Genomic DNA, 51580 nt, shown 5'->3' on the forward strand with positions numbered 1-51580 from the left:
GACACCGCCGAACACCCGTTACCGAAGACCCCCGACATTGTTGGGGGTCTTCGGCTTTGAGGAGGGGATCCGCTTTCGCGGGTCCCCTTTTTCTCGTAGGGACTGCGTTCCGCGGCATACGCTTCGGTACATGGGTCGAAACGAGCCGGTGCGAAGTGTCTTCGGCGATTTCGAGCTGACCATGAACGAGTTGCGGGTGGTGACGCAGTACGTGGCGGAGAGTGCGCAGGACGTGCTTCCGGTCTTCGAAGAAGCCGTTCCCCAGGACCGACGTCCTCGTGCTGCTCTCGATGCGGCCTGGGAATTCGTCGGCGGTGCGAGACGGACGAGACTTCAGCGCGTCACTGCGTCGGATGCACACCGGGCAGCGAAGCAAGCGTCCACCGAATCGGTCTCTCTGGCCGCCCGCTGTGCCGGCGACGCCGCCGCAGCCGCCTATCTGCACCCGATCGCGAGAGCCACCCAGGTCGGACACATTCTGCGGGCTGCTGCGAGTGCTGCACGCATAGCCGAGCTCCGAGCAGATGGTGACCCGGCAGTCGGGAGCGCGATGATCGAGCAGGCACGCCGACGCGCGACCCCGGTACTGGTCGACGTACTTTCGCGCTACCCGCTCGCGTCGACGTCGAGGACTCGCGTCGGGCACCTCATGAGGACCCTGGATCTCTCTTTGCGCAACGGGGGACCGCAGCAGCCGTAACTGGGCCCTCCACAATCCAGGTTGTAGTCGTGGCCTGACGCCGCCGGTTTCCGGCAAGGATCTGGCGAGGTAGTCGGTGAGGTCGCGGAATCCGAGAGCGGAACCGCGAAGGTGGTCGAGCTGTCCGTTGATCGTGGCTTGTGAGGCGGTCGACCCCAGGACATTCAGCGGCTGACGTCGTCCAGTTCGGTCAGGTCCTCATGAGAGAGGGAGCGTCCCGCACCGGCGATGTTCTGGCGCAGGTGTGCCGTCGATGACGTGCCGGGGATGAGCAGGATGTTCGGTGATCGGTGCAGCAGCCAGGCCAGAGCGACGGACATCTGTGTCGCCTCCAGTCGAGCGGCGACCGCCGAGAGCGCCGAGGACTGAAGCGGTGTGAAGCCCCCGAGGGGGAAGAAGGGCACGTACGCGACGCCGTCGGTAGCGAGCCGGTCGATGAGCTTGTCGTCATGGCGGTGGGCGAGGTTGTACATGTTCTGCACGCACACGATCGGCGCGATGCTCTGTGCTTCGGCGACCTGCTCCTCGGTGGCGTTGCTGATCCCGAGGTGGCGGATCAGGCCCTGCTGCTGGAGTTCGACGAGCGTCTCGAATGCCTCGGCGAGCGAGCCGGGTCGGGGACCTTCGGCGTTGCCGAGTCGGAGGTCGACCAGGTCGAGTACGTCGAGGCGGAGGGACTCGAGGTTGTCGTGGACCTGGCGGCGCAGATCTTCGGGCCGGCGGGCTGTAGGCCATCCGCCCTGTTCGTCGCGGGTCGCGCCCACCTTGGTCACGATGTGCAGCGACTCGGGATAGGGGTGCAGTGCCTCGCGGATCAACTCGTTGGTGACGTGCGGCCCGTAGGCGTCGCTGGTGTCGATGTGTGTGATGCCGAGGGCGACCGCTTCGCGCAGCACGGCCAGGGCACCCTCGCGATCGGCGGGCGGCCCCATGACCCCTGGCCCGGCCAGTTGCATGGCACCGTAGCCGAACCGGGTGACGGTCAGGTCACCCAGAGTCCAGGTGCCGCCGGGAAGAGAGGGGGAGGGTGTGCTCATCCTGTTGCCTTTCGTCGTGCACTCGGGGGGGTGGCGCCTGTTGCCTCCCTGTATCAGCATTGGGGAGAAACTTCCTGTCGGGAAGTAGGCACTCGGGAGTGCGTAACCCATCCATCGGTGAGAGGTGCGATCAGTGACGACGATGAAGGCGGCCCAGAAGAGGGCTCAGGCCAAGATGGAGTACAACGCGTTCCTGGCAGGGTGCCCCAGCCGGCAACTGCTCGACCGAATCTCGGACAAGTGGGTCGTCCTGATCCTGTGTGCGCTGGGCGGCGACAACAGCCCCGGCCGGCCCGGTGCAGCACACGAAGACGCTCCGAAGGCGATGCGTTACTCCGAGATCTCTCGTCTTCTGGCCGGGGTCAGCCAGAAGATGCTGACCCAGACGCTCCGCTCGCTGGAGCACGATGGTCTGCTCACCCGTACCGTGACGCCAACCGTCCCTGTCACCGTCTCCTACGAGCTGACCGACCTCGGCCTCTCGCTCCACCACATGACCCGCGGGCTCAGAAACTGGGCGCAGACACACATGGCCGAGGTTCTCGCGAACCGCGAGAACTACGACGCTCGCACCCCCTGACGGCTCACATCCAATCGTCCGACAGCTCTACATTCTCGGCCTACGCCCGCAACTGCGAAGAGCCCGTAACGGTCCGGCGAGCGAGCCGACCTATCCGGGTGAGGGGGCCGGTGGAAGCGATGTCGTGCTCAACCAGGCCTCCCACAGCGACCGGAGCGAGGTCTCCGAGAAACGCGCGGCGAGATCCTTGAACTGTGCCGTCGTCACATTGCCGTGTCGATGTTCCGCGGTCCACGTCCGCAGGAGGTCGAAGAAGTGCTCGTCGCCGAGGTGCACCCGCAGGGCGTGCAAGGTGAGGGCTCCGCGCTTGTAGATGCGGTCGTCGAACATGTCCTTCGGGCCCGGATCCTCGAGGAGGATGTCCTGAGGTTTGCGGGCCAGCCCTCTGTGGGCGTCGAGAGCATGCGCGTGCGCGGACCTGCCGCCGGAGTTCTCAGACCACAACCATTCCGCGTAGCAGGCGAATCCCTCGTGGAGCCAGATGTCGCACCAGCGGTACAGGGTGAGACTGTTGCCGAACCACTGGTGCGCCAATTCGTGTGCGACGAGCCGCTCTTCGCGGCCCGTGCCGTCGCAGAAGTTTGCGCCGAAGGTCGACAGTCCCTGAGCCTCGATGGGGATCTCGAGGTCGTCGTCGGTGACCAGTGCGGTGTAGTGCGCGAACGGATACGGGCCGAACAGGCGCGTGAAGACCTCGAGCATCTCGGTCTGGCGCGCGAAATCACGGTCGAACGACGCGCGCAGGCGAGGTGGATGGATCCCGTACTGCGGCACCGGATCCGACGCCAGTGTGCGTACCTCGTAATGGCCGGTCTGCACTGTGGCCAGATAGGTCGCCATCGGTTCGGGTTGCTCGTAGACCCAGGTGGTGCGACTGGCCTTGGTGGTCTTGTGCACGAGCGTTCCGTTCGCGACCGCGACGAACGGAGCGTCGGTGGTGACGGAGATTCGGTAGGTGGCCTTCGAACCGGGATGGTCGTCGCAGGGGAACCAGGTGGGCGCACCGTTCGGCTGGCTCGCGACGAGCGACCCCTCGTCGAGTTCCTCCCAGCCGACCTCACCCCACATGGTCCGCAACGGGGCGGGGGTACCCGAGTACTGCACGCCGAAGACGAGCACGGACCCGGCGGGGAGTTTCTCGGCCGGGGTGACGGTGAGCTTGCCGTCGCGGTGGACGAACTTGGCGGGTCGTCGCCCGTTGACGGTCACCTTGGCGACGCGCATCGTCTGCGCAAGATCGAGCGAGTACTTGGCGCGCACATCCGTCGTCGTGGCGATGATCTTCGCCCGGCCGTCCAACCTGTTGGACACGACCTTGTAGGTCAGATCCAGCTCGTAGCGCGAGACGCGGAAACCGCGGTTCCCGCTCTCGGGCAGGTAGGGATCGAGGGGACGATCGGCGGCGACGGGCGCGACGGGCTTGGCGGCCTTGATGGGTTTCACCGCGGTGCCCAGCTGTTCGGTGTGGTCCACGGCGCGATGGGGTTGCCCTGCCAGCGGGTGGACTGCGGGACGACGTCGCCGCGCATCACCAGCGAGGCCGGTCCGACGGTGGCACCGTCGCCGATGCCCGAGGCAGGCAACGCGACGCATTGGGGGCCGAGCGTGGCGCCGGCGCCGAGGGTCACGGTGTCCATGGACATGATCCGATCATGGAACAGGTGGGTCTGTACAACGCAACCGCGTTCGACGGTCGCGCCGTCGCCCAGGGACACCAGGTCGGCCTCGGGCAACCAGTAGCTCTCGCACCACACCCCGCGGCCGATCTTCGATCCCAGTGCCCGCAACCACAGGTTCATCACGGCGGTGCCGGTCGCGGCCCGTGCGAACCACGGTGCCGCGACGGTCTCGACGAAGGTGTCGGAGACCTCGTTGCGCCACACGAACGAACTCCACAACGGATGCTCCACACGCCCGATCCGTCCCACCACGAGCCATTTCGCGGCGACCGTCACCAGGCACGCCACGGCTCCGGCGCTCATGAGCACGATGCCACCGAGCAGTGCCGCGACGGCGTATCCCCAGTGCACGGCGAGAGTGTTCAGGGCGAACAGCACACCGAGGCCGATGCCGTAGGTGACGATCATGGGCACGAGCCGGAAGGTCTCCACGGCGCCGCGCGCGACCTTCAGTTTCAGCGGGGGTTCGAAGGTGCGGCTCGTGTCGCTGTCGCCGCTCGCGCGCCGCAGGCGAACCGGGGGACTGCCCAGCCACGACGATCCGGACTTCGCCTTCTCCGGAGCCGCGGAGAGCACCGCGACGAGTCCGTGCTTCGGTACCCGCCGTCCCGGTGCCGCCATGCCCGAGTTGCCGAGGAAGGCGCGCTTCCCGACCTTCGCGTGCGAGATGTACAGCCAGCCGCCGCCGAGTTCGTAGGAGGCGACCATCGTGTCGTCGGCGAGGAACGCACCGTCGGCGACCTTGGTGAACTTGGGAACCATCAGCACGGTCGACGCCTCGACGTCCTTGCCGATGTCGGCGCCGAGCAGCCGGAGCCAGATCGGGGTCAGCATCGACGCGTAGAGCGGGAAGAGGAAGGTGCGCGACGAATCCATGAGGCGCTCGGTGAACCACACCTGCCAGCCCACGCGGCTGCGCACCGGATGCCAGCCTTCCGTCATGCCGATCGCGAGCAGGCGCACCGAGAGCAGGGTGAGCAGGGCGAAGACGAACATCGTCAGCAGTGCCGCGACGGGGAGCATCGCCAGGGAATGCACCACGGCGTCGGAGACGGTGGGGGTGTCGTGCACCCACCACACGAGCAGCGCGACGCCCGCGGCGATCGACACGATGGGCAGGCCGCCGAGCAGGATCGACGACAGGGCGTAGACCGGAACCCATCTGTTACCCCGCGGCGGTGTCCCGGCGGGCCAGGGCCGGTCGGCCTTGCCGACCTTGCGCGCAGGCGATCCTGCCCAGCTCTGCCCGGCCTTCACTCGGCCGAACACGGCCGATCCTGCTTCCACCTCCGCGTTCTTACCGATACGCGCACCCGGGGCGAGGAACGACCGGGCGCCGACAGTGGCACCGGCACCGATCCTGATACTCCCGATGTGGACGACGTCGCCGTCCACCCAGTAGCCGCCGAGATCCACTTCCGGCTCGACGGAACATCCGTCGCCGAGCTCGAGGAGACCGGTGACCGGCGGAAGGCTGTGCAGGTCGACGCCACGTCCGACCTTCGCTCCCAGGGCACGCGCGTACTGCCGCATCCAGGGAGCACTGGAGATGTTCGTCGCGTTCACGGCCTCGGACAACCGCAGGGCCGTCCACAGCCTGAGGTGGACACCGCCTCCGCGGGGGTAGCTCCCCGCCTTCACACCGCGCAGCAGCAGACGTGAACCGGCGACGGAGATCGCCATACGCCCGACGGGAGAAAGGAACAGCAGGACACCGAGCGCGACCCACCACCACGACAGGGTGACGGTCCACGGCACGTCGACGACGAGCGCGATGACGTTGTTCAGTATCGCCAGCCAGGTCACCCACTGCAGTCCGGTGAGGGTGGTGAGGACGCCGGTCGCCGCGATCTGGGCGAACTGGGCGAGGCGGGGCACCGGGGTGACCTCTCGTGGTGCCGCAGCTTCCGTCGGTGCGAGTTCGTCGAGATGGACCGCGAGCGATCCGAGCCGGGGATGGTCGTACAGCTCCGCGACCGTCATCTCCGGATACCTGCTGCGCAGCGCCGTCACGAGCTGTGCCGCTGCGAGGGAGCCACCGCCGAGTTCGAAGAAGTCGTCGTCGACGCCCTCGATCCGGGCACCGAGGATGTCGGTCCACAATTCGGCGACCCATTCGGCGGTGGGATCGAGTCCGAGCGCCTCCACCGAGTCGGCGTCGGCGCCCGGCAGCGGCCACGGCAGGGCGTTGCGGTCGACCTTGCCGGATGTGCGGGTGGGGAGTTCGTCGACGAGCGCGAGTCGCGGAACGAGCGCGGCGGGGAGTTGCTCGGACAGCAGGTCGTGGGCGGACGCGATGTCGAAGTCCGGATCGGTGGAGGCGATGTACCCCACGAGGATCGGGTGTCCCGCAGCGGTCCTGCGCACCGCGCACGCACCGCCGGCCACGCCGGGCAGGTTCTGCAGCGCGTTGTCGACCTCGCCGAGTTCGATGCGGCGGCCACCGATCTTGACCTGGTCGTCGGCGCGCCCCTGGAACAGCAGTCCCTCGCGGTCGAGGGTGACGAGATCGCCGCTGCGATAGGCGCGCTCCCAGCCGAGTGTGGGCATCGGAGCGTACTTCTCGGCATCCTTCGCCGGATCGAGATAGCGCGCGAGGCCGACACCGCCGATGACGAGTTCGCCGGTCGCGCCCTCCTCGACGGGGTTGCCGTCGGCGTCCACCACGGCGAGATCCCAGCCGTCGAGCGGCAGCCCGATGCGGACCGGTCCGGTGCCGTCCATCAGCGAGGCGCAGGCGACGACTGTGGCCTCGGTGGGGCCGTAGGTGTTCCACACCTCCCGTCCCGGAACGGCGAGACGCTCCACGAGATCGGGTGGGCAGGCCTCACCGCCGAAGATGAGCAGGCGCACCGCCTCGAGTGCTTCGGCCGGCCACATCGCCGCGAGCGTGGGCACGGTGGAGACGACGGTGATGTTGCGCGAGACGAGCCACGGTCCGAGATCCATGCCGGAGCGGACGAGCGCGCGGGGGGCCGGAACCAGGCAGGCGCCGTGCCGCCAGGCGAGCCACATCTCCTCGCACGATGCGTCGAAGGCCACCGACAGGCCGGCCAGGACCCGGTCGCCGGGGCCGAGTGGCGCTGCCCGGCAGAACATCCGTGCTTCCGCGTCGACGAAGGCCGCCGCATTGCGGTGCGTGACGGCGACACCCTTCGGTGTCCCGGTCGAACCCGAGGTGAAGATGATCCACGCATCGTCGTCGAGGTTCGGCCCCCGCACGGCCGGGCTGCCCGGCGGGACGGCCGTACCCGGCCCGATGCCCTCGTCGGTGACGATGGCGGTGACCTGTGCTTCCGAGAACACGAGTTCGGCGCGCTCGTCGGGGTCGTCCGCGTCGACGGGCACGTATGCGGCGCCCGCAGCGAGAATCGAGAGAATCGTCACATACAGATCGGTGCGCCCGGACGTCATGCGCACGCCGACCCTGTCGCCGGCACCGACACCCGCGTCGTTCAACGCGTAGGCGCCGGCGATCACCGCCTCGACGAGTTCGGCGTATTCGAGGACGGTGGTGCCGTCGTCGAGGGCAGGGGCGTCCGGATGTGCCTCGGCGGTGCTCCGCAGCAGGTCGACGAGGGTGCGTGCAGGCGGAGCGTGCGACGCGCGGAGGAATTCGTCCGGAATGGGGGACCGGCCGACGGGGATCGAGGATATGGCTGGCAACTCCGCGGGTCCTTCTGCTCGATGGATCCTCCGGTTATCTCACGTCCGGGTGGACAACAGGTGAACGTTCGGTGCGCGGAACGTGTGTCGGCATCGTGCGATACGGGTTGACACGGCTCGATCGTCCTGTCATTGTCTTCGCCAGGTCATGAGTACCAGCGTCAAGCCCCGGCTCGCTGGTCGGCAACCCTCCAACCGCGGTGGGGTGCTCCGGGTGACGACCGGGCCGTGAATCCACCACCGGACACGGCAAGCGCGGACTCCGCCGGCGACGAGAACTCTCCGTCGTAGGCGTCACCGGCGGGTCCCTGAGTACACGAGGGATTTGTCATGACTGTTGTAGCCTCCACCACCTGCATTGCTCCGTTCGCCACCGTGTCCGGCTGTGACTCGCAGGTTCCGCTCGTCCAGGGTGGCACCTGCACCTACGCGAACTTCGACTACGCGGCGAGCGCACCGGCACTGTCCGCCGTCACCGACCGCCTCACGGAACTGCTGCCCTTCTACGCGAGCGTGCACCGCGGTGCCGGATACGCCTCGCGGATCAGCACCACCGCCTACGAGGACGCTCGCACCTCCGTGTCGCGCTTCGTCGGCGCGGACGACGACCAGGTCGTCGTCTTCACGCGCAACACCACCGATTCGCTGAACCTGCTTGCGAGTGCCGTGCCCGGCGATGTCGTCGTGCTCGACATCGAACACCACGCGAATCTGCTGCCGTGGAAGAACTCCCGCATCGTCGAGGCGGCAGATACCGTCTCGGAGACGGTGTGGCGCCTCGCAGTCGAACTCCAGCGCGCCCCCGCGGCCCTGCTCGCCGTCACCGGTGCCTCCAACGTCACCGGCGAGGTGCTGCCCATCGCAGAGCTCGCCGAACTCGCCCACGCCTCCGGCGCGCGGATCCTCGTCGACGGCGCGCAGCTCGTGCCCCACCGCCGCGTCGACCTCGCGTCGCTCGGCGTGGACTACCTCGCGTTCTCCGGTCACAAGCTGTACGCGCCGTTCGGTGCGGGAGCGCTCGTCGGCCGACGCGACTGGCTCGACGCCGCCGAGCCGTACCTCGCCGGAGGCGGTGCGGTGCGCGAGGTACGCCTCGACCACACCGAATGGGCCTGCGCCCCTGCGCGTCACGAGGCCGGCACCCCCAACGTGCTCGGTGTCGCCGCTCTCGCCGCCGCATGCGATGCGCTCGCCGGTTTCGACTCCGACGCGGTCACCCGCCACGAGGAGGCCCTGTGCTCCCTGCTCGTCGACGGCCTGGACGCCATCGGCGGAGTGGAAGTGCTTCGGCTGTGGGACGATTCGGCCGACAGCGTCGGAATCGTCACTTTCACGATCGAGGGCTACGAGCCCGGTCACGTCGCGTCCTATCTGTCCGCAGAGCACGGCATCGGCGTCCGTGACGGACGTTTCTGCGCCCACCCGCTGCTCGCGCGGGTCGGTCGCGCCGGCGGTGCCGTCCGGGCGTCGCTCGGGCTCGGCAGCTCGTCCGATGACGTCGAACGGCTCCTCGGGGCGCTGCGTTCGCTGGTCGAGAACGGACCGTCGTGGGTGCATGCGAAGACCGACGGCGTGTGGAACCCCTCGCCGGAGACGCGGCCCGGCCTCGGAGCGGCCGACGCCGACGCATCTCCGTGCGTCTAGCGGTCGACAATTCCCCACAGGGTCAGTAGGGTAATTCGCATGGAACGGACGAGGGCGATCGCCGCGGCACGCTGGTGCCGTCGCCATGTCGACCTCTGCCGTACGGCATCGGGAATCTGTTCGGACTGAAGGTCTTCTCCCTCGAAGTCTTCCGGCTCACAGGCCGATTTCTCCGTGCCGCTCCGCGGCCCGTACCGAGAGGCATCCCATGCCCGTCGCATCCACCGTCACCCCTGTATCCGCAGATCCGGCCACCGCAGACCCGGCCGTCGTCGAGTCCGCCACCATCCGGGCGTTGCGTATCGCCGTCGAGCTCGCCGGTCACTCCGGACCCGACTATTGGGCCGACCTGACCCTGGGGCGTGCCGGCGATCCGCCGCTCGACCTCAGCGCCGATGCACCCAACGTCGTGCGGGTGCGTGCCGCCGACCTGCGTGAGGCCGGAAAGCTGCGCGACCGCATCCGTGCGGAGGCCGCCGAGGAGGGCCGCGAGCCCGATTCGGTCACCGTGCTCGTCGACGTCGAGGTCGTCCTCGCGTCCGATGCCCGCACCGCCCGTACCCGACGCACCCGTCCGGAAGCCACCCGCGGGGAGGCCGACACGTTGTCGTACGTCGGAACGCCGCACGGTCTCGCCGGGCTGATCGCCGACATCCACGCCGTGCAGGTCGCCGACGGCGTCACGTTGATCCCGCTCGCCGCGCCGTTCACCGTCGAGTATCTCGTCGACGGAACGCTGCCGTGGTTGGCGTCGCGCGGCCTCATCGAGGTCTCGCCGACCGTCGTCGAGGTCCTGCGCCGGTTCGGCGAGGGCGCCCAGGAATCCGTGCGCGCTTCCTGACTCGAGTTCGTATCGCGAAGGAGGGGCCGGGGTTTCGACTCCTGCCCCTCCTTCGCGTGCGTTCACGCAGTGCGGCGATCGAGCGCTTCGACCACGTGCACGCGCGGATCGGGATCGAACCGGTAACCGGACCCGCGGACAGTCGTGATGATGGTGCCGAAACGTCCCAGCTTGGAACGGATCCGGGAGACGTGGACGTCGACACTGCGGTTGCCCCGGTCGGTGTCGAAGTCGTCGTTCTCGGAGTATCCGGCGCCGAGTGGCCGTAGCGCCGCGCGGGGCACCGCGACGCGGGGCCGGCGAACCAGATGGGCCAGGATCTCGAATTCGCTGTGGCTCAACTCGACTCGCTGATTGTCGAGCACCAGCCCGCGGGCCGGCAGGTCGATCACCAGTGGGGTCGGGCCGGGGCTGAGGAGGGTGTGGGTGCGCGCACCCGGGAGTAGATCGAGGGCGGTCTCCCGTAGTGCGTCGGCGAGAGCTGCGAGATCACCCGCCGATCCGGCGTTCGTGTCCGAGATCTGCACGATGAGAACGAGTTCAGGTGAATCGACCGAGCCGTCGGCCGGGTTCTCGATGGAGGACGTGGTCATGGAAGGGCTCCGCTGGTCGGAAGGTGAACGGTGCCGGGCGGGCAGTGGCCCGCAGCTGCGCGGCGCCGGAAAGAGAAGGGATGGTGCGGATCTCAGGCCGCACAGAGGCACGAGCGGGTACGGCACAGGTCGACATGCCTGCGGCTCCACGCTCGGACTGTCACGACGGAGAGTGTACCCGGGTGGAGGTGCCGACGGTACCGCTGGGTGGACGGTCTCAGTCGACGTCGACGTCGATCGCCGCGGTGATGCGCATGAGCTCCGCATAGACGGTCCGGAACAGTGTGTTCGGGCATCCACCCGACGCCCACAGATCCGGGTGGAGCTGCAGCGCTCGGTCGATGTAGGTGGGCAGGTTCGTGGGGTGGCCGAGCGGCGCGACACCACCGAGCGGCTGGCCGGTGACCTCCGTGACCAGGTCGGGGGAGGCCGGCACGAGCTCGCCGCCGAGCCGCTCGCCGGTCCGCTCGACCGACACGCGATGCGCCCCGGACACCAGCAGCAGGATCGGGTCGTCGTCGAGCAGGAAGACGAGCGACTTCACGATCGCGCCCACCTCCACGCCCACCGCGGCGGCGGCCTGCTCGGCGGTGTGCACGGTCTCCGGCTGCTGGACGATCAGACCGTGATGGCCGCGGGCGATGAGCGTGTCCGAGACGCGGTGGGCATTCGGATGCAGCGACCTGGTCATGCACCAAGAGTAGGAAAATCGGCGCCCGGTGGGCACGGTTCGGAGGATGCGTCGTCGTCGCGTCGTGAAGTGGGGGACGGTGCATTCCGAGGGCGCAGAAGTTACCGTTGGGTAATGACCGATCACTCTCCCTGGAAAGCGTTCACCGTCGAGTGCGAGGACCACGTCGCACGGGTCACGCTCATCGGCCCCGGCAAGGGCAACGCCATGGGCCCCGACTTCTGGGCGGAACTGCCCGTCCTTTTCGGTGAGCTCGATGCCGACCCCGACGTCCGCGCCGTCGTCCTCGCCGGTTCCGGCCGGAACTTCTCCTACGGGCTCGACCTCGTCGCCATGGGCGGCAGTCTCGGCGCCGTCGTCTCCGGCAAGGCGCTCGCGAAGCCGCGCACGGACTTCCACGCGATGATCAAGAACATGCAGGCGGCCGTCACGGCCGTCGCCGACTGCCGCAAGCCGGTCGTCGCCGCGGTCCAGGGCTGGTGCATCGGCGGAGCGGTCGACCTCATCTCCGCCGCCGACATCCGCTACGCGAGCGCCGACGCGAAGTTCAGCGTCCGCGAGGTCAAGGTCGGAATGGTCGCCGACGTCGGCACCCTCGCCCGGCTCCCGCTCATCATCGGCGACGGTCACGTCCGCGAACTCGCGCTGACCGGCAAGGACATCGACGCCGCCCGCGCCGAGAAGATCGGACTCGTCAACGACGTCTACGACGACGCGGACGCCGTGCTCGCCGCGGCTCACGCGACCGCCGCGGAAATCGCCGCGAACCCGCCGCTCGTGGTTCAGGGCATCAAGAACGTTCTCGACCACACCCGCTCGCCGCAGGTCGACGACAGCCTCCGCTACGTCGCGGCGTGGAACGCGGCGTTCCTGCCGTCGGAGGACCTCACCGAGGCGATCACCGCCGTCTTCGAGAAGCGACCGCCGCAGTTCACGGGGGAGTAGGCCCCTCCTACGACAGATCCCCCGGACGATCCGATCGTCCGGGGGATCTGCGTTGCAGGCTCGGTGTCAGTGCCCGCCGTTGTTCTTCAGACGCTCGACCGACGCGGTCACCTCGGCCTCGGCCTCGGCGCGACCGACCCAGTCGGCGGCCTCGACGTGCTTGCCCGGCTCGAGGTCCTTGTAGTGGACGAAGAAGTGCTTGATCGCGTCGAGCTCGAACTGCGAGACGTCGCTGATGTCCTGGACGTGATCCCAGCGCGGGTCGCCGGCCGGGACGGCCAGGATCTTGTCGTCGCCCCCGGCCTCGTCGACCATCTTGAACATGCCGATCGGGCGGGCGTCGACCAGAACGCCGGGGAACACCGACTCGGGCAGCAGCACCATGCAGTCGAGCGGATCGCCGTCCTCACCGAGGGTGTTCTCGATGTAGCCGTAGTCGGCGGGGTAGCCGAACGAGGTGTACAGGTAACGATCGAGCTTGACGCGTCCGGTCTCGTGATCGACCTCGTACTTGTTCCGCTGTCCCTTGGGGATCTCGATGGTGACCTCGAACTCCACGCCTTGCCTCACTTCGTCGGTATTTTCCGGCGGATACGACATCCGTATCTGCGGTGATGGTCCGCAGAGAGGATAACGGTCGCGGCGCTAGGCTGGAGGTGCAGGTACCGGGGCCCCGAGTGCGTCACAACAGTGTGCGGCCGGCAGCGGGAAGTGCGGGTAGCTGGTCGACCAGTGTGTGCAGGATGCAGCGGAGGCGTGTTGACGGGGCAGGGCGGCAACAAGAAGCAGGGTTCACTGGCAACCAGGCGACGGCGGAACATGAAGATCCTGTTCGGGATCTGGGGAGCGGGTTTCCTCGCTCTGGTCGTCGGTGGAGCCTTCGCGATCTACGACGTGCGGACGTCCGCCGGCGCGGTCGTACTTCCCGCACCGGCACCGGTGGTCGCGACCCCCGCGGTCGCCGCGGTCTCACCCGACGCTCCGACGCCCGACCCGACTTCGCTGGCGTCGGCACTCGACCGGGCCGTGAACGACCCGGGGCTCGGTGATTTCGCCGGATCGATCAGCGACCCCACGACCGGCACGGTGCTGTGGTCGAAGGATCCCGACCGCGCCTTGATCCCGGCCTCCACGACGAAGATTCTCACCGCTGCGGCTGCCATGCTCGTGCTGCCGTCCGATCATCGGATCACCACGCGCGTCGTCGAAGGTTCGAAGCCGGGAGAGATCGTCCTGATCGCCGGGGGCGACCCCACCCTGTCGGCACTGCCGCCCGGCGAGGAGAGCTTCTATCCGGGTGGTCCTCGCATCGCCGACCTCGCCGAACAGATCCGCCGCGGCGGCACGACCGTCGAGACCGTCCTCGTCGACACGAGCCTGTACAGCGGGGATCCGCTCGCGCCGGGCTGGTTTCCCCAGGACGTCGGCGACGGTTACGTCGCACCCATCGAACCGGTGATGCTCGACGGCGGCCGGTTGCGCCCGCTCGAAGACGAATCGTCTCGCAGCGCTACGCCCGCCCTGGACGCCGGTCGTGCACTGGCGACGGCGCTCGGTGCCGACCCCGCGCGGGTAGCGCTCGGATCCGCCTCACCCGGTGCGGCGCCCATGGCGTCGGTCCAGTCGGCGCCACTCACTGTGCGTCTCGGTCAGATGCTGCGCCGATCCGACAACGTCCTCGCGGAGACCATCGGACGGGAGGTCGCCGTCGCGACGGGCAACGAGCACTCGTTCGAGGGCACCACGAAGGCGGTGACCGGTACCCTGCAGCAAGCGGGTCTGGACGTCACCGGTGTGACGTTGCGCGACGTCAGCGGACTCTCGGTCGAGAACCGGATCCCCGCTCGTACGCTCGATCGCGTGATCTCCGAGGCGGCCGGACCGAACAGGACGGAGCTGCGGCCCATGCTCGACTATCTTCCCGTCGCCGGAGCGACCGGCACGCTCGCCGACCGCTACGGCACCACGACCCGTGCCGGGGCCGGCTGGGTGCGGGCGAAGACCGGCACTCTGACCGAGGTCAACGGACTCACCGGGTACGTCGTCGACTCCGACGGTCGTGTGCTGTCGTTCGCTCTGCTCTCCAACGGCAGGTCGCCGGGCGAGGCCCGGCCCGCCCTCGACGCCGTGGCGTCGGTGCTTCGCGAGTGCGGCTGCCGATGACCGGCAAGGAGCGGGCTCTCGGCGACGCGATCGACTGGTCGTTCGCGGCCGGGGTCGGCGTGCGCCTCACCCGCTCCGAACCTGCCATGTCGCAGTACACGCGCGACGCGGTGCAGGACGAACTGTTCTCGGCTGCCGCACGTGCCGAGGGCCCCGTGCGCGAGCACACGCGACTCGACGACGGAACCGAGCCGCCGCCGGCGCGGGTCGTCGACCGGCCCGGATGGGTGCGCGCGGCCGCGGCGTCCATGGCCGACCTCACTGCGGCGCCGGGTGCGGGTCCGGGTGGCAGCCGACGCTGGGTGGGCAAACCGGCGGGCGCGCAGGCGGGTGCCATGCTGGCGTACCTGTCCTCGGCGGTGCTCGGACAATACGATCCGTTCTCCCGCTCGTTGCTGCTCGTCGCGCCCAATGTCGTCGCGGTCGAACGTGTCCTGAAGGTGCCGCCCACCGATTTCCGGCTGTGGGTGTGCCTGCACGAGGTGACCCACCGCGTGCAGTTCTCGCAGGCACCGTGGATGGCGGAACTGATGCGTGATGCTGCCGCCGATCTCGCCACCGCCGTCGAGGAACCGATGGGCGACGTCGCGACCCGCGTGGTGTCGGCGGTGAAGGATCTGCGCACTCCGGGCGAGAAGCCCATGTCGGAGCGGGGGATGCTCGGCGTCGTGCGTGCTCTGCAGGCACAATCGCAACGCGAATCGTTCGATCGGATCCTCGCGCTGGGAACTCTCCTCGAAGGTCACGCCGACCATGTGATGGACGGTGTCGGCCCGGCCGTGGTCCCGTCGGTCGCACGGATCCGGCGGGCGTTCGACAACCGCCGGCACCGCAACAGCAGCCCTGTCCATCGCCTGATCCGGCTCGTCCTCGGCATGGACGCCAAGATGGCGCAGTACGTGCACGGCAAGAAGTTCGTCGACGCCGTCGTCGCGAAGGTCGGCATGGACGACTTCAACGCGGTGTGGTCCGGACCGGATGCCCTGCCCACCCTGGCGGAGATCGACCACCCCGACGCGTGGATCGCGCGGGTGCTGGGCTGATCGTGGCATCCCCGTCGGCCGATCGCCCGCTGCTGCCCGAGACCCCGGCGATCCACGAAGTGCGACTCGCAGTGCGGGCCTGGCTGGGCGCGCACCCCGTCGGCGAGGTGACCGTCGCGCTGTCCGGCGGAGCCGATTCCGCAGCCCTGACCGCCGCCGCCGTGGCGGAAGCGGACGCGGTGCACGCCGTCGTCGTCGACCATCGCCTGCAGTCCGGCTCCGAGGTCGTCGCTGCCCGCGCCGCGGAGTTCGCCCGGGCCCGCGGCTGCGCGACCGTCACGGTGGCCGCCGTGGACGTCACCGGCGGGGGAGGACTCGAGGCCGCCGCGCGTGCGGCCCGTTACCGGGCGCTCGACGAGCACCGCGACGAACGGCCGGTGCTGCTCGGGCACACCCTCGACGACCAGGCCGAGACGGTGTTGCTCGGCCTCGGCCGCGGCTCGGGACTGCGTTCGATCCGGGGCATGGCGTCCTACGAGCCGCCGTGGGGCAGACCGCTGCTCGGCGTGCGCCGCAGCACGACCCGCCGGGCGTGCGACGAACTCGGCTACCGCCCGTACGAGGATCCGCACAACACGGACGACCGGTTCACGCGCGTGCGATTGCGCCGCGAGGTCCTGCCGCTGCTCGAGGACGTGCTCGGTGGGGGCGTCGCCGAAGCTCTCGCGCGCACGGCCGGGCAACTGCAGGACGACGGCCACGCCCTCGATGTCCGGGCAGTGGAACTGCTCACGGCGGCGCGCCACGACGACGACCTGCTCGACACCGCTGTGCTCGCCGCGGCTCCCGCCGCAGTACGGCGGCGCGCACTCCGGTCGTGGCTGATCGATCACACCGCCACACCGAACGAGACGATGCTGCGGGCGGTCGACGACCTGGTAGTGGCGTGGCGTGGGCAGGGGCCGGTGGCGGTCGGGCGGGGCCCGCAGCCGGGGACGAGGTTGGTGGTGTCGCGTCGGCGTGGCACGCTTGCCGTGGAGTACGTCGACCGGGCGAAGCCCCGGGCGACCGGCAGCAGAAGGTAGGGAAGGACCCCGGTGTACGAGAACGACATAGCGTCGGTGCTGATCTCCGAGGAACAGATCAAGGAGCGGACCGCAGAACTGGCGCAGTCGATCGCCGAGCGTTACCCCGTGGGTGCGCCCGAAGGTGATCTGCTGCTCATCGGGGTGCTCAAGGGCGCCATCTTCTTCATGACCGACTTCGCGCGCGCTCTGCCGATCCCGACGCAGATGGAGTTCATGGCCGTCAGCTCGTACGGGTCGTCGACGTCGTCCTCGGGTGTGGTGCGCATCCTCAAGGACCTCGACAAGGACATCGCCGGTCGCCACGTTCTCATCGTGGAGGACATCATCGACTCGGGCCTGACGCTGTCGTGGCTGCTCAAGAACCTGTCGTCGCGCAACCCCGCGTCGCTCGAGGTCGTCACGCTGCTGCGCAAGCCGGAAGCCGTCAAGATCGACGTCGAGGTCAAGGACGTCGGATTCGACATCCCGGACGAGTTCGTCGTCGGCTACGGCCTCGACTACGACGAGCGCTACCGCGACCTGCCCTACATCGGCACGCTGGATCCCAAGGTCTACAGCAGCTGACCTCCGGTCGAGCCGGGGCGTGAGGTCCCCGGCCCGGGGAACTCCGGTTCCGTCCCGATCGTTGTCGAGTACGACGTCTTCCCGGTATCGGCTCCGGTCGGTGCCGGGGCGACTGCTCGTTGCAACGCGGTAACCTTGCGTTGCCTGGTCAGTGACCGTCGCGGCGCATGGCGGCCACACCGGGCGCGAAGCGCCGCGACTGCGAGACCCCGACGAACTCGATCGAAAGGACCGGCCGCTCGGGCCGAACCTGTATGAACCGCAAGACAGTGTTCCGTAATCTGGCGATCGTCGCCGGCATCCTGCTGGTGATCTACGCCTTCAGTTACTTCGGCGACGACACGCGCGGTTTCACTCGGGTGGACACGTCCGTCGCGGTGGCGCAACTCCAATCGCAGAACGTCGGTGAAGCACGCATCGACGACCGCGAGCAGCAGGTGCGGTTGTGGCTCGAGAGCGGCAACGACGCGACCGAGGGCAGCACCGAGATCATCGCGAAGTACCCCGCGTCGGCGTCCGAGCAGATCTTCGACCTGGTCTCCGCGTCGGGCGCGCAGAAGTACGACACGAACGTCACCCAGGAGAGCTGGCTGACGTCGATCCTTCTGTTCGTCCTGCCGATGATCATCCTGCTCGGCGTGTTCTTCTTCGTGATGAGCCGCATGCAGGGTGGTGGTCGCGGCGGCATGATGGGCTTCGGCAAGTCGAAGGCCAAGCAGCTCACGAAGGACATGCCCAAGACGACCTTCGCCGATGTCGCCGGCGCCGACGAGGCCGTCGAGGAGCTCTACGAGATCAAGGACTTCCTGCAGAACCCGTCGCGCTACCAGGCGCTCGGCGCGAAGATCCCGAAGGGCGTGCTGCTCTACGGCCCTCCCGGCACCGGTAAGACCCTCCTCGCCCGCGCGGTCGCCGGTGAGGCGGGCGTCCCGTTCTTCACGATCTCCGGTTCGGACTTCGTCGAGATGTTCGTCGGTGTCGGTGCCTCGCGTGTGCGCGACCTGTTCGAGCAGGCCAAGCAGAATGCTCCGTGCATCATCTTCGTCGACGAGATCGACGCCGTGGGCCGTCAGCGCGGCGCCGGCCTCGGCGGCGGTCACGACGAGCGCGAGCAGACCCTCAACCAGCTCCTCGTCGAGATGGACGGCTTCGGCGACCGCTCCGGCATCATCGTGATGGCCGCGACGAACCGACCCGACATCCTCGACCCGGCGCTGCTGCGTCCCGGCCGCTTCGACCGTCAGATCCCGGTCACGAATCCCGACCTCGCCGGTCGCCGGGCGATCCTCGCCGTGCACTCGAAGGGCAAGCCGATCGATCCCCACGCGGATCTCGGGGCGCTCGCCAAGCGCACGGTGGGTATGTCCGGTGCCGACCTCGCGAACGTCGTCAACGAGGCCGCGCTGCTCACTGCCCGCGAGAACGGCACGGTGATCACCGAGGCGCTCCTCGAGGAGTCGGTCGATCGCGTCATCGGCGGTCCCCGCCGCAAGAGCCGCATCATCAGCGAGCACGAGAAGAAGATCACGGCCTACCACGAGGGCGGCCACACCCTCGCCGCCTGGGCGATGCCCGACATCGAGCCCGTCTACAAGGTCACCATCCTCGCCCGCGGTCGCACCGGCGGGCACGCGATGACGGTGCCCGAGGACGACAAGGGCCTGATGACGCGTTCGGAGATGATCGCGCGCCTGGTCATGGCCATGGGTGGTCGTGCGGCCGAGGAACTCGTCTTCCGCGAGCCCACCACCGGTGCCTCGTCCGATATCGACCAGGCCACGAAGATCGCGCGGGCGATGGTCACCGAATACGGCATGAGCGCGAAGCTCGGCGCGGTCCGCTACGGCCAGGAGCAGGGCGATCCCTTCCTCGGCCGGTCGATGGGCGTGCAGTCCGACTACTCGCACGAGGTGGCACGCGAGATCGACGAGGAGGTCCGCAACCTCATCGAGGCCGCCCACACCGAGGCGTGGGCGATCCTCAACGAGTACCGCGACGCTCTCGACCTGCTGGCGGGCGAACTGCTCGAGCACGAGACGCTGACGCGTAAGGATCTCGATCGGATCCTGGCCGACGTGAAGAAGCGTCCGCGGATCACGACCTTCAACGATTTCGGGGATCGGGTCCCGTCCGACAAGCCGCCGATCAAGACGCCTGCCGAACTCGCGGCCGAGCGTGGCGAGCCGTGGCCGCCGGAACCGCCGTCGCTGACGAAGCCGGCGCATGCGCATCCGCAGTATCCCGGTCAGGGTGAGGTGCCCGCCGCCGGTGGCTACCAGCCGGGCGGGCAGCCGCAGTACCAGCCGACGCAGCCCGTGCAGCAGGCGAACGGGTACCCCCGACCGCAGCCGGTCCCGGCCTCCGAACCGCTTCCCGGTTTCCAGCCGCCCGCTCCGTACCCGGGTGGTCCGCGGCATGCGACCCGGCCCGATTACGGTGCCCCCGCCGGATGGTCGGCCCCCGGCTGGCCGCCGCGTGAGCAGGCCCAGCAGGAACCGCAGGGTCTCGGGCATCCTCAGGAGCCGCAGGGTTACGGGCAGCCGCAGGAGCCGCAGGGTTACGGGCAGCCGCAGGAGCCGCAGGGTTACGGACAGCCGCAGGAATCCCAGGGTTACGGGCGTCCGCAGGAGCCGCAGGATCCCGAGCGCCGGTCCGAATCCGCCGACAACGGTGCGGGAGATCCGCACCGTGGTGAGAGCCACGTGGGAGACTCGCAACCGCGCGATGGTTACGGCACTCCCGAGCCTCCTCCCACCCAGCGGTGGGAAGGCCCGGCCGGCCGGCACTGATCCGTGCCGGCGAGCCGGTACCGGGCGTGCATCGGGCCGGTCGGGTCCGATGGAGACGAGTGAGTGAAGAGTGGAGGGCGAGCGGGTGTCGGTGAACCACCTGAAGTCGGATACGGGTTCCGACCCGGAGGATGTGACGACTCACGCGTTGAGCGTGGACGCGGGACGCACATTCGACCAGGCCCGAGCCGAAGCGGCCGTGCGCGAACTGCTGATCGCAGTGGGTGAGGATCCGGATCGTGAGGGTCTGCGCGACACCCCCGCCCGTGTGGCCCGCGCCTACCGGGAGGTGTTCGGAGGACTGTTCACGGATCCGGACGAGGTCCTCGACACGACCTTCGACGAAGGTCATCAGGAACTCGTCCTCGTGCGCGACATCCCGATGTACTCGACGTGCGAGCACCACCTCGTGTCGTTCCACGGGGTCGCCCACGTGGGGTACATCCCGGGTCCGACGGGCCGCGTGACGGGGTTGTCGAAGCTGGCGCGTGTCGTGGACCTCTACGCCAAGCGGCCGCAGGTCCAGGAACGCCTGACCAGTCAGGTCGCCGATGCGATGATGCGCAAGTTGCAGCCGCGCGGCGTGATCGTCGTGGTCGAGGCCGAGCATCTGTGCATGGCCATGCGCGGCATCCGCAAGCCCGGGGCGAGCACCACCACCTCCGCTGTGCGCGGCTTGTTCCAGACCAGTTCGGCGTCGCGTGCCGAGGCCCTGGACCTGATTCTGCGCCGGTGACCGTCTTCCCTGCCGAACAGTGGCCCGTCGTGATGGGCGTACTGAACGTCACCAGTGATTCCTTCTCCGACGGAGGTCGTTACCTGGATCGCGAGACCGCGATAGCCCATGGTTTCGAGCTGCGCGAACTCGGTGTCGACATCGTCGATGTGGGTGGCGAGTCCACCCGGCCCGGTGCGGTGCGTGTCGACCCCGAGGTCGAGGCGTCCCGCGTGGCGCCGGTGATCGCGGCCCTGTCGGAAGCAGGCATCCCCACGAGCGTCGACACGATGCGTGCCTCGGTCGCCGAGGCTGCCATCGAGGCCGGGGTGACGATGATCAACGACGTCTCGGGTGGGCGTGCCGACGCCGACATGGCCAGGGTGGTCGCCGAGTCCGGAATTCCGTGGATCCTCATGCACTGGCGTCCTCTCGGCGAGTTCGTCCATGCCGGTGGCTCGACGCAGTACGACGACGTCGTCCGCGAAGTCCGCGACGAGCTGCTCACGCAGGTCGACATCGCGGTGGCCGCCGGAGTCGACTCCGACAGGATCGTGCTCGATCCGGGTCTGGGGTTCGTGAAGGAACCCGACCACAACTGGCAATTGCTCCACCGTCTGCCCGAGCTCACCGATCTGGGATTCCCGGTGCTGATCGGGGCGTCCCGGAAGCGTTTCCTCGGATCGTTGCTCGCAGCGCCCGACGGCACGATCCGGCCCCCCGCGGGCCGCGAGGTCGCCACGGCAGTCGTCTCCGCGCTCGCCGCGACCCACGGCGCGTGGGGTGTACGCGTCCACGACGTGCAGGCATCCCGCGACGCGCTCGCGGTGGTGCGTGCCTGGCAGCGCGGAAGCGCGGAGGGAGTGCACGCGTGAGCGACCGCATCGAACTACGGGGACTGACCGTCCGCGGCAACCACGGCGTCTTCGAACACGAGAAGCGGGACGGCCAGGACTTCGTCGTCGACATCGTCGTGTGGCTCGATCTCGCGCCGGCCGCGGCGTCCGACGATCTCACCGACACGTTGCACTACGGCGAGCTCGCCGAGCGTGCCGCGGCGATCATCGCGGGTCCGGGCCGCGATCTCATCGAGACGGTCGCGGGCGAGATCGCCGGCGAGGTCCTCACCGACCCGCGTGTCACCCGGGTCGAGGTCACGCTCCACAAGCCGTCGGCGCCGATCCCGTTGACCTTCGGCGATGTCGCCGTCGTGATCGACCGCTCCCGAGGTGACGGGGCCGGGGGCGCGTCGTGAGTCGTGCCGTGCTGTCCATCGGGTCGAACGTCGGCGACCGGCTCGCGCACCTGCGGTCGGTCGTCGACGCGCTCGGTGAGCGCCTCGTCGCCGTCTCGGCGGTGTACTCGACGGCACCGTGGGGCGGTGTCGAGCAGGAGGACTTCCTCAACGCGGTCGTCGTCGCGGAGGACGCCGGGTTCGGTCCGCACGACTGGCTGCGGTTCGGCCGCGAACTCGAAGAAGCCGCCGAACGCGTGCGGGTGCAGCGTTGGGGGCCGCGCAGCCTCGACGTCGACGTCGTGAGCTGCGACAACGGCGACGGTGAGGTGCGCAGCGACGATCCGGACCTGATCCTGCCTCACCCGCGCGCGCACCAGCGGGCGTTCGTGCTCGTCCCGTGGCTCGACGTCGAACCCGAGGCCGTGCTCACCGCCGACGGCCGACGGGCGGGCATCGGCGAGTGGCTGGGCGAACTCGACGACGCCGAACGAGAAGGCGTGCATCGCACCGATCTGCCGCTGACCGGGCCGACGACCCAGGGACGCAGCGAGTGCTGAAACAGACCAGGATCCGCGACCTGCTGGCGCTGGCCGCGCTGGCGGCGGTCGCCGCGTGGTTGCTCGTCCGCACGATGTACGGCTCGTTACCGCCCATCCCGGTCTACGCGGGAGCCTCGCTGTATCCGGTCGCGGTGATCGAAGTGATCCTGGCGTTCATGATCCGTTCGCGGGTGGGCAAGCACGAGATCGGTGAGGGACCGGGTCGGTTGCATCCCATCACCGCGGCCCGCGCGGTCGCGCTCGCCAAGGCGTCCGCGCTGGTGGGTGCCGCGAGTGCCGGGGTATGGATCGGGTTCCTGCTGTATCTCGTGCCGCAGCGCGGTGTCGTGCAGGCGGCCACCGACGACACGTCGGGTGTGCTGGTCGGAGCCGTCGCCGGCGTCGCGCTGGCGGCCGCCGCACTGTGGCTCGAATACTGTTGCCGGACACCGGAAGACCCCGACGAGCCGAACGAACCGGCTGTCTGACCTCGGGTTTCGCGGTGGGGCAGGGCGTGTCGTCCGGCTCCGATCGGTGGACCCGGCCAAGTACCCTGATGGTCATGGCAACCTCGGCGCGAGCAGACAGAAATCGCCGTCCGTGGCGCAGCACCGGCTCGATGATCGTGGCCGGTCTGCTCGCTCTGGCGATGATCGCCTCGCTGCTGTTGATCTTCACAGAGAGTGTGCAGTTGCTGCGCGTCGCGGTGGTCGTCGCCCTGTGGGCCGCCACCGTCGGCGCCATCGCCATGAACAAGTATCGCCGGGAATCGGCACTCGACCGGGCGAAGGCCGACGACCTGAAGACGGTGTACGAACTGCAGTTGCAACGGGAGATCGCGGCGCGGCGCGAATACGAGCTGACCGTCGAGGAGAAGGTCCGCGCCGATCTGAAGCTCGACGCCGGCGAGATGGCGGCCCTGCGCACCGAACTGGCCACCCTGCGTCGCACCCTCGAGATGTTGTTCGACGGCCGGTTGCCCGACGATGTCGTCGCCCTCGAAGGCCAGGCGGAGAAGCTGCGCGAACTGAGCGAGGCCGCGCGGGTGTCCGCGCCTCGTCCGTCCGGGCCGGCCTTCGCGTCTCCCGACGACGAACCGCTGACCGCGGAGACCGAATCGGTCGAGGCGGCCCTGCGCGACGCGGTGAAGACGTCCGGGAAGGCGCCGGAGAAGAGCGACGCCGGCACGCCTGCGACCGGGGAACCGGCTGCCAGGAGGAAGGACGAAGGTCCGGCGAGCGAGAAGTCGGTGAGCGAGAAAGCAGACACCGACGAACAGCGCGAGGCCCAGAAGCCGGCCGAGCAGAAGCCGGGGAAGCACGAGTCCGAGAAAGCCGGAGCGGAGAGCAACGATGCCGCGGAGCGCAAGGACCCGTCGGAGCAGAAGGACCCCGCGGATCAGAAGGACACCACCGCGCAGGACGGAGCAGCGGACACAGCCGACGACGATGACGACTCCGACGACGAATCGTCGGGACGTCGTTCCCGACGCCGCCGGGGCGACAGCGCCCACGGCGAGGGCCGGACGGTCGCGGAAATCCTCGCGTCGTTGTCGAGCGAACGCTGATCCTCGGACGGCTCGTCCGTCACGCCGTACCCGCCGACCTCGTTCGATGAGGCGCAGATCACTCGACCCGACCGTGGCGGGCCCCGGAAAGCGCGCGCTATTGTCGATCGGAACGTCCGGTACCCGCTGAGCGGGACTGGAACGAACGAGAGGACTCCCGTGAATTCCTTCGGGATCACCAACGCACCTGCGCCTGCGCGCCTGTCGGTAGGAATTGTGTCCGCCGGCCGGGTCGGTACCGCATTCGGCGCGGCGTTCGAACGGGTCGGTCATGTCGTCGTGGCCTGCTCGGCGGTCTCCGACATCTCCAGGCACCGCGCCGCCACCCGTCTGCCCGAGTCGCAGATCCTGCCGGTCGACGAGGTCGCCGGTCGCTGCAACCTCCTCCTTCTCGCCGTTCCCGACACCGAACTCTCGTCGCTGGTCGGGGGCCTGGCGGCCACCGGTTCGGTCGCTGCCGGCACGATCGTGGCCCACGTCTCGGGCGCTCATGGCACCGCGATCCTCGAGCCGCTGACCGAGCAGGGCGCCGTACCCCTCGCGATCCATCCCGCGATGACCTTCACCGGTCACGACGAGGACATCGACCGGCTCTCGTCCGCGTGCTTCGGCATCACGGCCGCCGACGAGGTCGGCTACGCCATCGCCCAGTCCCTGGTCCTCGAGATCGGCGGTGAGCCGGTGCGCGTCCCCGAATCCATGCGGACGACCTACCACGCGGCCCTCGCGCACGGCAGCAACCACCTGGTCACGCTGGTCGCCGACGCCGTCGAGGCACTGCGCAGCGCCCTGCAGGGTGAGGAGTTGCTCGGCCAGCAACTCGTCGACGATGCTCCCGGTGGAGTCGCCGAACGGGTCCTGCAGCCGTTGCTCTCGGCGGCGCTCGACAATGTGCTGCGGCGCGGACCCTCGGCTCTCACCGGACCGGTCGCGCGTGGTGACGCCGACGCCGTCGCCGCACATCTGCGCGCGCTCGAGGCCGTCGATCCGCAGATCGCAGCGGGTTATCGGGCGATGTCGTTGCGGTCGGCGCAACGGACCGGCTCGAAGCCGGAACTCATGGCAATTCTCGAAGGAGCTGAATACGGTGAGTGAAGCAGGACAGCGTGGATACGTGCGAGGTGAACTGAGCGTTCACCACGATCCCGCGGGCCTGACCAAGGTCACCCGGGCTCTGCGCGGCGTCGGCCGCACCGTCGCACTCGTACCGACGATGGGTGCGCTGCACACCGGTCACCTCGAACTCGTGCGCCAGGCAAAGCTCACCGGCGCCGTCGTGGTGGTGTCGATCTTCGTCAACCCGCTGCAGTTCGGGAAGGGGGAGGACCTCGATGCCTACCCCCGCACCCTCGACGCCGACCTCGAGTTGCTCCGCGAAGCCGGGGTCGAACTCGCGTTCGTCCCGTCGGCCTCCGCGATGTACCCGCACGGCCCGCGCACCACGATCCATCCCGGTCCGCTCGGATCGGAACTCGAAGGTGTTTCGCGCCCCGGCCATTTCGCCGGGATGCTGACGGTCGTCGCGAAGCTGTTCAACATCGTCGGCCCCAACGCCGCGTACTTCGGCGAGAAGGACTATCAGCAGATCACCTTGATCCGTCAGATGGTCGCCGACCTCGATCTCGACATCCGCATCGTCGGTGTTCCCACCGTGCGCGAGCAGGACGGACTCGCACTGTCCTCGCGCAACCGCTATCTCGACGCCGAACAGCGCGAGATCGCGACCACGCTGTCGGCGGCCCTCGTCGCCGGCGCGCACGCCGCGGCGGGTGGAGCCGAGGCGATCCTGTCCACGGCGCGCGAGGTGCTCTCACAGAGCCCGCAGATCGAGGTGGATTATCTCGAGGTGCGCGGTGCCGATCTCGGGCCCGCGCCCGAACGAGGCGACGGCCGGCTGCTCGTCGCCGCGCGACTCGGCACCACCCGCCTCATCGACAACGTCGGGGTCGCCGTCGGTACCGGTTTCCTCGAGCGCGCCACCGGCCCGGTGGATCCCGAGGCCGAAGACAACCTGACGACCCGCTGACCCACCGATCGAATTCGGAAACGAGAAAGAAACCGAGGACGAGCATGTTCCGCACCATGATGAAGTCGAAGATCCACCGCGCCACGGTCACCCACGCGGATCTGCACTATGTCGGTTCGGTGACCGTCGACCAGGATCTGATGGACGCCGCGGATCTGCTCGAAGGTGAGCAGGTCTGCATCGTCGACATCGACAACGGGGCCCGGCTCGAGACGTACGTCATCGCCGGTGAACGTGGTTCGGGCATCATCGGGATCAACGGGGCCGCAGCGCGTCTCGTGAGCCCCGGCGATCTCGTCATCCTCATCGCCTACGGGGTGATGAACGAGCAGGAGTGCAAGGACTACAGCCCGCGCGTGGTGTTCGTCGACGCCGACAACCGTCAGGTCGAGCTCGGAAACGACCCCGCCCACGCTCCCGAGGGCTCGGGTCTGATCACGCCTCGGATGCTGTCGACTCTCGACTCCCCGTCCCTGGTCTAGAGGTGCTCCTCACCGTCGACGTCCGCAACACCAATGTCGTCCTGGGGGTGTTCGCGGGCAGCGGGTCGAACGCGCGCCTGCTGCGCGACTGGCGCGTCCGTACCGATCCCAGGATGACCGCGGACGAGATCGCCCTGCTGTTCCGCGGTCTGCTCGGGGAATCCGCCGAGCAGGTCACCGGGGTCGCGGCGCTGTCGACCGTGCCGTCGGTGTTGCGCGAGCTGCGCGTCATGCTCGACCGCTACTGGTCGTCGGTGCCACACGTCGTGGTGGAGCCGGGTGTGCGGACGGGAGTGCCTCTGCTGGTAGACAATCCGAAGGAGGTCGGCGCCGACCGCATCGTCAACAGCCTGGCGGCCTACCACTTCTACGGATCTCCGTGCATCGTCGTGGATTTCGGAACCTCCACGTGCGTCGACGTCGTGTCGGGCAAGGGTGAGTTCCTCGGCGGCTCCATCGCTCCGGGTGTGGAGATCTCGATGGATGCGCTGGCGTCCCGGTCTGCGGCGCTGCGCAAGGTCGAATTGCTCCGTCCCCGAGGCGTTCTGGGTAAGAACACCGTCGAGTGCATGCAGTCCGGGGCCGTCTTCGGGTTCGCCGGCATGGTCGACGGCATCGTACGGCGGATCTGCGCGGAGGTTCCCGGTTTCGACGGCGACGACGTGGCCGTGATCTGCACCGGCGACAGTGCGCCGCTGATCATGCCGGAGTCACGCACTCTCGAGCACCACGAACCGGATCTGACCCTCGAAGGGTTGCGTCTGGTGTACGAACGGAACCAGGTGAGACGAGCGGCACGCGGAACTGCGGGTTCCGCCGAGCGTCATTCTGTGTAAAGATGGTTTCCGTGATCCGTTGCATGAGCACCCAGGAGTGTTGTCGAGGCTGACCGCCACCTCGACCGATAACACATTCCTGGGAGTTTTCTCATGCGCGTTGCGCTTCTTTCCGCCTCTTCTGTTTCCACCGCTGCTCCGGTCGCCTTCCACCGACTGGCCGTCGAGCGCACGTACCCCACCGAACTGGCCGCGGCGGTCGCTCGCGGCGCCGTCGTCGTCGACATCCGCTCGCACGCCGAACGTGCCGCTCAGGGAACACTTCCCGGCGCGCTGGCCATCTCCGCCGATCTCGTCGCCGAGCGGCTCGATCCGAGTGGGTCGGGCCGGCTCGCACTCGCCGTCGATCGCGACGTCGAATGGATCCTCGTCTCGTCCGACGGTGCGAGTTCGCACGGCGTGGTCGCCGGGCTGCACGCGCAGGGGCTGAGGCGGGTCACTCATCTCGTCGGTGGCTACGACGCCATCCGCGCCGCCCGCCTGGTCGGGGCGGTGGCAGAGGCCCAGCACGTCGCTCAGGACGTGGCACGGGTCACCGCGCACTGAAAGCGCGCATCTGCAGGAAGAACGACCCCGGGTGTCCGATAGTCTGGTTACCCGTGAGTGATGCCACCGTTCAGCAGCCCGACGACACCCCCGAGCAGATGCGGGTCCGCCGCGAGAAGCGCGAACGGCTCCTGGCACAGGGTTCCGAGGCCTATCCCGTAACGATCGCGCGCACCCATACGCTCGCGGAGATCCGCGCCGAATATCCCGACCTCGAACCCGACACCGCCACCGGCACCGTCGTCGGCGTCGCCGGACGCGTGATGTTCTCGCGCAACACCGGCAAACTGTGCTTCGCGACGCTCCAGGAGGGCGACGGCACCCAGCTGCAGGTCATGCTGAGTCTCGCGGGTGTCGGCGAGGACGCGCTCGCCGGCTGGAAGTCCGATGTGGACCTCGGCGACATCGTGTTCGTGCACGGTGAGGTCATCAGCTCCCGTCGCGGCGAGCTCAGCGTCATGGCCGACTCGTGGACGATGGCGTCGAAGGCGCTGCGTCCGCTGCCGGTCGCGCACAAGGAGATGAACGAAGAGGCACGGGTGCGTCAGCGCTACGTCGACCTCATCGTGCGTCCCGAGGCGCGCCGCAACGCGCGCATGCGTGTCGCGGTGGTGCGCGAACTGCGCAACGCGCTCGAGCGTCGCGGATTTCTCGAAGTCGAGACTCCCATGCTGCAGACCCTGCACGGCGGTGCTGCGGCGCGCCCCTTCGTGACGCACTCGAACGCGCTCGACATCGACCTGTTCCTGCGCATCGCCCCGGAACTGTTCCTCAAGCGGTGTGTGGTCGGCGGTATCGAGAAGGTCTTCGAGATCAACCGCAATTTCCGCAACGAAGGTGCCGACTCGACGCACTCGCCGGAATTCTCGATGCTCGAGACGTACGAGGCCTACGGCACCTACGACGATTCGGCGCGGATGATCCGCGAAATCATCCAGGAGGTCGCGTTCGCGGTCTTCGGGAGCCACGTCGTGATGCTCGCCGACGGCACCGAATACGACCTCGGGGGTGAATGGAAAACCCTCGAAATGTATCCCTCGCTGTCCGAGGCGATCGGTTCGGACGTGACCCCCGACACCACAGTCGAGGAATTGACCGCGCTCGCAGGTCGCGTGGGTCTCGAGATTCCCGAGGGCAAGGGCTGGGGTCACGGCAAGCTCGTCGAGGAACTGTGGGAGCACATGTGCGGCGACCAGCTGCACGAGCCGACATTCGTGCGTGATTTCCCCGTGGAGACCTCGCCGTTGACGCGCGATCACCGCGACGTGCGCGGCGTCACCGAGAAATGGGATCTGTACGTCCGCGGTTTCGAACTCGCCACGGGTTACTCGGAACTCGTCGATCCGGTGATTCAGCGCGAGCGTTTCGTCGATCAGGCGCGCCTGGCCTCGGAAGGGGACGACGAGGCGATGGTGCTCGACGAGGATTTCCTCGCCGCGATGGAACAGGGAATGCCGCCGACCACCGGTACCGGAATGGGAATCGATCGCCTCCTCATGGCACTTACCGGTCTGGGAATCCGTGAAACAATCCTCTTCCCGATTGTCCGACCGAACACCCGCTGATCGGATTTCGCCACTCCATATTGCGATGCGTTAATCGGCGGGTAGTGTGGTGCCCGTCCCGCGGGGGGAATCGCATGCGAGAGGATTTACACCACATGGCGAAGAAAGTCACTGTCACCCTGATCGACGATGTGGATCAGGAATCGGCGGCGGACGAATCGGTTGAGTTCGGACTCGACGGAGTGACGTACGAGATCGACCTTTCCGAGGACAATGCGGCACGGTTGCGCGAGCAGTTGGAATTCTGGATCGAACACGCTCGTAAGGTCGGCGGCCGCAAGCGGAGCAAAGTTGCGGTCGGTGCTGCTCCGGCCGCACGCAAGAGCGCATCCGGAAGTGCGGGTCGCGAGCAGACGGCTGCGATCCGGGAATGGGCACGGAACAACGATCTGCCGGTCTCCGCGCGTGGCCGTATCTCGGCGGAGATCGTCGAGGCGTACAACAAGGCACACTGACGACATCGTCGTCCGTGGGGCGTCGTCCATCCGTGGACGGCGCCCCACAGTCGTCTGGAAGGTGGGTTCGCTTGTGGCTCAGTGGCCTCCGCCACACCGATTCCCCATGGAGCCCGCTGGGACGATACGGTCGGGGAGTAGCATCCGCTCATGGCCGAGACCGTGCTCGAACAGGGTTCCACCTGCTGGCGAATCGCGCGAGCGGAGAGGCTGACCTGTATCGTCGACGCAGCCGACTATTTCCGTCACGCCAAGTCGGCGATGCTCGGAGCGAAAAAGCGCATCATGCTGATCGGATGGGATTTCGACACCCGAATCAAGTTCGAACCGGACGGTCCGACTCTCGAGGGACCGAACAAACTCGGTGAATTCCTCGAATGGCTCCCCGAACGGCGGCCCGATCTCGATATTTATCTGCTCAAGTGGAACATCGGCGCGTTCAGCGCCCTGGCGCGGGGAATGACTCCGGTGTTCGTGCTCGACTGGCTCACCGACCCGCGGTTGCACTTCGAAATAGACGGAGCGCATCCCGTGGGCGCCGCCCATCATCAGAAAATTCTCGTGGTCGACGACAGTATCGCTTTCTGCGGTGGTATCGATATGACCGTCGACCGCTGGGACACCCCTGATCACCCGGACCGCAGCAAATACCGGCGGGAGCCGAGCGGAAAACGTTACGGGCCCTGGCACGACGTGACCACCGCCGTCGACGGTGGGGCCGCACGGGCTCTCGGCGACCAGGCCCGCGCCCGGTGGAAGGCGGCCACGGGGGAGGAACTCGATCCGGTGCCGGACCCGGAACCGATCTGGCCCGACGACCTCGAACCGACCCTGCGGGGCGTCGACGTGGGCATCGCCCGCACGCTGCCCACCTACGGCGGGAAGGAAGGCGTCCACGAGATCGAATCGCTGTACCTGTCGGTGATCGAGAAGACCCGGCACACCCTCTACCTCGAGAGTCAGTATCTGGCCTCGCGCAGGATCGCGGACGCGCTCGCGGAGCGACTGCAGGAACCGGACGGGCCCGAGATCGTGGCGGTGATCCCGCGCAACGCCGAGGGCTGGCTCGAACGCAAGGCGATGGACGGTGCCCGCCGTGCCCTGCTGCACATGCTGTGGGAGGCCGACGTGCACGGCCGCTTCGCCGCCTACTATCCCGTCACGGCCGGCGGGGAGCCGATCTACGTCCACGCGAAGGTCGTCGTGATGGACGAGAGGCTGCTGCGGATCGGGTCGTCGAATCTGAACAACCGTTCGATGGGATTCGACACCGAATGCGACCTGGCGATCGAGTCCGCCGAACCCGGGGACGCGGTCGGCCGCGCCGCCGTCGAGCTGCGCAACATCCTGGTGGCGGAGCATCTGAACGTCGACCCGAAGGTGATCGCCGAGGCCACGGAGGAGGGTGGATCGCTCATCTCCACCATCGAACGGTTGCGGGGGCCGGGACGTTCGCTGCGGCCGTTCGAACCGGGTACGGTGTCGGACGAGGACAGTGTCCTCGCCGAAAGTGCTCTGGCCGATCCCGAACGTGCCTCGGGGAGCCTCGGACGCAGGATCGAGCGATTCTTCGCCCGTTGATCCCCCACTGCCGCTGTTCGCTTGTGGCGTACAGCTTGCGGAAACGTATCCGCCACGTGCAGCGTTGACTTCTGAAACCGGGTTTTCTCGCCGCCTTCCGAAGGGTAGAGGGAAAGCGAGTCGATACCACGACCACTAGAGTGTGGAGTGGGAGCTTGGAACCTCGAAACGGTTCCGACGAACGACTCGAGTGCCGGAGCTAAGAGCGGCAGCAGGGTGCGGGACGATCGGCGTACCGGACCGGCGGCCGGAGAGTGTGAGGGAGTGCGATGTTCGAAAGGTTCACCGATCGCGCGCGGCGCGTCGTTGTCCTGGCTCAGGAAGAGGCCAGGATGCTCAACCACAACTACATCGGCACGGAGCACATCCTCCTCGGCCTCATCCACGAAGGTGAGGGTGTGGCGGCGAAGTCGCTCGAGTCGTTGGGTATCTCCCTCGAAGGTGTTCGCAGCCAGGTCGAAGAGATCATCGGCCAGGGGCAGCAGGCGCCCTCGGGGCACATTCCCTTCACTCCTCGTGCCAAGAAGGTCCTCGAGCTGAGCCTGCGCGAAGCGCTCCAGCTCGGACACAACTACATCGGCACGGAGCACATCCTGCTCGGCCTCATCCGCGAGGGTGAGGGTGTGGCGGCGCAGGTGCTCGTCAAGCTCGGCGCCGATCTCAACCGGGTGCGTCAGCAGGTCATCCAGCTGCTGTCCGGCTACCAGGGCAAGGAGCCCGCAGAATCCGGCACGAGCCGTGGCGAGACCGGCACTCCGTCCACCTCGCTCGTCCTGGATCAGTTCGGCCGCAATCTCACGCAGGCAGCTCTCGAGGGCAAGCTCGATCCGGTCATCGGCCGGGCGAAGGAAATCGAGCGCGTCATGCAGGTGCTGTCGCGTCGTACGAAGAACAACCCGGTGCTCATCGGCGAGCCGGGTGTCGGTAAGACCGCCGTCGTCGAGGGTCTCGCGCAGGCCATCGTCAACGGTGAGGTCCCCGAGACCCTCAAGGACAAGCAGCTCTACACGCTCGACCTGGGTTCGCTCGTCGCCGGCAGCCGTTACCGCGGCGACTTCGAGGAACGCCTGAAGAAGGTCCTCAAGGAGATCAACAGCCGCGGCGACATCATCCTGTTCATCGACGAGCTGCACACGCTGGTCGGTGCGGGTGCCGCCGAGGGTGCGATCGACGCCGCATCGATCCTCAAGCCGAAGCTCGCCCGCGGTGAGTTGCAGACCATCGGTGCGACGACCCTCGACGAGTACCGCAAGTACATCGAGAAGGACGCCGCTCTCGAGCGCCGCTTCCAGCCGGTGCAGGTCGGGGAGCCGACGGTGGAGCACACCATCGAGATCCTCAAGGGTCTGCGCGATCGCTACGAGGCGCATCACCGTGTCTCGATCACCGACAAGGCGCTCGTCGCGTCGGCCACTCTCGCCGACCGCTACATCAACGACCGCTTCCTGCCCGACAAGGCGATCGACCTCATCGACGAGGCCGGTGCCCGCATGCGCATCCGCCGCATGACCGCGCCGCCGGACCTGCGCGAGTTCGACGACAAGATCGCCGATGCCCGTCGCGAGAAGGAATCGGCGATCGACGCGCAGGACTTCGAGAAGGCCGCGAGCCTGCGCGACAAGGAGAAGCAGCTCGTCGCGCAGCGTGCCGAGCGCGAGAAGCAGTGGCGTGCGGGCGATCTCGACGTCATCGCCGAGGTCGACGAGGAGCAGATCGCCGAGGTCCTCGCCAACTGGACCGGTATCCCGGTGTTCAAGCTCACCGAGGAGGAGACCACGCGTCTGCTCCGCATGGAGGACGAGCTGCACAAGCGGATCATCGGCCAGGAGGACGCCGTCAAGGCCGTCGCCAAGGCGATCCGTCGTACACGTGCCGGCCTGAAGGACCCGAAGCGTCCGTCCGGTTCGTTCATCTTCGCCGGTCCGTCCGGTGTGGGTAAGACGGAGCTGTCCAAGGCGCTCGCGAACTTCCTGTTCGGTGAGGACGACGCCCTCATCCAGATCGACATGGGCGAGTTCCACGACCGCTTCACCGCATCGCGTCTGTTCGGTGCTCCTCCCGGCTACGTCGGATACGAGGAGGGCGGCCAGCTCACCGAGAAGGTGCGCCGCAAGCCGTTCTCCGTGGTTCTGTTCGACGAGATCGAGAAGGCCCACCAGGAGATCTACAACACCCTCCTGCAGGTCCTCGAGGACGGTCGCCTCACCGACGGTCAGGGACGCACGGTCGACTTCAAGAACACCGTGCTGATCTTCACGTCGAACCTCGGCACCGCCGACATCTCGAAGGCCGTCGGGCTCGGCTTCTCCGCCGGAACGGGCGAGGCGTCGAACTACGAGCGGATGAAGAACAAGGTCCACGACGAGCTGAAGAAGCACTTCCGGCCCGAGTTCCTCAACCGTATCGACGACATTATCGTCTTCCACCAGCTCACGCAGGAGCAGATCATCCAGATGGTCGACCTCATGGTCGGACGTGTGGAGACGCAGCTGAAGAACAAGGACATGGGTATCGAGCTCACCGAGAAGGCGAAGTCGTTGCTCGCCAAGCGCGGTTTCGACCCGGTGCTCGGCGCACGTCCGCTGCGTCGCACGATCCAGCGCGAGATCGAGGATCAGCTCTCCGAGAAGATCCTGTTCGGCGAGATCGGCGCAGGCCAGATCGTCCTCGTCGACGTCGAGGGCTGGGACGGCGAGGGTGCGGGCGAGAACGCGAAGTTCACGTTCACGCCGAGCGAGAAGCCGGCCGAGGTCCCGGACACCCCGGCGGTCGCGCTGGCGAAGTCCAGCGAGGGTGAGTCCGAAGCCGGATAACCGCTCGACGCCTGTGAATGCAGGCACGTGTTGCAGCCTGTGAATGCAGGCACCTGCTGTACCGAGAGGGGCGGCACCCGAGAGGGTGTCGCCCCTCTCGTCGTCCGACGCACTTGACCTCCAGTCGGCTCGAGGTTGCACGGTGGGGTGGTGAACGGACGACGACCAGGAGGTATCGCGATGCGGCAAATACTGCCCGATCTGTGGGAGACGCAGGAGGACAACCCCTTCCCAGGGTTGAGGACGCACGCCTATCTGTGGACCGGGAAGAACAACGTGCTCTTCTACTCGGTTGCCGGTGAGGCCGATTTCGACGCACTGGACCGCCTCGGCGGGATCACCGACCAGTACCTGTCCCACCAGGACGAGGCCGGCCCGATGCTGGGCAGGATCGCCGAGCGCTTCGGGTCGAGACTCCACGCGGCGGCGGCGGAGGCCGACGTGGTCGGCCGGCACGCCCGCATCGACGTCCCGCTGACGGAACGTCACGTGGACGACAACGGGTTGGAGATCGTCCCGACGCCCGGGCACACGGTGGGCAGCATCTGCTATGTGGTGCCCGGCGCGGACGGGACCCGCTACCTGTTCACCGGCGACACGCTGTACTGCGGTGCTTCGGGGAAGTGGCAGGCCGGTTACATCGAGGGGATGAGCGACGCCCGTGCGCTCGCCGACAGTCTGCGCCTGCTGGCGACGACGGAACCCGATGTGGTGATCTCGAGTGCGTTCGCGGGGGAGTCGGGCGTGCACCGGGTCGACCCCCGGGAGTGGCCCGCCCACATCGACCAGGCTCTGACGGGGTTGTCTGCCGCGGTGCAGGGCTGAGCAGAGATCTTCTTTCCGGACGATCTGCCCGGCCGGCTCATCTGCCGATGGCCGGCATGTGCGCGGCGAGTGTCGACAGGGTGCCGGCGACGATCTCGGTGAGTTCGTCGGGCCGGATGTCGAGGCCACCGTCGAGCCATTCGCGAACGAGTTCGACGGCGCCGGCCACGACGACCACCGCGCACAGTTCGGCTCGACGGGAGCCGAGGCGCGTTCCCACCGCGTCGCTCTGCTCGACGAGTTCGTCGGCGGCAGCGCGGATGAACGCACTCTTCCGTTCGGCGAGCGGGGGCGCGTCCGAAATGAGGAAACGGCCCTGCTGGGGATCGAGTTCGACGGCACCGACGATCGCCCCGACCGCGGCGCGTGCCTTGGCGTGCAGGTCGTCGGGGGCCGACGCGATCGCGTCGACGGCACCTTCGAGGAGGGCGGCACCGAGTTCGTCGTAGGCGGTGGTGGCGAGGTCGTTCATGTCGGTGAAGCTCTCGTAGAAGAAGCGCGGACCGACTCCGGCGGTGGCCGCGACCTTCCGTACCGTCGCCGCCGACCATCCTTCGTCGGCGACCACGTCGATCACTGCCTTCCGGAGGCGTGTGCGGCGTTCGGCGCGTCGATCGGCCGGGGCGACGCCACGATATGCGCGGGCGGCTTCGGGCTCGGACACATCGTCGAGTGTGGCACAACCACGACGACCCGAAGCCGATCCTGAAGGAGGGCGGCCCTCGTCTGGCGATCGGCCTGATCCGGACATCGGGAACGCTCTGTCGCGAACGACCCTCGCCGTCCCGGCGATTCTGCAAGTGTGGTTTCCGGAGTGCTGCCCCACACGAAGAAGGAGAAGTCATGCCCACACGTACCGCACGGACCGCGTGGAACGGAGATCTGCAGAAGGGCTCCGGACAGGTGGAACTCACCAGTTCGGGCCGCGGCACGTTCGACGTGTCCTTCCCGAAACGCTCGGCCGAGAACGCGGACGGCACCACCAGCCCCGAGGAACTCATCGCCGCTGCGCACTCGTCGTGCTACGCGATGCAGTTGTCCGCGCTGATCGCGGAAGCGGGCGGCACACCGCAGAGCCTCGAGGTCACCGCCGACGTCTCACTGGGACCGGACCCGGCAGGCGGGTTCCGGCTCACCGGGATCACGCTGAAGGTGCGGGGCGAGGTCGACGGCCTCGACGCCGACGGCTTCGCCAAGGCCGCAGAGGGCGCCAAGGCCGGGTGCCCTGTGAGCAAGGCACTCACAGGCGTCGACATCTCCCTCGACGCTGCTCTCGAAGGCTGACGGGGCGGAGGAACGGAGCACGGTCGGCCCGGCCCGGGAACAGAGCATGTCAGGGCCGGGTTGTACCCGGATATGAGCATGCCCGAGGTACTTCTTCCCTCCGCCCATATCGAGATCTGGTCCGACATCGCCTGCCCCTGGTGTTATATCGGCAAGCGGCGCTTCGCGGAGGCGCTCGAGTCGTTCGACGACCGCGACCGGATCGAGATCACCTGGAGGTCGTACCAGCTCTCGCCCGACACACCGGTCGGGCGACGGGTCCCCGAGGTCGAGGCGCTCGTCGCGATGAAGGGGATGCCTGCCGAGCAGGTCCGGCAGATGTTCGCCCAAGTCTCGGACACCGCTGCCGACGTGGGACTCGAGATCGACTTCGACAACGTCGTCGCTGCCAACACCTTCGATGCGCACCGGCTCGCGCATCTGGCCGGCGACAAGCGTGACGAGGTCCTCGAGGCGTTGTTCCGTGCGCATTTCGTCGACGGCGAGGTGGTCGACGATGTGGATGTCCTCGTGAAGGTCGCCACCGAGGTCGGGCTCGATCCGGAGTCGACGCGCGCGGCCCTCGACGGCGACGATCCCGCCGGTGAGGCCGCGGCCGACGCCGTGACCGCCGATCTCTTCGACGCGCGACGGATCGGCGTGCAAGGGGTGCCGTTCTTCGTGGCCAACCGCGCCGTCGCGGTGTCGGGTGCGCAGCCGGTGGACGTCTTCCGTCAGTTCCTGCGCAAGGCCGTCGACGATGTGACGGTCACGCTGTGAGTGCCGCGAGATAACGGCGCGCGATGCGCCGCTGGAGCATGTGCCCGACCGGCCCGGCCAGGCGGGTGTACCAGCGGGCGGGGCGGGAGAAGGCGATCACCGTGCCCCTGACCCGTCCGTCGGCGGTGCGCTCGACGACGAAGGTCTCCTCGCCGCTCTCCGGGTGCCCGTCGAGCGTGCCGTAGGTGAAGCCTCGTTGCCGGCCCGTGTCGAACACTTCGATCACACGGCACGGCGCGGTCGCCCGTACCGGTCCGAGGCCGAACCCGAGCCGCACGTCGAGTCCGGCTGCTGCGGCGGGGGTGTCCGCCGGCACATGAATTCCGGCGCCGCGGTGCATGTCCCATGAGAGCAACCGGGCAGCAGCGACCTCGAACACGGTGTCGCCGCTGCCCGGTTCGCTCTCGACTCTCAGATGCCGATAACCGGAGGGAAGCGGCGCCTCACCTCGGAAGGCCCGCAGGCTCGCCCCCACCTCCGGATAGGTGAGCTCGCGCCCGAACTCGCCGGACGCGGACATCTCAGGACTTCTTGACGTCGAGGACGACCTCGAACTCGAGCAGCGACGCGCCGCTCGCGACGGGGTTCCTCGCCTCACCGGCGTGAGCGGCACGTGCGCCGCCGTCCCGCCACGCAGCGAAGTCCTCTTCGGTCTCCCACTGCGTCACGACGAAGTACCGGTTCTCGCCGGCGGTGGGGCGGAGCAGCTGGAAACCCAGGAATCCGGGGGAGTTGTCGACGGTGTGCGCGCGATTGGCGAACCGCTTCTCCAGTTCGGGGCCTGCGCCTTCGGGAACCTCGATTGCGTTGATCTTCACGACTGCCATGCGCGAGAGCCTACTCCGCTAACTTGGTCGATTGTGTTGCACGACGAGGGCGGAACCGGACGACCCATCCTGCTGTTGCACGGCCTGATGGGCAGCGCGCGGACGTGGCGTCGCCACGTGCCGTGGCTGCGCGAACACGGGCACGTCCACACCTTCGACGCTGCCGGCCACGGGCGCTCCGCTCCCGACGACCTCACCACCGAGGCATTCGTCGCCGATCTCGACGCCCATCTGCACGGGATCACCGAACCGCTCGTCGTGATCGGGCACTCGATGGGCGCCCTGCACGCGTGGTGCTTCGCCGCTGCTCGTCCCGAACGTGTGACCGCGCTGGTGCTCGAGGACATGGCCCCCGACTTCCGGGGCCGCACCGCCGCGAACTGGGCGGCGATGGTCGAACAGTGGCCGCAACCGTTCCCCACGGAGGAGGCGGTGCTCGACCGTTTCGGTCCCGTCGCGGGGCGTTATTTCCTCGATTCGTTCGTCCGGCGCGAGGACGGCTGGTATCTGCACGGCGACGTCGCGACCTTCCGCGACATCTCGGAGGAATGGGGGTCGCGGCACTTCTGGGACGAGTGGAACTCGATCCGGGTGCCCGCGCTGCTGCTCGAGGGCGAGTTCACCATCACCCCGGAGGGGCAGATGCGGCAGATGGCGACGCGCCCCGGCACCGAGTACGTCCTCGTCGAGGGCGCGGGGCACCTCGTGCACGACGACCGGCCCGGCGAGTTCCGTGCCGCCGTGGAGCGCTTCCTGACGACGCAGTCGCTGTCGGGCAGTCGACTCTAGGACACCGACCCCTCGCCGGCGAGCGCGAACCGGCCGTCGTCGGTCTGCTCGACGAGACCGTCCACCAGCAACGAATGCAGGGCGCGGTCGCGCTGACCCGGATCCGAGGTCCACACGCTGTCGAGGACGGGACGCTCCACCGGGACGCTGCTCTCGCGCAGCACCGCCATCAACCGGCCGCGCACCTGCCGATCCGTGCCGGCGAACTTCTGCGCCTTCCTGGGCGGCCCGTCGTGCGCGGGTCGCCCGGCCTGCACCCAGGCGCAGTCGGGCAGCGGGCAGCGCCCGCAGTCGGGGGTGCGGGCGGTGCACACGGTCGCGCCGAGTTCCATCAGCGCCGCGGAGAAGGTCGCCGCACGAGCACGCTGACTCGGGAGGAGCACCTCGACGTCGGCGAGATCCCGTGTGGTCGACGGGTTCCCCGGCTCTGCCCGACCGTGGACGGCCCGGGCGACGACACGCCGCACGTTCGTGTCCACCACCGGCACACGCTGCCCGTACGCGAAGCATGCCACCGCCCGCGCGGTGTAGGCGCCGACGCCGGGCAGGCTCAGCAGGACATCGACGTCCTCGGGAACCCGATCGTCGTGTTCGGCGGCGAGCACGCCGGCGCACTCGTGCAGACGCAGCGCGCGGCGCGGATAGCCGAGTGTGCCCCACGCCCGCAGGACCTCCGCCTGGCTCGAGGCGGCCATCGACGACGGCACGGGCCAGCGTCGCACCCACTCCTCCCAGATCGGTGCCACCCGGGCCACCGGCGTCTGTTGCAGCATCACCTCGGACATGAGGATCTGCCAGCCCGTCACCCCGTCGCGGCGCCACGGAAGGTCGCGGGCCCCGGCGGCATACCAGCGCAGCAACGACGATGCATCCACGGACATCTCGGGTCTCCTCCGATCACAAGGTGGGGGTGGGGATCCGCAACGGAGATGTCGGACGAAATCGGACATGCGCGCAGGTGAATAATGTACGCATGCCGAATTCCAATCCCATCTCAGCCTGGAAAGCCCTGACCGAGGGTAATCATCGCTTCGTCAGTGGCACCCCGCTGCACCCGAGCCAGGGGATCGACCGTCGCGCCGAACTCGTCAACGGTCAGCATCCCACCGCCGTGCTGTTCGGTTGCGGAGACTCCCGCGTAGCAGCAGAGATCATCTTCGACCAGGGACTCGGTGACATGTTCGTGGTCCGCACCGCGGGCCACGTCATCGACAGCTCCGTGCTCGGTTCCATCGAGTACGCCGTCGACATCCTGAACGTTCCGCTCATCGTCATCCTCGGGCACGACAGCTGCGGTGCCGTCGCAGCGACCATCGATGCTCTCGACAAGGGCACGGTCCCCGGCGGCCACATCCGCAGCCTCGTCGAGCGCGTCGCCCCGTCGATCCTCATGGGCCGGGCCGAGGGCCTGGACAGCGTCGACGAACTCGAAGGCCGGCACGTCGTCGAGACGGGCAAGTTGCTCACGGATCGTTCGCGGATCATCGCCGAGCGCGTCGAGGACGGCCGCTGCGCCATCGTCGGCGTCACCTACAAGCTCGACGACGGTCGCGTGAGCCTGCGGGGACATATCGGCGACATCGGCGAGGTCTCCGACAACTGAGACGGCGCGGACCCGCCGGCGGCAGCGATGTGACCGCAGGTCACAGCGACACGCCGACGGTGGTGTAGCCGAGCGCCCCCCACGGCACATACCGTGGGGGGCGTGCTTGAACCGACCGGTCCTCTGCCCCCCGAGATCTACTGGCGACGACGTGTTCTCGCGATCGGTGTCTCGGTGGTCGTGCTGGCCCTGGTCATCTGGCTCGTAGTGGCGTTGACCGGCGGCGACGATCCCGATCCGAATCCCGAGCCCGTGGCGGCGGAAGTGACGACCTCCGCCACGACCACGGCGGCCGACGCGTCCGCCGAGGCGGCGTCCGCGAGCACCACGCGAAGTGGTGGAGGATCGGGTTCGTCCGGCTCGCGCGGCCCCGAGAGTTCGGCCGCGGCGAACACGGGCGAGCGTGATTCGTCCACGACCACCTCCGCCGCACCGGTTCCGTCGGGGCAGTGCTCCGATCAGTCGCTCGCCGTGCGGGTGACGGCCGACGAGCCGAACTACCGGGTCGGCTCCGAGCCCGACTTCACGATCGTCATCACCAACATCGGGACCTCGCAGTGCGAACGCGACCTCGGTGCCGGTCTGCAGCAGGTGCTCGTCTACAGCCTCGACGGTAACGAGCGGCTCTGGGCGAACACCGACTGCTTCCCCGAATCGACCGCCGACATCCGGTCGCTCGCCCCGGGCGACCAGGCGGCCTATTCCGTCAAGTGGTCGGCGACGACCTCCGAACCCGGCTGTACGGCACCGCGCGAACCGGTCGGTCCCGGTGCCTACACCGTGGTGGGGCAGCTCGGCGGCCTGCGTAGCGCGCCCGAACCGTTCAACATCACGCCCTGAGCAGACGAGTGCCGTTCAGTCGTAGTGGTTGATGGCGGCTTCGGCCAGCCGCGACAGTCCTTCCCGGATGTACCGGGCCCAGAGGGCGCCGACACCGTCGACCGCCTGGAGATCGGCAGCGGTGGCGGCGAGCAGCCCCTGCAGGGTGCCGAATGCCCCCACGAGGCGGTTGATCTGCCCGGTCTGCAGGCGCGGCACCCGATGGAGCACGCGATAACCGCGAGGACTCATCGAGGTGTCGAGGGCCTCGATGGTGCCCGAATATCCGAAGGCGCGGGCAAGGGTCGTCAGATCGAGCAGGTCGACGTCGGTCAGGCGCGCGAGACGCTCGAGCGCCTGATCGACCTCCTGCGGAGAAGGAACATGATCGCCGGCCAGGTAGTCGCGCACGATGAGCTGACGGGCGAGCTGGTTGTCGCCGACGAGTTCTTCGAGTTGGAGGGCCAGCTGGCGACCGTCGGTACCGAGTTCGAGCACGTCCTGCTCGATCTCCACGGACAGACGGTGCATCATTTCGAGTCGTTGGGCCACGGTGAGCGCGTCGCGCAGCGTGACGATGTCCTCGATCTCGACCACGGACAACTGCCGGGTCACCTCGTCGAGGCGGGCCTTGTAGCGCTCGAGTGTCGCGACGGCCTGGTTGGCCCGGGACAGGATGGTCGCGGAGTCGTTGATGACGTGGCGACGACCGTCGACGTACACGCTGACGATGCTCATCGACTGGCTGACCGAGACCACCGGATAGCCGGTCTGGATCGCGGTGCGTTCGGCGGCGCGATGCCGGGTGCCGGACTCCACGGTGGGGATACTCGGATCGGGCACGAGCTGGACGTTGGCGCGCACGATGCGCGAGCCGTCGGTGGACACGACCACCGCCCCGTCCATCTTCGACAATTCCCGCAGCCGGGTGGGGGCGAATTCGACGTCGAGCTCGAATCCGCCGTCGCACAGCTCGGCGACCTTCTCGTCGAAACCGAGGACGATCAGTCCGCCCGTCCGACCACGGAGGATCCGTTCGAGACCGTCGCGTAGCGCAGTGCCGGGCGCCAGGCGAGCGATGGTGTCGCTCAGCGTCGAGGCCGGCGCCGACTCGGTCATCTGGACATCCCTTCCGTGTGCGGTCTGCGGTCGTCGTCGTCACACTGCGCGGACTCCCGGATCGGCGCTCCCGACCGCGCAACTACATTACTTGCTTATGCGCAGCACCTGGACTTTGCCCGACGACCTCGTCGTTCCCGAGTTACCGGAAGATCATCCCGGCCCTGGGGTCTCCGTACCGCAGCACTGGAGTAAATGCTTCGGTTGCGGCGACGACCAGCCGTCGGGTCTCGCGATGGACTTCACGCTCGGTGAGGGCCTCGACGTGCTCGGCCGGCTCGACGTCGCCACGCGTTATCAGGGCGGACCGGGGTTCATCCACGGCGGCATCCTGATGACGGCCTTCGACGAGGTGCAGGGAATGGCGTGCAACGCCGCCCTGCGGACCGCCGTCGTCACCGGGCATTTCGAGACGGATTTCGCCCGCCCGATCCCGTTGGGTTCGGTCCTCGAGTTCCGTGCCCGCGTCGACGGCACGGTGCGGCGCAAGGTCTACACCAGCGCGGAGGCACGCATCGTCGACGGACCGCTGGCCGACCCGGATGTCGTGGTGGCGTCGTCGGTCGGGCTGTTCGTCGTCGTCGGTCACGAGCATTTCGCGAAGGGGCGTGACTACGCCGACGGCATCCCGCAGAGCGAGCACGACATCTCGGCGGTCTAGGAGGCCGGTTCGCCGGGGCCGTCGGGAAGCAACGGAACCCCGGGACGGTGATCGCGCCCGAGCAGAGTGGCCGAGGTGACCGCGCCGGCACCGTAGCGAGAGTGCAGGTCGTCGAGGACGGCATCGAGCGCGTGCCGGTCGACGGCACGATGGGTCCGCGCATCGCCGGTACCGGTCTCCGCGTCGATCGGCTCGTCGAACAATAGCTCGAGCTGTTCGACGCCCTCGCCGGCGAGATTCGTCACCGCGATACCGATCAGGGTGAGACCGCGCTCGGCGATGAGCGGCCGGGTCCGGTCGAGCAGGTCGCGTGCTGTGGCCGACAGGATGTCGGTGCGGGCGGTGGCCCCGGGAAGGGTGTGAGAGCGCGTCGCGCGGGTGTAGTCGGCGAACCGCATCCGTAGGACGACCGTGCGCCCGAGACGTCCGGATCGGCGCATCCGCCGGCATACCCGGTCGACGAGCAACTGCAGCGTCTCCTCCACCGACTCCATGCTGTGCGGTCCGCGACCCAGCGCGTGCTGCGCGCCCATCGAACTGCGCCGCCGGTGACGGACCGGACGCGGATCGTGACCGATCGCGAGGGCGTGCAGGTGGCGACCCGCCGCGCGTCCGAGCAGCGAAACCAGATCGGACTCGGAACGGGAGGCGACGTCGGCCACGGTCCTCAGTCCGTGCGCGTGCAGCTTCGCCGCGGTGACCTTGCCGACGCCCCACAACCGCTCCACCGGCAACGGGTGGAGGAACTCCGGTTCGGCATGCGGAGGGACGAGGAGCAGGCCGTCGGGTTTGGCCACTCCGCTCGCGACCTTCGCGAGGAACTTGGTGCGTGCGACACCGACGGTGATCGGCAGGCCCACCTCCTCGGCGACCGTGCGGCGCAGGCGCGCGGCGATGTCGACGGGGCTGCCCGCGATGCGCCCCAGGCCGGAGACGTCGAGGAACGCCTCGTCGATCGAGATTCCCTCCACGAGGGGCGTCGTGCGGTCGAAGATCGCGAACACGTCGCGGGAGGCCTGCGCATAGGCCTCCATGCGGGGAGGCACCGAGATCACTCCCGGACACAGCGCGCGAGCGGCCCGGCCGGACATCGCGGTGACGATGCCGTGGGCCTTGGCCTCGTAGCTTGCCGCGAGCACGACGCCCCCGCCGACGACGATCGGTTTGCCGCGAAGCCACGGATCGTCGCGCTGCTCCACCGACGCGTAGAACGCGTCGAGGTCGGCGTGCAGCACCGTCGCGTCGGACACGAACACATGTTCGCACCGGTCGCCGACACGGCAGCGGAAACGCGAGTCAGCGCGTGAGCGTCGACAGCGCCTGCGCCACGTTCGACACCTCGAACTTCTTCATGCCCTTCGGTACACCTTCGACATCGCGCGGAACGACTCCGCGGTCGAAGCCGAGCCGGTTCGCCTCCGCGAGACGACGGCCCGCGCCTGCGACACGACGGACCTCGCCGGCGAGACCGACTTCGCCGAGCAGCACGGTGCCGGCGGGTACGGGCTGGTCGCGCACGGCCGAGGCGACGGCGAGCGCGAGCGCGAGGTCGGCGGACGGATCGGTGATCCGCATGCCACCGACGGTGGAGGCGTAGACATCGCAGTTGCCGAGGCGGCCGAGACCGCAGCGACGCTCGAGCACCGCGAGCACCATCGCGACCCGCGCGGAGTCGAGGCCGCTCACGGCACGTCGCGGAGACGGATTGTGGGTGGGCACCACGAGAGCCTGGACCTCACCGAGGAGGGGGCGCTTGCCGTCCATCGTCACCGTGACCGCCGTGCCGGGCACGGCCTCGTCGCGGTGCTGCAGGAACAATCCGGACGGGTCGCTCACGCCGACGATCCCGTCCTCGGCGAGTTCGAAGCACCCCACTTCGTCGGCGGCCCCGAAGCGGTTCTTCACCCCGCGCACCATGCGCAGCGTGGAGTGCTTGTCGCCCTCGAAGTGCAGCACCACGTCGACGAGGTGCTCGAGGGAACGCGGACCGGCCACCGCGCCGTCCTTGGTGACGTGACCGATGAGCAGCACCGGGATGCCGCTGGACTTCGCGAGGGAGGTCAAGGCGCTGGTGACCGCGCGCACCTGTGTGACACCGCCGGTGACGCCGTCGACGTCGGCGGCGAGCATCGTCTGTACGGAGTCGACCACGAGCAGCGTGGGCCCGACCTGCTCGACGTGCCCGAAGATCGTCGCGAGGTCGTTCTCGGCGGCGAGATAGACCCGGTCGTGCACGGCACCGGTGCGGTCGGCGCGCAACCGCACCTGACCGGCCGATTCCTCGCCGGTGACGTAGAGAGCCCGATCGGACTCGCCGCGCAGCGCCCACCGGTGTACCACCTCGAGGAGCAACGTGGACTTGCCGACGCCGGGTTCGCCGGCGAGGAGGACGACGGAACCGGGGACGACGCCGCCGCCGAGGACGCGGTCGAGCTCCGGGATACCCGTGGATTTCGCGTGCGTCGCCTTGCCGTCGATCTGTGACAGGGGAGTGGCCGGAGTGCTCGGCAACACGGCGGCGGCACCGGCGCGGGCGAGCGAGGTGCCGGCTCGTGCGGCGACCGCGACGGGCTGGACGGGTGCTTCGTCCATCGACCCCCACGTGCCGCATTCGGGGCAGCGTCCGACCCACTTCGCGACGGTGTGCGAGCAGTCGGAACAGCGGTAGAGGGTCTTGGTCTTTGCCACGGCCGGAGAATAGACGGTCGGACCGACATCGGGCGGATACGGAAGGGCCCGGCCGAGCTGTGCTCGACCGGGCCCTCTCGTAAGGAATTCCTAGTGTGCTTCGCCCACGATCGGCGAGAGTTCCGACTCGTCGCGGGGAAGCTCCGGTCCGGCGTCGACCGGCACGGACAGGGTCACGTCGCCGGCCTCGGCGAAGGTGAAGGTGACGGGGATCGTCAGGCCCGGACGGACACCCTCGGAGAGGTTCACGAGCTCGACGCTGTTGACGACGCCGGCCGGAGCGGGGGAGGGGGTCTCCTCGGTGCTGTTCGGACGCGGCGACTCGTCGACCTCCTCGACGAGGGCGGCGTTCGCCTCGGAGACGCCGGCGACCACGGAGGACTGCGGAGGGACCTCGATGGGAGTGCCTGTGACCGAAGCCGCGAAATCGGTGGAGATACCGGTGAGGTTGTCGCCCACGTACGGGTCGAGGTTGACGATCGTGAAGCCGAGCTGGGCGGTGCCGCCGGCCTCGATGCTGTACTCCTCGGAGTTCGGGTAGATCACGTGCACGTTGCGCAGCGCGAGGCTGCCGGCGTCCACGTTGGAACCGTTGATGGCCGCGACCTGCGTCGAGGTCTGGGTGATCTGACCGGCGCTGCACGCGGACATCGTGAGCGCCGCTCCCGCGGCAAGGGCGAGAGCGGTCACGACTCGACGAGTCGGCGCTTTGAGAGCAGTCACGGGTTCCTCCACTCGAGTAAGGCTCGCAATCCACTAGGCAGAGTAGTAGTTCCCGTGTGCGCTGTGTACGTCGGGGCCGGATCTCGTGCGGATTCCCGTCCGGGCGGCGATATCGACCGGCGCCGATCGGAGGGTGTGTCGGACGTCACCCGATACACGGAACAGACTGCCTGTCAAGCCCTGCGCTCAACGCTCGATGCCCCTGACCTGCACCGTTGACGCGAGGGCGATGTGGTCACGTGTTAAACTGGGAGAATCGAAAGGGGCACGGGACACATGATTTTCAAGGTCGGAGACACCGTCGTATACCCCCATCACGGTGCGGCGCTGATCGAAGCAATCGAAACACGCACCATCAAGGGTGAGCAGAAGGAATATCTGGTTCTGAAAGTCGCGCAGGGCGACCTGACGGTCCGGGTACCTGCAGAGAACGCGGAGTACGTCGGAGTTCGCGACGTCGTCGGGCAGGAAGGCCTCGACAAGGTTTTCCAGGTGCTGCGCGCACCCCACACCGAAGAACCCACCAACTGGTCACGGCGGTACAAGGCCAACCTCGAGAAGCTGGCCTCCGGTGATGTCAACAAGGTCGCAGAAGTGGTGCGCGATCTGTGGCGCCGGGAGCAGGACCGCGGCCTGTCCGCAGGTGAGAAGCGGATGCTCGCCAAGGCTCGTCAGATCCTCGTCGGTGAGCTCGCGCTCGCCGAAGGCACCGACGACGTCAAGGCGGAAACCATGCTCGACGAGGTTCTCGCCGCCGCTTCCTGATCGGCGCGAGACATCGGCAAACTGCACATGAACGATCGCAACGGGCCGGTCGTCGGAATCCTTCCGGCGGCCGGCCGTGGTGTCCGCCTGGGTGAACCACTGCCCAAGGCGTTCGTGGAACTCGACGGCCGCACCATGCTCGACCGCTCGGTCGAGGCGATGTTCGCCTCGGCGGTGGTCGATCGTGTCGTGATCGTCGCGCCACCCGAACTGGCCGCGACGCCCGCGGCCCGGCTGGTCGGTGAGGCGTTCGCCGACCGGGTGAGCGTGGTGGCGGGTGGTGCCGAACGCGCCGACTCGGTGCGTGCCGGTCTCTCGGCGGCATCGGGAGCACGGTTCGTCCTCGTCCACGATGCCGCGCGTGCGCTCACCCCGGCCGATCTGTTCGTCCGGGTCGTGGACGCGCTGCGGGCGGGCAGCGACGCGGTGATCCCCGTCCTGCCCGTCGTCGACACCGTCAAGAGTGTGGACGCCGAGGGCGCTGTCACCGGCACCCCCGACCGCTCGACCCTCCGCGCGGTACAGACCCCGCAGGGATTCGACGTCGCGCTGCTCGAGCGGGCGAACCGCGACGCTGCCGACGCCACGGACGACGCGGGACTCGTCGAGCGGTCGGGCCAACGCGTCACCACCGTCGCGGGCGATCCGCTCGCTTTCAAGATCACCACCCCGCTGGACCTGGTGCTGGCACGTGCCGTGCTCGCGTCCGGCGTCCGCACCGAGAAGGAGATGTGAGCATCGTGCGTGTCGGTATCGGAACGGACGTGCATCCCGTGGAGCCCGGTCGGCCCTGCCGGTTGGCCGGTCTGCTGTTCGAGGACGCCGACGGCTGCGCGGGCCACTCGGACGGTGACGTCGCCGCGCACGCCCTGTGCGATGCCGTGCTCTCGGCCGCCGGTCTCGGCGACCTCGGAGCCGTCTTCGGTACGGGGCGACCCGAGATGGCCGGTGCCTCCGGCGTCGCGATGCCGGCTGGGTGGTGGGCAACGCCGCCGTTCAGGTGATCGGGAACCGCCCGAAGGTCGGGCCGCGACGCGAGGAGGCGCAGGCGGTGCTGTCCGCGGCGCTCGGCGGTCCGGTCTCCGTGTCGGCAACCACGACGGACGGACTCGGCCTCACCGGCCGGGGGGAAGGTGTGGCCGCGGTTGCGACCGCACTGGTCCTGGCGCAGCAGGACGAGCGGTAGGATCGACGGTCGTGACCTTGCGCTTATACGACACCGAATCGCGGGCTGTGCGGGATTTCGAACCGCTGACCCCCGGCCAGGCCTCGGTGTACCTGTGTGGGGCCACCGTCCAAGGCGAACCCCATGTCGGGCACGTACGCAGCGGCGTTGCGTTCGACGTGCTCCGCCGATGGCTCGGAGCCAAGGGCCTCGATGTCTTGTTTGTGAGAAATGTCACAGATATCGAAGACAAGATTCTTCGCAAGGCAGCAGAAGCGGGCCGGCCGTGGTGGGAATGGGCCTCGACCTACGAGCGGGCCTTCAACCGCGCCTACGACGCGCTCGGTGTACTTCCCCCCTCGGTGGAACCCCGCGCGACCGGCCACATCACACAGATGATCGAACTCATCCAGCGTCTCATCGACGCCGGGCACGCCTACGCCGCCGACGGCGACGTCTATTTCGACGTGCTGAGCTATCCGGAATACGGAGCCCTTTCCGGTCACCGCATCGAGGACGTCCATCAGGGTGAGAGCGCCGGACTCGGCAAGCGCGACCCGCGAGACTTCACGCTGTGGAAGGCCGAGAAGCCCGGGGAGCCGTCGTGGCCCACCCCGTGGGGGCGCGGTCGTCCCGGTTGGCATCTCGAGTGCTCCGCGATGGCGGGCTTCTATCTCGGGGGCACCTTCGACATCCACTGCGGAGGCATGGACCTCGTCTTCCCGCACCACGAGAACGAGATGGCCCAGTCCCGCGCCGTAGGCGACGGCTTCGCCCGCTACTGGCTGCACAACGGCTGGGTGACGATGGGCGGCGAGAAGATGTCGAAGTCGCTCGGCAACGTGCTGTCCATCCCCAACGTGCTCGCCCGGGTCCGCCCGCAGGAACTGCGGTACTACCTCGGCAGCGCCCACTACCGTTCGATGCTCGAGTATTCCGACGACGCGCTCGCCGAAGCGGCGGCGGCCTACCGGGGGCTCGAGTCGTTCGTGCTCAAGACCCGCGACCGGGCCGGAGAGGTACCCGTGGGTGCCTGGACGGACGCCTTCGCCGAAGCACTCGACGACGACCTCGGTGTGCCCAAGGCGCTCGCCGAGATCCACCGCAAGCGCAGCGAAGGCAACAAGGCGCTCGACAACGGTGATCTCGACGCGGCCGTGCAGATCGCGTCGCAGATCCGGAGCATGCTCGGCATCCTCGGTGTCGACCCGCTCGACGAGCACTGGGGCTCCACCGACGATTCCGGATCGGCCGCGCTCGCGGCCCTCGACGTCCTGGTCGGCGCGGATCTCGAACGCCGCACGACCGCCCGGGTCGAGAAGAACTGGGCGGTGGCCGACGAGGTGCGGGATCGTCTCGCAGCTGCGGGGGTCGAAGTGACCGATACGCCCAACGGACCCGAGTGGTCTCTGAAAGCAGGACAGTGATGGCAGGCAATTCCCAGCGTCGCGGCGCTATTCGTAAGGGCGGCACGAAGAAGGGCCAGGTCGTCGGGTCCGGCGGGCAGCGGCGTCGCGGCCTCGAAGCGCGCGGTGCCACCCCGAAGGCCGAGGACCGGCCCTACCACCCCGCCGCGCGGCGTGCCCGGGCCGCGGCCAAGGCCGCAGATCCTCGCGGCGGCGGTCGTCGCCCCGCAGCAGGTCGCAAGGCCGAGGACGGCCCGGAGATGGTGCTGGGCCGCAACCCGGTCGTCGAGTGCCTGCGTGCCGGTGTCCCCGCGACCGCTCTGTACGTCGCCCTCGGCGCGGAGTCCGACGAGCGGCTCAAGGAAGCCGTGCAACGCTCGGCCGAGATGGGCATCTCGATCCTCGAGGTCTCGCGTTCCGAACTCGACCGCCTGTCGGCCAACGGGATGCATCAGGGCATCGGTCTCCAGGTGCCGCCGTACCGCTACGCGCATCCCGACGACCTGCTCGCCCGCGCCGCGGAGAATCACGAGCGGCCGCTGCTCGTGGCCCTCGACAACATCTCCGATCCGCGCAATCTCGGTGCCGTGATCCGGTCGGTCGCGGCCTTCGGCGGGCACGGTGTGGTGATCCCGCAGCGCCGCTCGGCGTCGGTGACCGCGGTGGCGTGGCGCACGAGTGCCGGAGCCGCAGCGCGGCTGCCCGTCGCGCGTGCCACCAACCTCACGCGCACTCTCAAGGACTGGCAGTCCCGGGGTGTCCGCGTCGTCGGTCTCGATGCGGGTGGCGACACCAACCTCGACGATTTCGACGGCACCGATCCCGTGGTCGTGGTCGTGGGTTCCGAAGGCAAGGGACTCTCGCGCCTGGTGCGCGAGACCTGCGACGCGGTGCTGTCGATCCCGATGGCCGGCGACGTCGAGTCGCTCAACGCCTCCGTCGCCGCGGGTGTGGTGCTCGCCGACATCGCGCGGCAGCGCCGGGTCTGACCGACTACGCGGCAGCGCCGGGCCTGGCCGAGTCGGCCGGCTCTACCGCCACGAGGGCCTAGTCTGTCCTCGTGGCCGCCTCTCTGCCGTTCCGCACGACGGTGTTCGCGTTCCTCGAACGCTTCACCGGCAAGTCCATCGCCGACGCCCGCGTCGACGAGATTCCCGCACGCCGTGCTGCGCGCGCGAAACTGCTGGCGTCTCCGGTCGGCCGGTTGATCTCGGGCCGGCCGCATCCCGGCGTGCGGATCGAGGACAGGTGGGTCGATCTCGAGCACGACGCGATCGACGACCTCGAAGCCGAGGACTCGCCGGTCCGGACCCGTCTGAGGATCTATCGACCCTCCGCACGTGTGAGCGGCCCGCTGCCGGTCGTTCTGCTGTTCCACGGTGGGGGGTGGGTGCTCGGCAATCCGGAGCAGAACGAATGGTGGGCGAGTCACACGGCCGCGCGGACCCCGTGCGTGGTGGTGTCGGTGGATTACCGGCTCGCCCCCGAACATCCGTATCCCGCGGCGGTACTGGACTGCTGGGCCGCGTTCCGGTGGGTCGTCGCGCACGCTGCGGAGTTCGACGGTGATCCGTCCCGCGTCGTGGTCGCGGGCGACAGCGCCGGCGGCAATCTCGCCGCCGTCGTCGCCGATGTGGCCGGGCGGTCGGACGGTCCGCTGCCGGTCGGCCAGGTGCTGATCTATCCGGCGACGGAGATGGAGGAGGAGTTCCCGTCGGAGCGGCAGTTCGCGAACGCTCCGGTGCTCACCTCCCGCGGCATGCGGGCGTTCGTGCGTCTCTATCTCGCCGGAGCCGACCCGTATGCGCCGACCGCGGCACCG

The 51580-nt window shown here is 68.4% G+C and carries 51 protein-coding genes, 1 pseudogene and 1 riboswitch; of the genes and pseudogenes, 38 read left to right on the forward strand and 14 right to left on the reverse strand.

Going from position 1 to position 51580, the window contains the following annotated elements; all coding sequences use genetic code 11:
• Positions 1-130: 130 nt before the first annotated feature.
• Entirely contained in the window at positions 131-700 is a 570-nt protein-coding gene (locus A8G18_RS05825) for a putative immunity protein (protein ID WP_016934506.1), read from the forward strand.
• A 164-nt stretch (positions 701-864) separates the two neighbouring features.
• On the opposite strand, the gene A8G18_RS05830 is transcribed toward A8G18_RS05825, so the two are convergent.
• Complete coding sequence (locus tag A8G18_RS05830) at positions 865-1737, reverse strand: aldo/keto reductase family oxidoreductase (protein ID WP_064063108.1); 873 nt, start codon at positions 1735-1737, stop codon at positions 865-867.
• Positions 1738-1870: 133 nt separating this feature from the next.
• On the opposite strand from A8G18_RS05830, the gene A8G18_RS05835 reads away from it, so the two are divergent.
• A complete protein-coding gene (locus A8G18_RS05835) occupies positions 1871-2317 on the forward strand; it encodes a winged helix-turn-helix transcriptional regulator (protein WP_064063109.1) in 447 nt (148 codons plus the stop codon).
• Positions 2318-2407: 90 nt separating this feature from the next.
• On the opposite strand, the gene A8G18_RS05840 is transcribed toward A8G18_RS05835, so the two are convergent.
• A complete protein-coding gene (locus A8G18_RS05840; protein WP_064063110.1) occupies positions 2408-3790 on the reverse strand; it encodes a M1 family metallopeptidase in 1383 nt (460 codons plus the stop codon).
• Complete coding sequence (locus tag A8G18_RS05845; protein WP_064063111.1) at positions 3757-7662, reverse strand: Pls/PosA family non-ribosomal peptide synthetase; 3906 nt, start codon at positions 7660-7662, stop codon at positions 3757-3759. Before A8G18_RS05845 ends, A8G18_RS05840 begins: the two co-directional genes overlap by 34 nt.
• 144 nt (positions 7663-7806) lie before the next feature.
• Positions 7807-7924, forward strand: a riboswitch (SAM riboswitch).
• 68 nt (positions 7925-7992) lie between these two features.
• Between A8G18_RS05845 and A8G18_RS05850 the strand changes: the two genes are divergently transcribed.
• Both A8G18_RS05850 and A8G18_RS05855 read left to right on the forward strand, forming a co-directional pair.
• Positions 7993-9306: an aminotransferase class V-fold PLP-dependent enzyme gene (locus A8G18_RS05850; RefSeq protein ID WP_026003253.1), complete on the forward strand. Its 1314-nt coding sequence runs from the start codon at positions 7993-7995 to the stop codon at positions 9304-9306.
• 208 nt (positions 9307-9514) lie between these two features.
• Complete coding sequence (locus tag A8G18_RS05855; protein ID WP_172506076.1) at positions 9515-10147, forward strand: hypothetical protein; 633 nt, start codon at positions 9515-9517, stop codon at positions 10145-10147.
• A 62-nt stretch (positions 10148-10209) separates the two neighbouring features.
• On the opposite strand, the gene A8G18_RS05860 is transcribed toward A8G18_RS05855, so the two are convergent.
• On the reverse strand, positions 10210-10740 hold the full coding sequence (locus A8G18_RS05860) for a winged helix-turn-helix domain-containing protein (protein ID WP_064063112.1): 531 nt from the start codon (positions 10738-10740) through the stop codon (positions 10210-10212).
• Positions 10741-10957: 217 nt separating this feature from the next.
• Positions 10958-11431 carry a YbaK/EbsC family protein gene (locus tag A8G18_RS05865; protein ID WP_064063113.1) on the reverse strand — a complete coding sequence of 158 codons (474 nt, stop codon included), beginning with the start codon at positions 11429-11431 and terminating at the stop codon, positions 10958-10960.
• 114 nt (positions 11432-11545) lie between these two features.
• Between A8G18_RS05865 and A8G18_RS05870 the strand changes: the two genes are divergently transcribed.
• Positions 11546-12376, forward strand: coding sequence for a crotonase/enoyl-CoA hydratase family protein (locus A8G18_RS05870; protein WP_064063114.1), 831 nt, complete (start codon positions 11546-11548; stop codon positions 12374-12376).
• A gap of 66 nt (positions 12377-12442) precedes the next feature.
• On the opposite strand, the gene A8G18_RS05875 is transcribed toward A8G18_RS05870, so the two are convergent.
• The gene (locus A8G18_RS05875) at positions 12443-12934 is read right to left on the reverse strand and encodes an inorganic diphosphatase (RefSeq protein ID WP_064063115.1); all 492 of its coding nucleotides are present in this window, start codon (positions 12932-12934) and stop codon (positions 12443-12445) included.
• A gap of 261 nt (positions 12935-13195) precedes the next feature.
• On the opposite strand from A8G18_RS05875, the gene dacB reads away from it, so the two are divergent.
• The 21 genes from dacB to A8G18_RS05980 all read left to right on the forward strand — a co-directional run bounded on the left by dacB (position 13196) and on the right by A8G18_RS05980 (position 35150).
• Positions 13196-14539: a D-alanyl-D-alanine carboxypeptidase/D-alanyl-D-alanine endopeptidase gene (dacB, locus tag A8G18_RS05880; protein ID WP_064063145.1), complete on the forward strand. Its 1344-nt coding sequence runs from the start codon at positions 13196-13198 to the stop codon at positions 14537-14539.
• Entirely contained in the window at positions 14536-15582 is a 1047-nt protein-coding gene (locus A8G18_RS05885; protein WP_064063146.1) for a zinc-dependent metalloprotease, read from the forward strand. Before dacB ends, A8G18_RS05885 begins: the two co-directional genes overlap by 4 nt.
• Positions 15558-16607: a tRNA lysidine(34) synthetase TilS gene (gene tilS, locus A8G18_RS05890; protein ID WP_064063116.1), complete on the forward strand. Its 1050-nt coding sequence runs from the start codon at positions 15558-15560 to the stop codon at positions 16605-16607. Before A8G18_RS05885 ends, tilS begins: the two co-directional genes overlap by 25 nt.
• A gap of 12 nt (positions 16608-16619) precedes the next feature.
• Entirely contained in the window at positions 16620-17174 is a 555-nt protein-coding gene (gene hpt / locus A8G18_RS05895) for a hypoxanthine phosphoribosyltransferase (protein WP_016931918.1), read from the forward strand.
• A 254-nt stretch (positions 17175-17428) separates the two neighbouring features.
• On the forward strand, positions 17429-19963 hold the full coding sequence (ftsH, locus tag A8G18_RS05900; protein ID WP_064063117.1) for an ATP-dependent zinc metalloprotease FtsH: 2535 nt from the start codon (positions 17429-17431) through the stop codon (positions 19961-19963).
• Positions 19964-20033: 70 nt separating this feature from the next.
• Positions 20034-20699 (forward strand): GTP cyclohydrolase I FolE, encoded by a 666-nt coding sequence (folE, locus tag A8G18_RS05905; protein ID WP_064063118.1) that lies wholly within the window; start codon positions 20034-20036, stop codon positions 20697-20699.
• Between the two features lie 32 nt (positions 20700-20731).
• Positions 20732-21553 (forward strand): dihydropteroate synthase, encoded by an 822-nt coding sequence (folP, locus tag A8G18_RS05910; protein ID WP_172506138.1) that lies wholly within the window; start codon positions 20732-20734, stop codon positions 21551-21553.
• The gene (gene folB, locus A8G18_RS05915) at positions 21550-21933 is read left to right on the forward strand and encodes a dihydroneopterin aldolase (protein WP_064063120.1); all 384 of its coding nucleotides are present in this window, start codon (positions 21550-21552) and stop codon (positions 21931-21933) included. The genes folP and folB overlap by 4 nt, the downstream gene beginning before the upstream one ends.
• The gene (gene folK, locus A8G18_RS05920; protein ID WP_064063121.1) at positions 21930-22472 is read left to right on the forward strand and encodes a 2-amino-4-hydroxy-6-hydroxymethyldihydropteridine diphosphokinase; all 543 of its coding nucleotides are present in this window, start codon (positions 21930-21932) and stop codon (positions 22470-22472) included. Before folB ends, folK begins: the two co-directional genes overlap by 4 nt.
• A complete protein-coding gene (locus A8G18_RS05925; RefSeq protein WP_016931924.1) occupies positions 22466-22942 on the forward strand; it encodes a DUF3180 domain-containing protein in 477 nt (158 codons plus the stop codon). Before folK ends, A8G18_RS05925 begins: the two co-directional genes overlap by 7 nt.
• Before the next feature lie 74 nt (positions 22943-23016).
• Positions 23017-24021 carry a DUF6779 domain-containing protein gene (locus A8G18_RS05930; protein ID WP_242496772.1) on the forward strand — a complete coding sequence of 335 codons (1005 nt, stop codon included), beginning with the start codon at positions 23017-23019 and terminating at the stop codon, positions 24019-24021.
• A 159-nt stretch (positions 24022-24180) separates the two neighbouring features.
• Positions 24181-25116: a Rossmann-like and DUF2520 domain-containing protein gene (locus tag A8G18_RS05935; RefSeq protein WP_064063122.1), complete on the forward strand. Its 936-nt coding sequence runs from the start codon at positions 24181-24183 to the stop codon at positions 25114-25116.
• Positions 25109-26047: a pantoate--beta-alanine ligase gene (gene panC, locus A8G18_RS05940; protein WP_064063123.1), complete on the forward strand. Its 939-nt coding sequence runs from the start codon at positions 25109-25111 to the stop codon at positions 26045-26047. The genes A8G18_RS05935 and panC overlap by 8 nt, the downstream gene beginning before the upstream one ends.
• 44 nt (positions 26048-26091) lie before the next feature.
• Complete coding sequence (panD, locus tag A8G18_RS05945; RefSeq protein WP_064063124.1) at positions 26092-26529, forward strand: aspartate 1-decarboxylase; 438 nt, start codon at positions 26092-26094, stop codon at positions 26527-26529.
• A gap of 2 nt (positions 26530-26531) precedes the next feature.
• Positions 26532-27365, forward strand: a complete 834-nt coding sequence (locus A8G18_RS05950; protein ID WP_064063125.1) for a type III pantothenate kinase — start codon at positions 26532-26534, stop codon at positions 27363-27365.
• A 93-nt stretch (positions 27366-27458) separates the two neighbouring features.
• Positions 27459-27911, forward strand: coding sequence for a rhodanese-like domain-containing protein (locus A8G18_RS05955; RefSeq protein ID WP_064063126.1), 453 nt, complete (start codon positions 27459-27461; stop codon positions 27909-27911).
• 98 nt (positions 27912-28009) lie between these two features.
• Complete coding sequence (lysS, locus tag A8G18_RS05960; RefSeq protein WP_242496777.1) at positions 28010-29476, forward strand: lysine--tRNA ligase; 1467 nt, start codon at positions 28010-28012, stop codon at positions 29474-29476.
• Positions 29477-29571: 95 nt separating this feature from the next.
• Positions 29572-29931, forward strand: a complete 360-nt coding sequence (locus A8G18_RS05965) for a histone-like nucleoid-structuring protein Lsr2 (RefSeq protein WP_016931932.1) — start codon at positions 29572-29574, stop codon at positions 29929-29931.
• 150 nt (positions 29932-30081) lie between these two features.
• On the forward strand, positions 30082-31512 hold the full coding sequence (locus A8G18_RS05970; RefSeq protein WP_064063127.1) for a phospholipase D-like domain-containing protein: 1431 nt from the start codon (positions 30082-30084) through the stop codon (positions 31510-31512).
• Positions 31513-31781: 269 nt separating this feature from the next.
• Positions 31782-34325: an ATP-dependent Clp protease ATP-binding subunit gene (locus A8G18_RS05975; RefSeq protein WP_016931934.1), complete on the forward strand. Its 2544-nt coding sequence runs from the start codon at positions 31782-31784 to the stop codon at positions 34323-34325.
• 180 nt (positions 34326-34505) lie between these two features.
• Positions 34506-35150 carry an MBL fold metallo-hydrolase gene (locus A8G18_RS05980; RefSeq protein WP_064063128.1) on the forward strand — a complete coding sequence of 215 codons (645 nt, stop codon included), beginning with the start codon at positions 34506-34508 and terminating at the stop codon, positions 35148-35150.
• A gap of 37 nt (positions 35151-35187) precedes the next feature.
• Here A8G18_RS05980 and A8G18_RS05985 read toward each other — a convergent pair whose 3' ends face one another.
• Positions 35188-35814 carry a TetR/AcrR family transcriptional regulator gene (locus A8G18_RS05985; protein ID WP_064063129.1) on the reverse strand — a complete coding sequence of 209 codons (627 nt, stop codon included), beginning with the start codon at positions 35812-35814 and terminating at the stop codon, positions 35188-35190.
• Between the two features lie 179 nt (positions 35815-35993).
• On the opposite strand from A8G18_RS05985, the gene A8G18_RS05990 reads away from it, so the two are divergent.
• Positions 35994-36434 (forward strand): OsmC family peroxiredoxin, encoded by a 441-nt coding sequence (locus A8G18_RS05990; RefSeq protein WP_026002799.1) that lies wholly within the window; start codon positions 35994-35996, stop codon positions 36432-36434.
• 72 nt (positions 36435-36506) lie between these two features.
• Positions 36507-37193, forward strand: coding sequence for a DsbA family oxidoreductase (locus tag A8G18_RS05995; protein WP_064063130.1), 687 nt, complete (start codon positions 36507-36509; stop codon positions 37191-37193).
• Here A8G18_RS05995 and A8G18_RS06000 read toward each other — a convergent pair.
• Together A8G18_RS06000 and A8G18_RS06005 are read right to left on the reverse strand one after the other, a co-directional pair.
• Positions 37183-37713, reverse strand: a complete 531-nt coding sequence (locus A8G18_RS06000) for a DUF1990 domain-containing protein (RefSeq protein ID WP_064063131.1) — start codon at positions 37711-37713, stop codon at positions 37183-37185. The genes A8G18_RS05995 and A8G18_RS06000 overlap by 11 nt on opposite strands.
• Position 37714: 1 nt before the next feature.
• Positions 37715-38020: an antibiotic biosynthesis monooxygenase family protein gene (locus tag A8G18_RS06005; RefSeq protein WP_064063132.1), complete on the reverse strand. Its 306-nt coding sequence runs from the start codon at positions 38018-38020 to the stop codon at positions 37715-37717.
• A 33-nt stretch (positions 38021-38053) separates the two neighbouring features.
• Here A8G18_RS06005 and A8G18_RS06010 point away from each other — a divergent pair, with 33 nt between their 5' ends.
• Entirely contained in the window at positions 38054-38809 is a 756-nt protein-coding gene (locus A8G18_RS06010) for an alpha/beta fold hydrolase (RefSeq protein WP_064063133.1), read from the forward strand.
• Here the strand turns inward: A8G18_RS06010 and A8G18_RS06015 are convergent.
• Complete coding sequence (locus A8G18_RS06015) at positions 38806-39690, reverse strand: HhH-GPD family protein (protein WP_064063134.1); 885 nt, start codon at positions 39688-39690, stop codon at positions 38806-38808. The genes A8G18_RS06010 and A8G18_RS06015 overlap by 4 nt on opposite strands.
• Before the next feature lie 92 nt (positions 39691-39782).
• On the opposite strand from A8G18_RS06015, the gene A8G18_RS06020 reads away from it, so the two are divergent.
• Together A8G18_RS06020 and A8G18_RS06025 are read left to right on the forward strand one after the other, a co-directional pair.
• Complete coding sequence (locus A8G18_RS06020) at positions 39783-40412, forward strand: carbonic anhydrase (RefSeq protein ID WP_016931943.1); 630 nt, start codon at positions 39783-39785, stop codon at positions 40410-40412.
• A 102-nt stretch (positions 40413-40514) separates the two neighbouring features.
• A complete protein-coding gene (locus A8G18_RS06025) occupies positions 40515-41252 on the forward strand; it encodes a hypothetical protein (protein ID WP_064063135.1) in 738 nt (245 codons plus the stop codon).
• A 15-nt stretch (positions 41253-41267) separates the two neighbouring features.
• On the opposite strand, the gene disA is transcribed toward A8G18_RS06025, so the two are convergent.
• Entirely contained in the window at positions 41268-42350 is a 1083-nt protein-coding gene (gene disA, locus A8G18_RS06030; RefSeq protein WP_064063136.1) for a DNA integrity scanning diadenylate cyclase DisA, read from the reverse strand.
• 97 nt (positions 42351-42447) lie between these two features.
• Here disA and A8G18_RS06035 point away from each other — a divergent pair, with 97 nt between their 5' ends.
• Entirely contained in the window at positions 42448-43011 is a 564-nt protein-coding gene (locus A8G18_RS06035; RefSeq protein ID WP_064063137.1) for a PaaI family thioesterase, read from the forward strand.
• On the opposite strand, the gene dinB is transcribed toward A8G18_RS06035, so the two are convergent.
• The 3 genes from dinB to A8G18_RS06050 form a co-directional block, all read right to left on the reverse strand.
• Positions 43008-44267, reverse strand: a complete 1260-nt coding sequence (gene dinB / locus A8G18_RS06040) for a DNA polymerase IV (protein WP_064063138.1) — start codon at positions 44265-44267, stop codon at positions 43008-43010. The two genes, A8G18_RS06035 and dinB, sit on opposite strands and share 4 nt — an antisense overlap.
• 40 nt (positions 44268-44307) lie before the next feature.
• Positions 44308-45699, reverse strand: a complete 1392-nt coding sequence (gene radA, locus A8G18_RS06045; protein ID WP_016934082.1) for a DNA repair protein RadA — start codon at positions 45697-45699, stop codon at positions 44308-44310.
• 90 nt (positions 45700-45789) lie between these two features.
• Positions 45790-46422, reverse strand: coding sequence for a copper chaperone PCu(A)C domain-containing protein (locus A8G18_RS06050; RefSeq protein ID WP_064063139.1), 633 nt, complete (start codon positions 46420-46422; stop codon positions 45790-45792).
• 276 nt (positions 46423-46698) lie between these two features.
• Between A8G18_RS06050 and carD the strand changes: the two genes are divergently transcribed.
• From carD to A8G18_RS06080, 6 genes and pseudogenes are all read left to right on the forward strand, one after another.
• Positions 46699-47187 carry an RNA polymerase-binding transcription factor CarD gene (carD, locus tag A8G18_RS06055; protein WP_006550486.1) on the forward strand — a complete coding sequence of 163 codons (489 nt, stop codon included), beginning with the start codon at positions 46699-46701 and terminating at the stop codon, positions 47185-47187.
• Positions 47188-47214: 27 nt separating this feature from the next.
• On the forward strand, positions 47215-47922 hold the full coding sequence (ispD, locus tag A8G18_RS06060; protein WP_064063140.1) for a 2-C-methyl-D-erythritol 4-phosphate cytidylyltransferase: 708 nt from the start codon (positions 47215-47217) through the stop codon (positions 47920-47922).
• Positions 47919-48373, forward strand: a pseudogene (ispF, locus tag A8G18_RS06065) (2-C-methyl-D-erythritol 2,4-cyclodiphosphate synthase). The gene ispD and the pseudogene ispF overlap by 4 nt, the downstream one beginning before the upstream one ends.
• An 11-nt stretch (positions 48374-48384) precedes the next feature.
• A complete protein-coding gene (gene cysS / locus A8G18_RS06070; protein WP_064063141.1) occupies positions 48385-49779 on the forward strand; it encodes a cysteine--tRNA ligase in 1395 nt (464 codons plus the stop codon).
• Positions 49779-50747 carry a 23S rRNA (guanosine(2251)-2'-O)-methyltransferase RlmB gene (rlmB, locus tag A8G18_RS06075; RefSeq protein ID WP_064063142.1) on the forward strand — a complete coding sequence of 323 codons (969 nt, stop codon included), beginning with the start codon at positions 49779-49781 and terminating at the stop codon, positions 50745-50747. Before cysS ends, rlmB begins: the two co-directional genes overlap by 1 nt.
• 71 nt (positions 50748-50818) lie before the next feature.
• Positions 50819-51580, forward strand: a 762-nt coding sequence (locus A8G18_RS06080) for an alpha/beta hydrolase (RefSeq protein ID WP_064063143.1), incomplete at its 3' end; no start/stop codon positions are given.

It is taken from the genome of Rhodococcus gordoniae, assembly GCF_001646655.1.
Classification (GTDB): Bacteria; Actinomycetota; Actinomycetes; order Mycobacteriales; family Mycobacteriaceae; genus Rhodococcus; species Rhodococcus gordoniae.

Coding starts and splice junctions, on each gene's coding strand:
- A8G18_RS05825 (WP_016934506.1), top strand. CDS start 131: ATGGGTCGAAACGAGCCGGTGCGAAGTGTCTTCGGCGATTTCGAGCTG.
- A8G18_RS05830 (WP_064063108.1), bottom strand. CDS start 1,737: ATGAGCACACCCTCCCCCTCTCTTCCCGGCGGCACCTGGACTCTGGGT.
- A8G18_RS05850 (WP_026003253.1), top strand. CDS start 7,993: ATGACTGTTGTAGCCTCCACCACCTGCATTGCTCCGTTCGCCACCGTG.
- A8G18_RS05855 (WP_172506076.1), top strand. CDS start 9,515: ATGCCCGTCGCATCCACCGTCACCCCTGTATCCGCAGATCCGGCCACC.
- A8G18_RS05860 (WP_064063112.1), bottom strand. CDS start 10,740: ATGACCACGTCCTCCATCGAGAACCCGGCCGACGGCTCGGTCGATTCA.
- A8G18_RS05865 (WP_064063113.1), bottom strand. CDS start 11,431: ATGACCAGGTCGCTGCATCCGAATGCCCACCGCGTCTCGGACACGCTC.
- A8G18_RS05870 (WP_064063114.1), top strand. CDS start 11,546: ATGACCGATCACTCTCCCTGGAAAGCGTTCACCGTCGAGTGCGAGGAC.
- dacB (WP_064063145.1), top strand. CDS start 13,196: ATGAAGATCCTGTTCGGGATCTGGGGAGCGGGTTTCCTCGCTCTGGTC.
- A8G18_RS05885 (WP_064063146.1), top strand. CDS start 14,536: ATGACCGGCAAGGAGCGGGCTCTCGGCGACGCGATCGACTGGTCGTTC.
- ftsH (WP_064063117.1), top strand. CDS start 17,429: ATGAACCGCAAGACAGTGTTCCGTAATCTGGCGATCGTCGCCGGCATC.
- folP (WP_172506138.1), top strand. CDS start 20,732: ATGGGCGTACTGAACGTCACCAGTGATTCCTTCTCCGACGGAGGTCGT.
- A8G18_RS05930 (WP_242496772.1), top strand. CDS start 23,017: ATGGCAACCTCGGCGCGAGCAGACAGAAATCGCCGTCCGTGGCGCAGC.
- panD (WP_064063124.1), top strand. CDS start 26,092: ATGTTCCGCACCATGATGAAGTCGAAGATCCACCGCGCCACGGTCACC.
- A8G18_RS05955 (WP_064063126.1), top strand. CDS start 27,459: ATGCGCGTTGCGCTTCTTTCCGCCTCTTCTGTTTCCACCGCTGCTCCG.
- lysS (WP_242496777.1), top strand. CDS start 28,010: ATGCGGGTCCGCCGCGAGAAGCGCGAACGGCTCCTGGCACAGGGTTCC.
- A8G18_RS05965 (WP_016931932.1), top strand. CDS start 29,572: ATGGCGAAGAAAGTCACTGTCACCCTGATCGACGATGTGGATCAGGAA.
- A8G18_RS05970 (WP_064063127.1), top strand. CDS start 30,082: ATGGCCGAGACCGTGCTCGAACAGGGTTCCACCTGCTGGCGAATCGCG.
- A8G18_RS05975 (WP_016931934.1), top strand. CDS start 31,782: ATGTTCGAAAGGTTCACCGATCGCGCGCGGCGCGTCGTTGTCCTGGCT.
- A8G18_RS05980 (WP_064063128.1), top strand. CDS start 34,506: ATGCGGCAAATACTGCCCGATCTGTGGGAGACGCAGGAGGACAACCCC.
- A8G18_RS05990 (WP_026002799.1), top strand. CDS start 35,994: ATGCCCACACGTACCGCACGGACCGCGTGGAACGGAGATCTGCAGAAG.
- A8G18_RS05995 (WP_064063130.1), top strand. CDS start 36,507: ATGAGCATGCCCGAGGTACTTCTTCCCTCCGCCCATATCGAGATCTGG.
- A8G18_RS06000 (WP_064063131.1), bottom strand. CDS start 37,713: ATGTCCGCGTCCGGCGAGTTCGGGCGCGAGCTCACCTATCCGGAGGTG.
- A8G18_RS06005 (WP_064063132.1), bottom strand. CDS start 38,020: ATGGCAGTCGTGAAGATCAACGCAATCGAGGTTCCCGAAGGCGCAGGC.
- A8G18_RS06015 (WP_064063134.1), bottom strand. CDS start 39,690: ATGTCCGTGGATGCATCGTCGTTGCTGCGCTGGTATGCCGCCGGGGCC.
- A8G18_RS06020 (WP_016931943.1), top strand. CDS start 39,783: ATGCCGAATTCCAATCCCATCTCAGCCTGGAAAGCCCTGACCGAGGGT.
- disA (WP_064063136.1), bottom strand. CDS start 42,350: ATGACCGAGTCGGCGCCGGCCTCGACGCTGAGCGACACCATCGCTCGC.
- A8G18_RS06035 (WP_064063137.1), top strand. CDS start 42,448: ATGCGCAGCACCTGGACTTTGCCCGACGACCTCGTCGTTCCCGAGTTA.
- carD (WP_006550486.1), top strand. CDS start 46,699: ATGATTTTCAAGGTCGGAGACACCGTCGTATACCCCCATCACGGTGCG.
- ispD (WP_064063140.1), top strand. CDS start 47,215: ATGAACGATCGCAACGGGCCGGTCGTCGGAATCCTTCCGGCGGCCGGC.
- rlmB (WP_064063142.1), top strand. CDS start 49,779: ATGGCAGGCAATTCCCAGCGTCGCGGCGCTATTCGTAAGGGCGGCACG.